This is a genomic window from Streptomyces sp. NPDC047515 (genome assembly GCF_040643055.1).
Classification (GTDB): domain Bacteria; phylum Actinomycetota; class Actinomycetes; order Streptomycetales; family Streptomycetaceae; genus Streptomyces.
In genome coordinates this window covers 1-56,829 of record NZ_JBEYTM010000001.1, presented here as the reverse complement: position 1 = coordinate 56,829, position 56,829 = coordinate 1, and the positions used below count along the sequence as shown (strand labels likewise).

Below are 56,829 nucleotides of genomic sequence, written 5' to 3'. Positions count from 1 at the left end.
TCCGATCGGCAGGGCCCGGGGCGCCTTCGCCACGATGTCGACCTCGATGGCGGGGTCGACGCTGTCGAGGTTGGCGGTGGGCGGCACGGTCCCCTGTTCCAGGGCGAGGACGGTGAGCGCCGCCTCGATGGCGCCCGCGGCGCCGAGCGAGTGCCCGGTCACGCCCTTGGACGAGGTCACCGCGGGACGCGTCCCGAGCACCCGCTTCAGCACCCGGGCCTCGGTGAGGTCGTTGAGCGGGGTCGAGGTGCCGTGCGCGTTCACGTGGTCGACCTCGTCCGGGGCCACCCCCGCGTCGCGCAGTGCCGTGCGGATCGCGCGTTCGGCGCCGCGCCCCTCGGGGTCGGGGGCGGTGGCGTGATGGGCGTCGGCCGACGCCCCGTACCCGCTCAGCCGGGCCCTCACCCGGGCGCCGCGGGCGCGGGCGTCGGCCTCCCGCTCCAGCACCAGCACCCCCGCGCCCTCCGCCGCCACGAATCCGTCCCGGTCGGTGTCGAACGGGCGGGAGGCCGCGGCCGGATCGTCGCTCCGCCTGGAGAGTGCTCCCATCCGGGCGAACCCGGTCAGCACCGTCGGGGTCAGGCTCGCCTCGGTGCCTCCCGTGATCACCACGTCGCAGGTGCCGGACCGCAGCAGGTCCCGCGCCGTGCCGATGGCGGTGGCGCCCGAGGCACAGGCCGTGGCGGTGACCAGGTTGGGACCGAGGGCGCCGAACTCCATGGCCGCGTAACCGGACACCATGTTGACCGCGGACATCGGCACCAGCATCGGCGAGACGGACGCCGCCCCCTGCCGGTCGAGGGTGCGGACCTGCTGCTCGAAGGTGGCGGTGCCGCCGAGCGCGTTGCCGAGGACCACGCCGACCCGGGCCCCGTCCCAGTCGGCGGGGTCGAGCCCGCTCTCGTGGACGGCCTCCGCCGCGGCGATCAGGGCCAGTTGTACGTAGCGGTCGAGCCGCCAGGCCCGCCGCCTGCCGAAGTGGGCCACCGGGTCGAAGTCGGCGGCGCGGCAGCTGAAGTCGACCGGCAGCCCGGACAGACCGGGGTCGCGGACCGCGGTCGGCTCGGCGTCCAGGACCCGCGTCCAGTTCTCCGCCACCCCGATGCCCGCGGGAGTCGCCAGTCCGAGGCCGGTGACCGCGATGTCACGGGCCCCGGCGCTGTCGCGGTCGGAGATCACAGCACGGCGCTCTTGTTGTCGATGAGGGCGATCAGGTCCTTGACCGACGATTCGGCGCCGACCTCCTCGTCGTCGATCTGTATGCCGAACTCACCGCCGGCGACCAGGGCGAATTCGACCAGGGCCAGCGAGTCCAGGTCGAGATCGCGCATCGTGGTGTCTTCGGTGACCTCCTCCGGCTCGACTCCGAACCGGCTGACGAGAACCTCGGTGATCCGGTCGAGAACGCTGGGCATCTCTGTCTCCTTAACGATGTACGCAGGGGGTGGGACGGGACGGGTGGTGGGACGGTGTGCTCGTGCCTGCCGTCAGACGGCGTCCAGCTGCGGCCAGCGCAGCGCGGTGGAGCCCCAGGCGAGGCCGCCACCGAAGGAGGTGAGCACCACGGAGTGGCCGGCGCGCAGGGTGCCGTCGGCCACCGAGTCGGCCAGCAGCAGCGGGACGGACGCCGCCGCGGTGTTGCCGACCCGGTCGATGTTGGACAGGGCGCGTTCGCCCGGCAGCCCGAGCTGTTCGGTGAGGGCGTCGAGAATGCGGGAGTTGGCCTGGTGGGCGGCGAGCCGGTCGAGGTCCCGCACGGTCCAGCCGGCCCGGTCGAGGACCTTGCGCACGGAGCCGGTCATGCGCAGCACCGCGTGCCGGAACACCTGCTTGCCCTGCATGGCGAAGTAGTGGTCACGGGGCCCGGCCGGTACGCCGCCGGCCCGCTGGCGCGAACCTCCGGCCGGTACCTCGATCAGATCGGAGAGGTGCCCGTCGGTGCCCAGGTCGAACCCGCCGAGCGCGCCCGGCTCGTCCGCCTCGCCGCGGCGCAGTACGACGGCTCCGGCACCGTCCCCGAAGATCGGACCGGTGCTGCGGTCCTCGGGATCGAGCAGTGTCGAGTAGGCGTCCGCGCCGATCACCAGGACGTCGTCCGCGGTGCCGGAGGCGATCAGGCCCGCCCCGGTCGCCAGTGCGTAGACGAATCCGGCGCAGACGGCCCCGATGTCGAAGGCCGGGACGCCGTCCAGACCGAGCCGCGCGGCCACCTCCGGGGCGGTCGCCGGGCACGGGCGGTCCGGGGTGGTGGTGGCGAGGACCACCGCGCCGACGGAATCCTGCTGCGCCGACTTCAGGGCCCTGGCCCCGGCCTCGACGGCGAGCGAACCGGTGGACATCCCGGGCTCGATCACATGGCGCTGCCGGATGCCGGTGCGGGTCCGGATCCACTCGTCCGAGGTGTCCAGCCGGGCGGCGAGCTCCTCGTTGGTCACCACCCGGGGCGGCAGCCAGGCGCCGAGCCCGCACAGCACCGCGGCCGGTGCGGTCGGCCGCCCGGCCGCGGCCGGGCCCGTCATGCGAGGGCCTCTTCCAGCCCCATGTACTTCAGGCGCTTGGCCTTCATGTCGTCGGACCACTGGTCGGCGGTGTCCTGCCGCTCCTGCGCGGTGGTGTCGATCAGCCGCCGGCCCGGCCAGATCTCGTAGTCGCCCACCACGTCACCGTGGCGGCGCAGCCCCTCCTGGAACCTCTCCTCGCGCCAGTGCACCATGTCGTGGGTGGGGAGCTCCGCCCACATGTCCATGCCGCGGCGGATGAGTTCGACGACCCGGTCCTTGTCCTGCGGGTGGTCGAGCAGATGACGGCGCGCGATGTCCGCCCCGACCGTCAGATGACGGATCTCGTCGATGCCGGCGCCCTTGTCGATCTCCGCTGCCGCCGGGTCGAGGGGACGCCACTTGCGCTCGCTCAGTTCGGCGGCGGGGGCGAGGGCGCCCTCCAGGATGATGGTCATCATCACCACGCCGCCGATGAAGTCGCGGTCGTCACGCATGATCTCCAGGCTGCGCTGCTCCAGCGGCTTCAGCACGCTGTCCTTGTACGGCGAGGCGAAGGCGTCGACGGCCTCGACCAGCCGCTCGGGGGCGATGCCCAGCGCCAGCAGGTGGTTGCGGAAGACCATGGCGTGCCGGCACTCGTCCAGCACCTGGGTGGCATAGAACTCCATCGTGTCGTTGTCCGGCGCGATCGGGACCAGGTACGACAGCACCCGGGTGGCCTTCTCCTCGGCCAGTGCCCGGAAGGCGTACTCCTGGGTGATGGCCTCGAAGAACGGCCCCTCCAGCATGTACGGGGCCACGGTGAGCGCGGGGTCGTGTCCGTCCGGCCGGCCGCGCAGGGTGCCCTGCGGTACGGCCTGCAGCCAGTAGCGGAGGTTGCAGTCCGCCGCGGTGAGCTCCAGGTCCATGGCCCCTTCGAGCAGTCCGGGGGCCTGGTCCCAGTCCGCCTCGGCGGGAATCTGCGTGGTCATGTGGTTTCCTCCTCGATCCGGATGTGACCGGGGTGAAGATGCCCGGCGAAGTACAGCAGTGGGGCCCCGTCGCCCTCGGTCGCGCAGGCCGTCACGGTGGCCAGTACGACCATGTGGTCCCCGGCCGGAACGCATTCGTGCACCCGGCAGTGCAGCCAGCTCAGGGCGGACCGCAGCCTCGGCACACCGCCCTCGCCCGGCGTCCACTGCACCCCTTGGAACTGGGCGCGTCCCACGCTCTTGGAGCGGCTGGCGAAGTGCCGGGCCAGCGCGGACTGGTGGGCGGCGAGCACATTGACGGTGAAGTCGCGGTGCTGCGCGATGCGCGGGAGCAGCGAACTGTCGTTCTGCAGACAGACGGAGATCAGCGGAGGTTCGTGGGAGACGAAGGAGAACGCGCTGACCGTGCTGCCGTGCACCGCTTCCCCGCTGCCCACGGTCACCACCGACACCCCGGTGGGGAACCTGCGGGCCGCGCTCCACACCGTGGTCTCGACGACCGGCCGGTGCGCCGTGCCGATCGGCGAGCTCATGAGGTGGCGGACTGACGGGCGGGAGCCGGGGCGGGGGCGGAGGCCCGGGGCCTTCCCGTTCCCTGCTCCACGGCCGCTTCCAGCGCGGCGAACTGCGGATGGACGACGGGCTCGAAGCTGACACCGAACGGCTTCAGGAAATTGCCGAACAGGGCCCGGTCGCCGCACAGATGGATGGGGAGGGCGAGCAGCGCCCACTCGTTGCCGATCAGCAGGATCCACAGCAGGGCGACGGCGCCCTGGGTCGCCATGCTGTGCATGGTGTTGTACAGCACGTAGTACGCCTTCGGTATCCGCTTGGTCCTGCTGCGGTGGTAGGCGATGGCGCCAGGGATGTAGCCGATCAGATCGATGTAGACGAAGAGCAGGGCGAAGGGCCACCAGCGGATGTCGCCCAGGTGCCGGAAGAAGAAGTAGAAGCTGACACCGAGGGCGAAGAGGTATTCGAGCCGGATCAGCCGGTAGGTGGTCCTGGTGTCGAAGCGGTTGAGCGCGTCCATCAGGCGCCTCCTCGGGCGGAGAGCGAGTGGGCCGGCTCCGGAGCGGGACCGGGCAGATCGGTGAGCGCCTCGCCGCCCTCCAGCACCGTGATGGAGCCGAAGAGCCCTTCGAGTACGGAGCAGATGGCCCGCTTGATCACGCGTTCGGCGATGGGGTCCATGATTCCCACGAGGCTCTCGATGCCGAAGTCGTAAGTGACCTCGAAGCGGACCTCGATGCCGGAGCCGGCCGGGGTGAGCTGCCAGCTGCCCCGGAATTCCTCGAAGTCGCCGTCGGTCTGGTCGAATTCGATCCTCAGCTTCTCCGGATCGACGATCTCCGCCTCGTTCCAACGCATGATGCCGCGCCGGAAGTTGACCTCCCAGTCGCTGTCACGGGGTGCGTTCGGGGCGGTGGGCTGGTGGGTCTCGACGACGTGGATGTCCTCCGCGATGTCCGCGAAGCGGGTGAAGTCCGCGATGGTCTCGAAGGCCGCCGAGGGATTCTCGGTGTCCAGGGCCACCAGGAGGTGAATGCTTCTCACGGTGATTCTGCTCCAGTTGTCGCAGGGGGAAGGGCGGCCGTACGGTCCGGTAGCTCAGAGCCCGACAGGCTCTCAGGCGATGACGGCGAGGGCGGCCTTCTCGAAGGCGTCGAGGAGGAACTGCACGTCGTCCTGGCTGAGCACCGCCGGTGGGGTCAGTCGCATGACGGTGGAGGAGTTGAGCGAGTGGTTGGCGAGGACGCCGGCGCCGATCAGCTCCAGGAGCAGGTCCCCGGCCAGTCCCGGCACGGTGAACTCCAGGCCGATGAGCAGACCCGCTCCGCGTACTTCGAGCAGCCGGTGGCCGAGCACCTCGCGCGCGATCCGCTCCAGCTCGGTCAGCAGCAGCCGCCCCAGCTCGTCGGACCGTTCGACCAGGGAGTCCTCCTTGATGGCGGCGAGCGCCCCGCGGGCGGCGGCCATCGCGAGCGGGTTGCCGGAGAAGGTCGAGGTGTGGATGAACGGGTCCTTGTCGAAGGGCCGGAACACCTGAGGGGTCGCGACCAGCGCCGAGACCGGCACCACACCGCCGGCCAGCCCCTTGCCCACCAGGAGGATGTCCGGCACGACGCCCTCCCGGTCGGCGCCCCACCAGGTGCCGAGGCGGCCGAGTCCGGTCTGGATCTCGTCGAGCACGAAGAGCGCGTCGTACTCGCGGCAGAGCCGGGCCACGTCCCGCAGATAGCCCTCGGGCGGCACGATCACCCCGGCCTCGCCCTGCACCGGCTCGACGATGACGCAGCCCTCTCCGGGGTAGCGCGCCAGCTCGGCCTCCAGAGCGGCCGCGTCGCCGTACGGCACGTGGGAGACCTGCGGCAGCAACGGCCGGAACGGTTCCTGGAAGACGTCCTTCGCGGTGAGACTGAGGGCGCCCATGGTCTTGCCGTGGTAGCCGAGGTCCATGGAGATCAGCCGGCCGCGGCCCTGGGCGCGCGCCAGCTTGATGGCGCCCTCCACCGCCTCCGCGCCCGAGCCCGCGAAGTGCACCTTCTGCAACCCGGCGGGAACGACGTCGATCAGTGCCTCGGCCGCGTCGACGACGGCGGGTTCGAGGAGCAGCCGGGTGGCGACCGGGTTGGTGTTGAGCTGCCGGGTCACCTCGGCGACGACCCGTGGGTGCCGGGCGCCCATCAGGAAGACGCCGTATCCGCCGCAGTTGAGGATGCGGCTCCCGGACGCGGTGTGGATCCAGGGGCCCTCGGCGGCGACCTCCACATCGCCGCCGAACATCTCGCCGAGCGAGGCGCGGCCCTTGCTCAGGAAGCGGCGGTAGCGGTTGACGAGATCGGCGTACGGGTCCTTGGCGGGCGCCGGCGCGGTGTCGGTGTACGTGGTGGTCATCGTGGACGCTCCCGGTGTCATGCCACGACCAGCGGCTGGCCGGCGTAGTAGTCGAGCAGGCCGTCGACGGTGCTGGTGCGCGACGGCGGGTGGAAGGCGATCGCGTGGGTCGCCGCGGCGAGGTACGCGATGTCGGAGGAGGAGACGAAGGCCATGCCGCCGAGCATCTCCACGGCCTGTGAGGTGATCTCGGCGATCAGCTTCTGCACACCGAACCGGGTGACCAGGGCGGCCGCGAGCCCGTCGTTGTCGGTGTCGCCGTCCATGACGCGCCGGGCCAGTCCCTCGGTGAGCGCGGCCGCGGTCTCGATGCCGACGGCGAGCGCCCCGCGGTCGGCGGCGGCGCCGCGCCCGCGCTTGAGCACCCGGTCGACCAGGGAGCTGGCCATGCCGGTGTAGGCGGCGCACACGATCATCTGGAACCAGATCAGTCCGACCTCCTGGAGCTCGCTGAGCTCCTCGGCCAGTTCGGCCGGCGGCTGGAGGATCTGCCGATCGGTCACGAACACATCGGTCAGACGCACCTCGTTGCTCTCGGTGCCCTGCAGCGCGCTGGTCTTCCAGAAGGGGTGCACGCTGATGCCGGGGGTGTCGGCGGGCAGGATCAGGAAGCCCATGTCGACCGAGCCGTCCGGCCGGCGCATCCCGACGCTCGCGGTGATCAGATCCATGGACTTCGACAGGCTGCACGGCTTCTTGGAGCCGGTCAGCAGATACCCGCCGTCCACCGGCCGGGCCTCCATGGTGGGGCTGAGGATCCCCTGCTCGGTGCGTCCCTCGGCGAAGGCCGAGGCCACCAGCAGGCGTTCCTGGGAGACCCGCTTCAGCAGCAGGTCGTCGAGGTCCGTGCCGTCCGCGAAGGTGTCGGCGACACCGAAGAGCGTGCCGATCGAGAAGTGGTGCATGGCCGTCGCCACGGAGAGGGAGGGGGCCGCGGCGCCCAGGGCGCGCACCACCCGGGCCGCCTGGAGCGCGGTGGCGTCCGCCCCGCCGAACGCGGCGGGCACCAGCAGATTGGATCCGCCGTGGTCACGGAAGATCCCGACGGCGGGGCTGTCACCGGACTCCAGCTCGGCGAAGGGGACTTCGGCCAGCCGGTCCAGCAGGCCGGGCAGCAGCGCGTCACAGGTATCTCGGTCGGCTTGCATGAACTGCATTACTGCTCCTCAGAGTTGTTTACCGGCGTGGTGGTCGGCAGCGGCCCCGGACGCATTCCGGCGAGCTCGGCGTACGCTCCGAACACCGCCTCGCGCGGCCGTACTCCGGTGGCGCGGGAGACACCCTGCAGATGAGTGGTGCGCAGCATCGGGTAGTTGGCCTCGCCGAAGGCGCCGCCAGTGCGACCGGTGCCGCCGTGCGTCGGCAGATAGGGCAGGAAACCGATGTGCGAGTCGTTGACCTTGAGCAGTCCGCCGTTGGACACCTCGTCCACGAAGCGGTCGGCGACGGACTCGTCCTTGGCCCACAGCGAGTTGCGGAGCCCGTACGGGTTGCTGTTGACATAGGCGAGCATCCGGTCGAGCAGTTCGCCGTCGGGGGCCTGCTCGGGCACGATGACCGGCAGCAGCGGGAAGAACGTCTCCTCGGCGACCGCCTCGATGTCCCGGCAGTGTTCGAGGCCGTCCACCCGCAGGACCGTCGGCTCCAGGAAGAGGCCCGTGTCGGAGGGTGTGCCGTCGGTCTCCATCCGGCGGGCGCCGTGGACCAGGGTGGCGCCCTTGTCCAGGGCGTCCTGGACGTAGGCGTAGAAGCGCTCGCTGCGCAGTACGGGGGAGAGCAGCGCGCCGGGGTCCTCGGGCAGTCCCGGGCGGATCAGTGACGCGGTCAGCCGCAGGCGTTCCAGCAACTGCTCGGCGACGGCGGGGTGCACGATCACCTGGTTGGGCACCATGCAGATCTGCCCCGAGCCGAAGAAGCACTCGACGAGTGCCTCGCAGGCGGCCTCCAGATCGGCGTCGTGCCAGATCAGCACGGCGTCGTTGCCCGCGAGTTCGAGGACGGGCTTCTTGCCGTGCGCGACGCAGTCCCGCTCCAGCTCCAGGCCGGTGGTCACGCCCCCGGTGTAGAAGATGTCGTTGATGTGCGGGCTCTCCAGCCAGCTCTTGATGGCAGGTCCGGGGCGGGAGCAGAAGACATTGAGCGTGCCCGGGGGAGCGCCGATGTCGTCGAGCGCCGGGGCGACCAGCTCACGCATCGCGTACATGACGCCGAGCGGTGCGCTGCGCGGGGCCCGTACGACCACGGCGTTGCCGGCGATCAGCGGGGTGATCCCGAACAGGGCACTGCTGGCGGGAGCGTTCTGCGGCGGGTTGACGGCGACCACGCCGTCCGCCACCCGCCGTACGGTCATCCGCCGGCCGGCGTGCTCGATGCTCTGCTCCATCTGCCGGGCGCACCAGCCGAGGGTCTCCTCGCTGAAGATCTCCAGCAGTCCGGCCACCTGCCATTCGGCGAGCGCCCTGGGGTTTCCTTCGGCGATGAGCAGGTCGACGAACTCCAGGTGGCGGCGGAGCAGCCGTTCGCGGATTCCCCGGCCCAGCGCGAGACGCTGTTCCAGCGGAAACCGGGCCCATACCGGAGCCGCCGCGGCCGCTTCGCGGGACGCCTCCTCGACCGTGCGGTCGTCGGCCAGCGCGCAGCGTCCCACGACAAAGTCCGCCGCGTCCGCGGGATCGGCTTTACCACGTTCCAGTTTCCGCTTGAGTGTCAGGCTCCTGAACACATCGTCAAGAATCGACGACGTCTTCACCGTGTAGACGTGTCTTTCTGCCGGCACCTCATGTCCGGCGATATACGAGTCGTAGCTGAGGAACACGGGTCGGGACGGCCGCGAACCACTCGTGGCGACTTGCCCGAAGGTCCCTGTGGGAGATTCCACGATTCGACGTCTTCCTTCCGAGGTGCTGGACGCTGGACGCTGCGGAGACAAAGGCTGCGGAAACACGGAAGTGGCCGAAAGCTGCGCGACTCGGCACGTCGGCGATTCTGGCAGGGCGCACTGATACGGCCCTGACGGTCGACTGACCCATCCGGATAGTGGACGGGCACGAGGCCACACGTCCGAGATCAGGACAGTCCGGATTCTTATCGTCGATTCGCTGTTTATTTACGAGGAGACCAACACCGGGGCAGGGGCTTAAAAGCCCTGCGGCCATGGGCGAATCATTCCGGCCAAAGTTTATTACAGCTCACGGCCGGGCCAGGAAGGGTGAAGTCCACCTGCCACCATGGACTAATGCGCGGACACACGATGCCCAGCGGACACACGAAGCCCAATCGAATCGGCCCCATGCTCCGGGAGTGGCGCCACCGACGCAATCTGAGCCAAATGGCACTCGCCTTGATGGCGGAGACATCCAGCCGTCATCTGAGCTTCATAGAGACCGGGCGCGCCAGGCCGAGTCGCGAACTGCTCCTGCGGCTCTGCGACCAGTTGGACGTGCCCGTGCGTCAGCGCAATCGTTTGATCATGGCCGCCGGATATGCGCCGGCCTATGAGGAGACTCCCATCGGCGAGTCCCACATGGATCGAGCCAATGAGGCCGTCGAGCGGCTCCTCACCGGCCACGAGCCGTACCCCGCCCTGGTCTTCGACACCTTCTCGGATCTGTGCCGCGCCAACAGATCGGCGATGGCGCTGCTGGACGGTGTGGCGGAGGAGTTGCTGCTGCCGCCCGTCAACGTCGTGCGGCTCGGGCTGCATCCGATGGGTATGGCACGGCGGATCACCAACTTCGCCGAGTGGCGCCGGCATCTGCTCTCCCGGCTGCGGCGCGATGCCGCGTTCACCAACGACGAGCGGCTCGACTCCCTGTACGAGGAGGTTCGCGCCTACCGTTACCCGTCGGGTCTGCTGGAGTCCGAGTCGAGCTCCCCCGACCCGGCGGACGCCCACCACATCGCGATTCCGCTGCACATCCGCGCGCTCGGGACCGAGTTGAGTTTCTTCAGTGCCGTGACCGCCTTCGTGGCGCCTGTCGACATCGTGCTGGCGGAGCTGACCATCGAGACTTTCTATCCCGCCGACACGCACACGGCCGCCACGCTCCACTCCCACCGCTGGAGCGAGCATCTGCGCGCCGCGGTTCCGGAGGGCTCCCCCCTGCTGCCGACCGGCCGCTGAGCGCACCGGCGACTGCGGGTGCGCTCAGCGGGTCCGGGTGCGGATGCGGGTGCGCATACACGAATCGGACGGCTTCGCCGGTACGGGCTTTCCCGGCAGCAGTTGGATGGCGACGACCAGGACGAGCGCGAGGGCGGCCAGGTAGACCAGCCCGGCGTCCAGCCCGTCCGCGGCGCTCGCCGGGGCGGCGTCGACGCTGCCGTAGTAGATGATGCCGATCAGCGCGACGCCCAGCGCGTTGCCCACCTGCATCATCGTGGTCAGGGCCCCCGAGGCCGCACCGGCCAGACGGGGCGGAATACCGGCCAGGACCGTCGAGTTGAGCGGCGCCATCACCATTCCCATCCCTGCTCCGTCGAGCAGCAGGGCCGGGGCGAGCAGCCAGATGTTCCCCTCGACGCCGATGCGGGAGACCGTGAGGAAGAGCAGCAGTTGGCCGACCGCGATGAACACTCCGCCGAGGGCCAGGGCCTGTCGCCCCAGCCACGCGCCGAGCCGCCGCCCGGAGACGGACGTGACGAAGAACCCGACGCCCATGACCGTGAAGGTGAGACCGGAGTCCAGTGCGCTCAGTCCGCGGCCCTGCTGCAGATACAGCGCGAGGACGAGGAAGAACGAGGCCATCCCCGAGTAGAAGACGATCACCGCGAACAGTCCGACGGTGAACGCACGCTGGCGGAAGAGCCCCGGATCGAGCAGCGGTGAGCCACCGCTCGCCGACAGCCGTCGCTGATGCAGCAGGAAGGCTCCGAGGAACGGCACGGCGAGGACCAGGCACACCCAGGTCCAGGCCGGCCAGCCCGCCTCCCGGCCTTCGACCAGCGGCAGCACCACGGCCACCAGCCCCAGGGTGACCAGCAGCATCCCGGGGATGTCGAGCCGGCCGGCCCCCTCGGCACGTGACTCCGGGATCAGCTTCGGGGTCAGCAGCAGAGCGGCGGCGCCGATCGGCACATTGATCAGGAAGCAGCTGCGCCAGCCCAGCCCGGCGACATCGGCCTGGATCAGCGCCCCGCCTATCAGCTGGCCGCCGACCGAGGCCGAGGCCAGGACCAGGCCGTACGCCGTGAACGCCCGAGCGCGGGAGGCACCGGTGTACGTGACCCCGAGAATGGTCAGCACCTGCGGCGAGAGCACCGCGGCCCCGATGCCCTGGGCGACCCTGGCGAGCACCAGCACCGAGGCGTCGGGCGCGATCCCGCACACCAGCGAGGCCGCCGTGAACAGCAGCAGCCCGATGACGTACAGCCGGCGTCGGCCGAAGATGTCGCCCAGCCGTCCCGCCGTGATCAGGCCACAGGCGTACGCCAGCCCGTATCCGGCCACGATCAGCTGGACCTGGGCCGTACTCGCACCGAGTTCGCTCTGCACCGCGGGGATCGCGACGTTCACGATGAAGAAGTCGAGTACGACCATGAAGGTGCCGGCCAGGATCACCGGCAAGGCCAGGGAGCCGGTTCCCTCCGCGGTGGCGCGGCCCGCTTTCGGTGGTGCGGTGTTGACGTCGTTCACAGCGCTCTTCCCCACGCTCGAACCAGTACGAGTTCCGCCACCTTCCGCGCGCGGTGGAGAGGGTGTCGATTACCTGGCAGGTAATTGTCCGGCCCCTGCCCGCTGCCTAGCGTCGAGTGGTACGGACACGAGGCGGCGGTGGCGGCAAGGTCCCCGTCCGTCGCGGCGCAAGCGCGGGAGGGGCAGATGGTCCAGGAGAACGCGGGGCTCGGCGCCGCTTGGTTCCACACCGGCCGGGCACGGCCCGACGCGGCGTGCCGGCTGTACGTGTTCCACCACGCGGGCGGGTCGGCCGCGACGTACGCCCGCTGGGCGCAGATGCTGCCCGACGACGTGGAGGTCGCGGCGGTCCAGCTGCCCGGCCGGCAGAACCGCCGCGCCACCCCCGCGTTCACCGATCTGGACGACCTCGTCGAGGCCGTGTACGAGGCCCTGGAGGACGACCTCGACGGACGTCGCTTCGCGTTCTTCGGGCACAGCATGGGCGCGCTGATCGCCTATCGGTTGACCCTCGCCCTGCAGAAGGACGGTGCCCCCGCTCCCGCTCTGCTCGCGGTCTCCGGATGGGAGGGGGGCGCGCACCGGCCGAGCCCGGTGCCCGTCGCCCAGCTCTCCGACGAGGAATTCCTGTCCCGTGTGGGGGAGTTCGGGGGCCTGCCGCCGGAGGTCACCGGCAACCGCGAGCTGCTCGACCTCGTACTCCCCACGCTGCGCGCCGATTTCACCGTGGTCAACGGATACACGGACGACCGTGCGCGGGTCGACTGCCCGGTGGTGGCCTACGGCGGGGCCTCGGACCCGCTTCTGGGCGGGGGCGCCATGGGCGCGTGGGCCGACCGGGCGGACGCGTTCCTGGGGCTCAACGAGCTGCCGGGCGGTCACTTCTACATCTACGAGCAGGCCATGGCGGTGGGCGCGGATCTGGCGCGCCGGCTGCGCCGCGGCGCGGCGGGCCCGCGCCGGGGCTGACACCGGCACTGGCTTCGGCTCTCGCACCGGCTTCGGTGCCGAGGCCGGTGCAGGAGCCGACGCCGGGGCCGAAGCTGGTTTCGGTTTCGGTTTCGGCACCGGTACCGGTACCACCGTCAGCCGTCAGTGGATCTTGCTGGCCCGCCCCGCCCAGAACCGGTCCCGCAGTTCGCGGCGGAGCACCTTGCCGGTCGAGTTGCGGGGCAGGCCGTCCAGGAAGTCGTACCGGACGGGGATCTTGAAGTCGGCGATCCGCCCCTTCAGGGACAGCATCAGTTCCCTCGGGGTCGCCCGCATACCCTCGTTCAGCACCACGCAGGCATGCACCGCCTCGCCCCAACGGGGGTGCGGGGCTCCGATGACCGCCACCTCGGCCACCGCGGGGTGCTTACCGAGTGCCTCCTCCACCTCGCCGGGGTAGACGTTCTCCCCGGCGACGATGATCGTGTCCTTGATCCGGTCGCAGAGATAGAGATAGCCGTCCTCGTCGAGGTAGCCGGCGTCCCCCATCCGCAGCCATCCGTCCGTCAGGGTCCGCGCGGTGGCCTCCGGCAGGTTCCAGTAGCCCAGCATGACCGCGGCCGACCGCACCCACACCTCACCGGTCTCCCCCGTCGCACAGGTCCTGCCGTCGGCGACGATCCGTATCTCCACCCCCGGGCACGCGCGCCCGGCGGCACGCAGCCGGGGGCTTCCCGGTATGTGGTCGGGCATCGGCAGCAGGGCCACCGCGTTGCCCGTCTCGGTGGCGGCGTAGGCCTGCACCAGATCGGCCTCCAGCACGTCGAGGGAGCGGACCAGCAACTCCTCCGCGATCGGCGAGCCGCCGTAGACCGCCTTGCGCAACGTCGCGAAGGTCTCCTTGGACGCGGCGGGCTCGGCCAGCATCATCTGGAGCATGGCCGGGGCGACGAACGTGGTGGTGACGCCCACGTCCCTGATCAGGGCGACCGCTTCCTGCGCGACGAACATCCGCATGACCACGTTCGTCACACCGGCGGTGAACCCCTGCATGGACCAGGAGAGCCCGGCGATGTGCAGTCCCGGCAGCCCGATCAGGCTCTTGTCGCCGGGTTTCCAGTCCACCCAGTCCAGGCCGTTGTCGTCCATGGCGCGGCCCAGCGCGAAGAAGCTCCGGTGGGGCAGGACCACGCCCTTGGGCAGTCCGGTGGTGCCGCTCGTGTACATCTGGGCGACGGGCTGGGCGGGGTCGGGGCGATATCCGGTGCCGGAGTCCGGGAAGCCGGACTTCCAGTCCGCGTAGCCCGCGCCGCGCCGTCCCAGGACGTCCATTCCGACGATCGTTTTCAGCTCCGGCAGTTCGGTCTCGATCTGCTCGGCGGTGGCGCGGTACTCCTCCTCCACGAAGAGCAGCCGGGCGCAGGAGTCGCGCAACTGGTGCTCGACCTCGCTCTCGATGAGCCGCCAGTTGACCGGTACCAGGACGGTGCCGCTCTTGGCACAGGCGAAGGCGATCTCGTAGTAGTACTGCGACTCCATGCCGAGGAACGCGACCCGGTCGCCGGGAGCGAGCCCCGCGGCGAGCAGGGCATGCGCGGCGCGGTTGCTCTCACGGTCGAGTTCGGCGTACGTCACCTCGGTGCCGAGGTGGATCACGGCGACGTGATCGGGCCGGACTGCGGCGTGGTGTCCGGGGATGGCGGCGAGTGTCTCTGGCGTGGCCTCGTCCATGGTCTCTCCATCAACAGGTCCGGCTGTTCGGAAGGTTGCTGCCCGGCCGGATGCGGCGCGGGGTTCAGTCCGAGGTCAGCCGTTGCTCGGCGAACTCGGCCAGGGAGCGTGCGCTGGGGTGGTCCAGAACCTCGGACACCGTGGTCCTGCGGCCCAGGGCCGTGCCCAACTGCCCGCTGAGCCGGGCGGCGGCCAGCGAGTCCAGGCCCAGGTCGAGGAAGTGCGCGCCGGGTTCGATCTCCGCGGGGTCGTCGAACTGGAGCTCGACGGCCATCAGCGCACGGATGTGTCCGGTGAGGGCGGCGAGCCGTTCGTCGTGGCCCATGGAGAGCAGTCGCCCGGTGTCCAGCTCCGCCGGGGCGGTGGCGACGGGCCCGGCCTCCGGGGCGTCCGGTGTGGTGTTCGGCCGGACACCCGCTCCGGTCCCGCGCGAGAAGCGGCGCGGGTTCGCCGACCGGAGCCAGTACTCCTGGCGGTCGAAGGCGTAGCCCGGCAGCACCACCCGCCGTATCCGCCGCTCCGCGTGGAAGCCGGTCCAGGACACCGGGTATCCGGCGGCGTACAGCTTGGCCGCCGACGACAGCAGCGCCAGGTCGTCCTGTTGCGACGCGCGCAGGCTGGGCAGCCAGATGTCGCCCGGGGCGTCGAGGTTCTCCCGGGCCAGCGAGGACAGCGTGGCGGACGGCCCGATCTCGATGTACGCGTGCCTGCCGCGCCGGGCCACGGTGCGCATCCCGGCCGCGAAGTCCACCGGTTCGGCGATGTGCCGGACCCAGTAGTCGGGCTTGGAGATGTCCCGCCAACGGGCCACCTGGCCCGTGAGGTTGGAGATCAGGGTGAACTCGGGCTCGTGGAAGACGATGTCGTCGAAGGCCGCCCGGAACTCCTCGGTGACCGCGCCCATCAGCGGTGAGTGGAAGGCGTGCGAGACGGGCAGCCGCTTGACCCGCACGCCCTCGGCGGCCAGCTCGGTGGTCGCCGCGTCCAGCGAGGCGGCGCCTCCCGAGATGACGCACTGCGTGGGTGCGTTGTACGCGGCGACGGCGAGGTCCTCGTACGACTCCACCAGGGCGTTCACCGTCTCGGCGGCGGCCCCGACGGCCGCCATGCCGCCGGGAGCGGTCACCGAGTCCATCAGCCGGGCCCGGACCGCCACCAGCCGGACCGCGTCGGCCACGGTGAAGAGTCCGGCGACGGTCGCGGCGACCACCTCGCCGATGCTGTGACCGATGACGGCGGAGGGCCGCACGCCCCAGGAGAGCCACAGCCGCGCCAACGCGTACTCCAGGACGAACAGGGCGGGCTGGGTGTACCGGGTGCGATGCAGCTCCTCGGCGTCCTCGGTACGGCCGAACATCAACTCGCGGATGGAGCGGCCCAGATGCGGGGCGAACAACTCGTCCAGCTCGTCGACGGTTCGGCGGAAGAGCGGGTGGCGCCCGTACAGGGCGAGGCCCATGCCCGGGTGCTGCGCGCCCTGTCCGGTGAACAGGAAGACCGCTTTGCGTACGGCCTCCGGCCTGTCGGCCACGGGCCTGGTGGCCCGGTCGGCCAGCAGGGCGGAGAGACCGGCGTGGTCGCGGACGACGCCGGCGATCCGGTGGTCGAAGTGGGCGCGACCGGCGTTGCCGGTGTAGCAGACGGCGTCGACGGGCAGGTCGGGCCGGTCGGCCAGCAGTCGCTGGTAGCGCTCGATCTGCAGGGCGAGGGAGCGGGCCGACTTCGCGGACAGCGTGAAGACATGACCGCGTTCCCGGCCGGCGCCGTCGGGCCGCCCGTCCGCCTCGCGGCTCGCGTCCCCGGACCGGCCGGCGCGGCTCGCGTCCCCGGACCCGCCATCGGCCTCGCGGCTCGCGTCCCCGGTCGGGTCCGCCTGTTCTCGGGCGGGGGCGTCCGCGTCGGCGGGTGCCTCTTCGAGGATTGCGGACGCCAGAGTTCCGGCGAAGCCGAAGGAGTTGACCATCGCGCGTCGGGTGCCGGACGTCCAGGGGCGGGTCTCCGTGGGGATCTCGACCGGAGAGACCTCCCAGGGAATGCGTGACGACGGCTTCTCGAAGTTGAGGTGGGGGAAGATCTCGCCGCTGCGCAGCTGGGCGACGGCCTTGATGACTCCGCCGATCCCCGCGGCCGGCTCCATGTGTCCGAGATTGGTCTTGGCCGAGCCGACGATCACCGGATCGTTCCTGCTGTGCGACTCCGCGAAGACCTCGCTGATCGCACCGATCTCGATCGGGTCCCCGAGAGGGGTTCCGGTGCCGTGTGCCTCCACGTACTGGATGTCGCCGGGCTCCAGCCGGGCGCTGCTGAGCGCCCGCCGCAACAGGGTCTCCTGCGCGGCGCCGTTGGGCACGGTGAGCCCGGCGCTCTCCCCGTCCTGCCCGACGGCGCTGCCACGGACGAGCGCCAGGACGGTGTCGCCGTCGCGCCTGGCGTCCGAGAGCCGCTTCAGCACGATCATGCCGCAGCCCTCGGCCCGGCCGTAGCCGTCGGCCGCGTCGTCGAAGGTCTTGCAGAGGCCGTCGGGCGAGAGCGCGGTGAGATCGGAGAAGAGCGCGGTGCTCCGGGGGTGGTGGATGGCGTTGACCCCACCGGCCAGGGCGATGTCGCACTCGCGGCGGCGCAGCCCCTGTACGGCGAGGTGGAGCGCGACGAGGGAGGCCGAGCAGGCGGTGTCCACGGTGATGGAGGGCCCGCGCCAGCCGAGGAAGTACGAGAGTCTGCCGCAGATGCCCGAGTGCGAGACCCCGGCCGCGATCCGGCCGTCCAGTTCGTCGTCGGGAAGCTCGTCCATCTCCATCACGTAGTCGAGGGAGCTGGCGCCCACGTAGATGCCGCCGTTGCCGTGCCGCAGTGCGGTCGGGTCGATTCCGGCGTGTTCGAGGGACTCCCACGCCGTCTCCAGCACCAGCCGCTGTTGCGGGTCCAGACAGTGCGCCTCGGCCGGGGCCGTCCTGAAGAACTTGGGGTCGAACCGTTCGAGGCCGTCGAGGAAGCCGCCGCCCGTGGTCCGGATGACGCCGCGGCCCTCACCGGACGCGTATGCCTCGACGTCCCAGCGGTCCTTCGGGAGCGGGCCGATGGCGCTGCGTCCCTCGCGCAGGAACTCGGTGAATTCCTCCAGGGAGTTGTTCCCGCCGGGAAAGCGCAGGCCGACGCCCACGATCGCGATCGGTTCGTACTTCTCCCGCAGCAGCTCCTTCAGGAGCTCACGCTGCCTGCGCAGATCCTCCCTGGCCTGCGCCAGGGCGTCGGCGGTGGTCGCGTCGTCCAGGTCTGCCATGTCTCCTACCCCTGTCCCTGGTAGAGGTTCTTGAGGGCTTCGTCGACCAGATCGTCCGCCGAAGGGCCGGCGGGGGCGGCGGCGCGGGGGCCGGGGGCGGCACCGGACGTGGCCCCGTCGCCGGGCGCGGACGCGCGCGCCGGACGGAACAGGCCGGGGAGCAGCTCGTCGCAGATGTGGTCCATCAGCTGACCCACGGTGGGGCTGTTGAACAGCAGGTTCGCGCTGAGTTCGTGCCCGATCATCGACTCCAGGCCCTGCTTCAGATCGGTGATCGTCAGTGAGGTGAGACCCAGGTCGAAGTAGCTCTCGTCCATGGGGAGTTCGTCATCGTCCTCCATGAGCAGCGCGATCTTGAACTCGGCGACGACGAGGTCCTCCAAGGCCTGCCGCCGCTCGGACCGGGCGAGATCGAGCAGGTCCTCCACGACCGTGGTGGCGCCCACCGTCTCGGGCCCCGAAGGGCGTTCGTCCACCGCACTCACTGCCATCGCCTCCACCACGTCGAGCCGCCGCAAGAGCCCCCGTACCGTGCTTCGTGGGTGCCGGATCCATTCCAGTCGACGAGCACGAGGGCAGTCCAGCGCCGTCGGACCGGCGGTACGGCCATGTGCCCGCGCCGTCAGCGACACGTCAGCACGGGGGTGCCGCGGACATGGCGACGGCCCGTACGGACAGAGCGTCCGTACGGGCCGTCGGGTGGGGCTACGGGTCAGTGGTTACGGGGGAAGCCCAGGTCCACGCCCGCCGGGGCGTCGGCCGGGTCCGGCCAGCGGGTGGTGACGACCTTGCCGCGGGTGTAGAAGTGCACGCCGTCGTTGCCGTAGATGTGGTGGTCGCCGAAGAGCGAGTCCTTCCAGCCACCGAAGGAGTGGTAGCCGACCGGCACCGGGATCGGCACGTTGACGCCCACCATGCCGGCCTCGACCTCCAGCTGGAAGCGGCGGGCGGCGCCGCCGTCGCGGGTGAAGATCGCGGTGCCGTTGCCGAACGGCGAGGCGTTCATGAGGGCGACGCCCTCCTCGTACGTCTCGGTGCGCAGGACGCACAGGACCGGGCCGAAGATCTCGTCCTTGTACGCGTCCGAGTCGGTGGAGACGTTGTCCAGGAGGGAGAGGCCGATCCAGTGGCCGTCCTCGAAGCCCTCGACCGTGAAGCCCGTGCCGTCGAGGACGACATCGGCGCCCTGGGCGGCCGCGCCCGTGACGTAGGAGGCGACCTTGTCGCGGTGGGCGGCGGTGATCAGCGGGCCCATCTCGGACGTCGGGTCGTTGCCGGGGCCGATCTTGATCTTCTCGGCGCGCTCCTTGATCTTGGCGACGAGCTCGTCGGCGATGGAGCCGACCGCGACGACCGCGGAGATCGCCATGCAGCGCTCACCGGCGGAGCCGTACGCGGCGGAGACGGCGGCGTCGGCCGCGGCGTCGAGGTCCGCGTCCGGCAGCACCAGCATGTGGTTCTTCGCACCGCCGAGCGCCTGGACGCGCTTGCCGTTGGCGGTGGCGGTCGTGTGGATGTAACGGGCGATCGGGGTGGAGCCCACGAAGGAGACCGCGGCCACGTCGGGGTGGGCGAGGAGCCCGTCGACGGCGACCTTGTCACCGTGCAGGACGTTCAGCACACCGTCCGGCAGACCGGCCTCGGAGGCCAGCTCGGCCAGCAGGTTGGCGGCCGACGGGTCCTTCTCGCTGGGCTTGAGCACAAAGGTGTTTCCGCAGGCGATGGCGAGCGGGAACATCCACATCGGCACCATGGCCGGGAAGTTGAACGGGGTGATGCCGGCGACGACACCGAGCGACTGGCGGATCGAGGAGACATCGACCCGGCTGGAGACCTGGGTGGACAGCTCGCCCTTGAGCTGGGTGGTGATGCCGCAGGCCAGCTCGACGATCTCCAGACCGCGGGCAACCTCGCCCAGCGCGTCCGAGTGCACCTTGCCGTGCTCGGCGGTGATCAGCGCGGCGATGTCGTCGCGGTGGGCGTCCAGCAGCGCGCGGTAGCGGAAGAGGACCGCAGTGCGGGCGGCCAGCGAGGACGTGCCCCAGGTGGCGTAGGCGTCCTTGGCGGCGGCGACCGCGGCGTCGACCTCTTCGAGGGAGGCGAGCGCGACCTGGGTGGTGACGGCGCCGGTCGCCGGGTCGGTGACCGGGCCGTAGTTGCCCGACGCGCCCTCGACGGTCTTGCCACCGATCCAGTGGTTGACGGTCTTCATGACAGAACTCCTTCAGTGGCGTCTTCAGAGGTGGCGGCGTCGGTCGGCGACGTGTCGGTCGTACTCTTGGCGGGCTTTCACGGCCGACGGCCGGGTGGCCGTTTCGACTACGGGAACATCCCACCACGCCTGCGCCGGAGGGGGGCCCGACACTGTGTCTGCCGTTTCGGTCTCGACGTAGACACAAGTGGGACGGTCCGCGACGCGCGCCTCGGCAAGGGCTTCGCGCAGGTCACGCACGGTCTTGGCACGGAGCACCCGCATCCCCAGCGAGCCCGCGTTGGCCGCGAGGTCGACGGGGAGCGGGGGGCCGGTGAAGGTGCCGTCCGCGGCGCAGTGGCGGTAGGCCGTGCCGAAGCGCTCGCCGCCGACCGCCTCGGAGAGACCGCCGATGGACGCGTAGCCGTGGTTCTGGAGGACGACCAGCTTCACCGGGAGCTCCTGCTGCACCGCGGTGACGATCTCGGTGGGATTCATCAGGTACGTGCCGTCGCCGACGAGGGCCCAGACGGGGCGGCCGGGGGCGGCCAGCTGGACCCCGATCGCGGCCGGGATCTCGTAGCCCATGCAGGAGTAGCCGTACTCGACGTGATACTGCTGCGGGGATCGGGCCCGCCAGAGCTTGTGCAGGTCACCGGGGAGCGAACCGGCCGCGTTGATCACGATGTCGTCCTCGGTGACCAGGGTGTCGAGGAGGCCCAGGACCTGGGTCTGGGTGGGGCGGGCGTGCGGGTCGTCGGCGGTGAACGCTGCGGTGACCCGCTGCTCCCATTCCTCCTTGGCCTCGGTGTACTCGGTCTCGTAGGACGGGTCGACGCGGTGGTTGCGTGCGGCGAGCGCGGCGGTGAGGGCTTCGAGGGCGGTACGGGCGTCGGCGACGAGCGGGAGCGCGCCGAGTTTGTGGGCGTCGAAGCCGGTGATGTTGAGATTGAGGAAGCGGACCGCCGGGTTCGAGAAGAGCGTGGCGGAGGCCGTGGTGAAGTCGGAGTAGCGGGTGCCGATACCGATGACCAGGTCGGCGGTGCGGGCCAGCTCGTCGGCGGTCGCGGTGCCGGTGTGGCCGATGCCTCCGACGTCGGCGGGGTGGTCGTGGCGCAGGGAACCCTTGCCGGCCTGGGTCGAGGCGACGGGGATACGGGTGGCGGCGGCGAACGCGGCCAGGGTCTCCTCCGCCGCGCTGTGATGGATGCCGCCGCCCGCCACGACCAGCGGCCGACGGGCGCCGCGCACGGCCCGTACCGCCCGGTCGAGCTCGTACGGATCGGGAGCGGGGCGGCGTACGTACCAGACGCGCTCGGCGAAGAACTCCTCCGGCCAGTCGTACGCCTGGGCCTGCACGTCCTGCGGCAGCGCGAGGGTGACGGCGCCGGTCTCCGCCGGGTCGCTCAGGGTTCGCATGGCCTGGAGGGCGGCCGGGATCAGGGCCTCGGGGCGGGTGATCCGGTCGAAGTAGCGGGAGACGGGGCGCAGGCAGTCGTTGACCGAGATGTCGCCGGCGGACGGGACTTCGAGCTGCTGGAGCACGGGGTCGGCGGGCCGGGTCGCGAAGGTGTCCCCGGGCAGGAGGAGGACGGGGAGGTGGTTGATGGTGGCGAGGGCGGCGCCGGTGACGAGATTGGTGGCGCCGGGGCCGATGGAGGTGGTGACGGCGTGCGCGGAGAGCCTGCCGGACTGACGGGCGTAGCCGACGGCGGCGTGCACCATGGCCTGCTCATTGCGGCCCTGGAGATAGGGCATCGCGCGGCCCGACTCGATGAGGGCCTGACCGATTCCGGCGACGTTGCCATGGCCGAAGATGCCCCAGGTGGCGCCGATCAGGCGCTGTCGTCGGCCGTCGCGCTCGGTGTACTGGCGGGAGAGGAAGGACACCAGGGCCTGGGCGGTGGTCAGCCTGCGGGTGCGTGGTGCGCTCATGAGGTCGCCTCCGAACCGTACGGCGGGACTTTCCCGTACAGCGGAAGTCTGGGGTCCACCGGCTGCGAGGGCCAGGTGTCGCGGATCCAGCCGTGGTCGGGGTGGTCGCTGATCAGCCACTCCCGCTGCTCGCCCGGACCCGCCATCACATTGAGGTAGTACAGCGTGCGGCCGGGGGACGCGATGGAGGGGCCGTGCCAGCCGTCGGGGATGAGCACCGCGTCACCGCTGCGGACCTCGGCGAGGACGTCCGTACCGCCGTCCTTCGACGGCGACACCCGGTGGTAGCCGAGCCCGTCGTGCTCCACCTCGAAGTAGTAGATCTCCTCCAGCACGGACTCGACTCCGGGGCGGGCCTCGTCGTGCTTGTGCGGCGGGTAGGACGACCAGTTGCCACCGGGAGTGAGGACCTCGACGGCGATCAGCCGGTCGCACTCGAAGGTGTCGGCCGCGGCGAAGTTGTTGACCTGACGGGAGCAGTTCCCGGTGCCGCGCAGCTCGACGGGTACCTCCGGCGCGGGGCCGTAGCGAGCGGGGAGTCGTCGCTCGCACTTCGCTCCTGCCAGGGCGAAGCGGCCTCCTGCGCCGGAGGCGATCTGTGCATGGGCGTCACGCGGTACATACGCGAAGTCGGATGCCCCGCCGAACACGCTTTCCCGGCCCAGCAGTTCAAAGATCTCATCTGAGGTGCGCACCGTACAGCCACCGGTCAACGGCAGAACGATCCACTCGCTCTCCCCGGTGACAAGCGTGTGAATTTCGCCCGGTCCCAGCTCCAGCACACGCAGGCTCGACCGGTCCCAGCCGGCCCGCTCCGGATCGATGTCGAGGGCATAGGGCCCGCTCGCCGTGCTCCCGGCGCGGAGGTGGTACCGCGGTTCGTTGTCCGTCGTCATACCCACTCCCTACCCGGTGCCGGGCTCTCTCCCGTTCCTCTCGGCTCCAGCAGCGACACGGCCGTGTCGACGGCTTCCGCCACCTTGCCGTCGGCCGGGTAGAGCAGCGAACGCCCCACCACCAGGCCCTGGACGGTCGGCAGTCGCAGTGCCGTGCGCCACTTCTCGAACGCGCCGTCCAGGTCGTCGCGTACCTCGCCGCCCAGCAGCACGGCGGGCAGCGTGGAGGCCTCCATCACCCGGGCCATGTCGTCGGGGTTCTCGGTGACGGGGACCTTGAGCCAGGTGTACGCGGACGTCCCGGCGAGCCCCGAGGCGATGGCGATCGAGGTGGTGACCGCCTCCGCACCGAGGTCGTTGCGGACCTGGCCGTCCGTGCGGCGGCAGAGGAACGGCTCGACGAAGACCGGCAGCCGGTGCGCGGCCATGGCGTCGATGGCACGCGCGGTGGCGTGCATGGTGTCGAGCGAGCCGGGGTCGTCGTAGTCGATACGGAGCAGCAGCTTGCCCGCGTCGAAGCGGAGACGGGCGAGGTCCTCGGGACGGTGGCCGGTGAAACGGTCGTCGAGCTCGAAGGCCGCGCCCGCGAGCCCGCCGCGGTTCATCGAACCGACGACGACCTTGTTCTCCAGCGCGCCGAGGAGCAGCAGGTCGTCGAGGATGTCGGCGGTGGCCAGGACTCCGTCGACGCCGGGGCGGGAGAGGGCGAGGCGGAGCCGTTCCAGGAGCTCGAAGCGGTTGGCCATGGCCAGTTCGCGGTCGCCGACGGCCAGGGAGCCACGGGCCGGGTGGTCCGCCGCGATGATCATCAGGCGTCCGCCGCTGCTGACGAGGGGGCGTCTGCGGCGTCGCGCCGCGGCCTCGGCGACGGCCTCGGGGTGGCGCACGCGCAGTTGGACGAGTTCGGAGACCGAGGCGGCCGCGGGCGTCATCGGGTGGCTCCGGTGGGGCGGGAGGTGACGGCGCCTTCGGTCAGGGCCGTTTCGACTTCGTGCGGGAACGGCATGGCGGAGGAGCAGGCGAGCCGGGAGGCGACGATCGCGCCGGCCGCGTTGGCGTACCGCATGACGCGCTCCGTCTCCCAGCCGGCGAGCAGTCCGTGGCAGAGCGCCCCGCCGAAGGCGTCACCGGCGCCCAGGCCGTTGACGACCTCGACGGGCAGCGGCGGCACATCGGCCACCGAGCCGTCGCGATGGACGGCGAGGACGCCCTTGGGGCCTCGCTTGACGACGGCCAGTTCGATGCCTGCGGCGATCAGGGCGCGGGCGGCCGCGTGGGGTTCGCGCTCCCCCGTCGCGATCTCGCACTCGTCGAGGTTGCCGACGGCGACGGTGGCATGGGCGAGGGCCTCTCGGTAGCGGACGGCCGGGGCGGGACGGGACGCGGAATCCTCCGTGGTGTCCCAGAACATCGGGCGCCAGTCGAGGTCGAAGACGGTGATGCCGGACCGGTCGCGGGCGCGGAGTGCGGCGAGGGTCGCGGTACGGCTCGGCTCGGCGCACAGTCCGGTGCCCGTCATCCAGAAGACCCGGGCGGACCGCACCGCGCCGAGGTCCAGCTCGGATGTGTGGATCTCCAGGTCGGGGGCCTTGGGCTGCCGGTAGAAGTAGAGCGGGAAGTCGTCGGGCGGGAAGAGCTCGCAGAAGGTGAGGGGCGTCGGCCAGGCGTCGACGGACGTCACCCACCGGTCGTCGACCCCGAACTCCCGCAACTGGTGGTGCAGATACTCCCCGAAGGCGTCCCGGCCGGTGCGCGTCACCACCGCCGTCCGTCGTCCGAGCCGGGCCGCCGCGACGGCGACATTGGTGGGTGAACCACCGAGGAACTTTCCGAAGGTGTCGACCCTGGCCAGCGGCAGACCGGTCTGCAGGGGGTAGAGGTCCACGCCGATCCGGCCCATGGTGATCACGTCGTACTGCTCAGGCATACGCATCCCTTCGACCGGCGACCGGGGCGGCTGCTCCCAGGTCTAGCCCTCCCCCGGAACCCTGTCAATCCTTTGTCCGGACATAAGGACGAATGATTGACACTCGCCCCCAGGGCCGGGAGGCTGGACGGCATGACCTCCTCCGCTTTGGCTCCGGCCCGTATCCGTATCGGTTCGGCACCCGACTCGTGGGGGGTGTGGTTCCCCGACGATCCCCGGCAAGTGCCCTGGCAGCGCTTCCTCGACGAAGTCTCCGCGGCGGGTTACGAGTGGATCGAACTCGGCCCGTATGGCTACCTCCCGACCGACCCGGCCCGCCTCGCCGACGAGACCGGCCGCCGCGGGCTCACGGTCTCGGCCGGGACCGTTTTCACCGGATTGCACCATGGGCCGGACGTCTGGGACCGGACCTGGGCGCATGTCGCCGGCATCGCGGCACTCACCCGGGCGATGGGGGCCGGGCATCTGGTGGTCATCCCGTCGTTCTGGCGCGACGACCGGACGGGCGAGGTCCTGGAGGACCGCAGCCTCACCGCGGAGCAGTGGCGCGACCTCACCACCCAGACGGAACGGCTGGCCCGCGAGGTGCGGGACCGCTTCGGGCTGCGCATCGTCGTCCATCCGCATGCCGACACACACATCGACAGCGAGGAGAACGTCAGCCGTTTCCTCGACGCCACCGATCCCGACTTGGTCTCGCTCTGCCTCGACACCGGCCACTACGCCTACTGCGGCGGTGACAGCGTCAAGCTGATCGAAACCTACGGCGAACGGATCGGCTATCTGCACCTCAAGCAGGTCGACCCCGAGATCCTGGCCGAAGTCGTGGCGCACGAGGTGCCGTTCGGGCCGGCCGTGGCGCGCGGCGTGATGTGCGAACCGCCGGACGGGGTACCCGCACTGGAACCCGTACTCGCCGCCGCCCGCAAACTGGACGTGGACCTCTTCGCCATCGTCGAGCAGGACATGTATCCGTGTCCGCCCGACAAGCCCCTCCCCATCGCCCGCCGCACCCGCGAGTTCCTCCGCTCCTGCGGTGGACCGCGCGGCGGCGGCCCCCGCCGAGTCCCGGACACGCCGAACGGTCCCGGGAAGTGACGTAGTGGCGGTGCGCGGTGTTGTGCTCGATGAGGCGCCGGTACGCGGTCCCGGTCGCGCCCGCCCCACCACCGCACGAGGAGCAACTCGCCATGATCCGAAAGACGCTGTCGTTCCGTAGGACGGCCGGGGCCTCGGCCCTGGCCGCGGTCGCCCTGGCAGCCGCCCTCGCCACGGCCCCGGGCGCCGCCTCCGCCGACGCGCACAACCCGCCGCCACCGCCCGGCTCCAGCCCCGTCTGCGCCTTCTACGACGGTGACGGGCCGACCTTCTTCGGGGAGCGGGGCGAGCGGGTCTCCCAGGTGCAGTGCGTGCTGGCCAACCGCCACTATCTGCCGTGGTCCGCGCTCGACGGAACGTTCGGACCGCAGACCCTCCTCGCCGTACAGCGCTTCCAGGCGGACCACCCGCCGCTCGCACCGAACGGCCTGGTCACCCCGGCCACCTGGTCGGCGCTCCAGCACGCGGGCCCGACTCGCACAACCCCTCTCCCCTATCCGCCGGCATAGCTCCGCACCCCCGAGCCCTCTCTCGCCATTCCCTCGAACACCAAGTACTCCTTCTGTCACAGAGATCCCAGCCTCGTCACATGTGTCTTCAATACGCGGGACTTCCGTCACAGGCGCTCGACAGCCCCTCCCCGGAACTCACCCCCTTTCGTTGCACCGGGCACTGACTGAGTGATCGTCAGCGTCCGCACCGCGGCTCCCCCTGTGGCCTCCCTCGGCTGCCGCCGCGGTGCAGAGAGGTGTCACTGATGACGGACACAAGACTCTGGTCCTACAAAGACATTGCCGCGCACATCCGGGTGCAGCCGGAAACCGTCCGCTCCTACCGCAAGCACGGTCTCCTCCCGTCGCCCGACCATGTGGAGGGCGGCAAGCCCTACTGGTACGCCGACACCATCCGCGCGTGGGTCGCCTCAAGACCCGGCAACCGAGGGCGCGGTCACTGACGTCTCCGGTCCCGTACGGCGAGCAGACCCCACCTGCCGCTGTATGGGGCTCCCGCTCCTTCGCCGGGGTGTGACGAGAGGCCGGCCGGGACGGGATGGGGCGGAAACCCGGGCAGCCGGGCAGCCGGGCAGCCGGGCAGCCGGGCAGCCGGGCAGCCGGGCAGCCGGGCAGCCGGGCAGCCGGGCAGCCGGGCAAACCTACGCTCCGCTGGTCACCCTGTCCCGCTCCGGGGCGTCCTTCGATATCTCCTCCGCCGGAACCGGCACGGACTCCCCTTCGCTCAGGCCGAACCTCCGGTGGAAGGTCCGCAGCGGGGCGGGTGCCCACCAGGTGACCCTGCCCATCAGCTTCATCACGGAAGGAACGAGCAGGCTGCGCACCACCATGGCGTCCATCAGCACGGCCAGGGCGATGCCGAGGCCCAGCATCTTGGTGTTGGTCACCCTTGATGTGCCGATGGCGACCATCACCACCGCCAGGATCACGGCCGCCGCGGTGATCAGCCCGCCGGTGTGCCGCAACCCGAAGGTCACCGACCGCTCGTGGTCCCCGGTGCGGTCGTACTCCTCCTTGATCCGGGAGAGCAGGAAGACCCCGTAGTCCATGGAGAGCCCGAAGGCGACGCAGAACATGAGCACCGGCAATGTCGTCTCCATGTCCCCCGTGCTGGTGAACGAGAGCAGCCCGGACAGATGCCCGTCCTGGAAGACCCAGACGACCGCTCCGAACATCGCCGTGAGACTCAGCGCGTTGAGCACGACCGCCTGAAGGGGGATCAGCACACTCCCGGTGAGCAGGAAGACCAGGAGCAGCGTCACCACGACGATGATGCCCACCGCCCAGGGCAGCCGGTCGGCGATGGCGTGCTTGGAATCGACCAGGACGGCCGCCGTGCCCGTCACCGAGGTGTCAAAGGGGGCGGGCTCGGCCCGGAGGTCCTGGACGAGCCGCTGGGTCTCCTCCCCCACGGCCTCGCCGTCGGGCAGCACGCTGAAGTAGGCGAACCGCCCCGCCGTGGCCGGTCCGTCGACCCGCAGCACACCGGGAAGCCCCGCGATCCTGTTGCGGTATTCGGCGTACTGGGCCGGCGTCGCCGCCCCCTCCGTGAGCACTTCGAGGCCGCCGCCCGGACTGCCTGGGAATCCGTCCCGAATGTGCTGCTGCACGACATGCGATTCGGCGGAAGCGGGCAGTTGGCGATCGTCCGCCGTACCGAACTTCACCCCGAGGAACGGCAGCCCGAGCAGGACGAGTCCCACAGCGGTGGCGGCGGCGAAGACCGGCGCCCGACGCATCACCAGGGCCGCGAACCGGCCCCACCCGCGGCCGGCCCCGGCCGGTCCGGCGGATTCGGACGGCTCGTCATGCCCGCCCGGACGCCCTCGCACGACTCCGCCGGTGCGCTCGACCGCGCGCCCGTCACCACGTCGCAGCAGCCGGCGCAGATCCAGGGAGTTCACCCGTGGCCCGAGCAGCACCAGGGCGGCCGGGAGCAGCACGAGCGCGGCGGCGGCCGCCAGCAGCACCACGGCGATCCCCGCGTAGGCGAACGAGCGCAGGAAGTACTGCGGGAAGACCAGCATCGCGGCGAGCGAGACCGCGACGGTCAGCGCGGAGAACAGCACCGTGCGGCCCGCGGTGCGCAGCGTCGCCCCGACGGCGTCCCGGGCACCCGCCCCGGCCGAGAGCTCCTCCCTGAACCGGCGCACGATGAACAGCGCGTAGTCGATGGCCAGGCCGAGACCGAGGGCGGTGGTGAGGTTCTGGGCGAAGACCGAGACATCGGTGAATTCGGTGATGCCGCGCAGCACGGCGTTGGTCCCCAGGATCGCGACGATGCCCACACCGAGCGGCAGCAGGGCGGCGATCGCGCTGCCGAAGACCATGACCAGCAGCACGAGTGTCACCGGCAGGGCGATCATCTCGGCCCGCAGCAGGTCTTCCTGGATGATCGTCTGCATCTCGTGCCGAACGGCGACCGGGCCGCCGACCGAGACGTCCACCGGCCCGTGTACACCCCGGTAGGCGGGAGCTATCCGGTCCAGCACCTCGCCCATCGCCTTGTCGTCACCCTCGATCCGGGCGGCGATCAACGCCTGTCGCCCGTCCTCGGCACGCAGTGCGGGTGACTTGCTCTGCCAGTACGAGCCGACACCGGTGATGCCCTTCTCGCCGGCCAGCCGCTCGGTCAGCCGGGCCGCCTCGGCGGCCACCGCGGGATCGTCGACCGATGCGCCGCCGCTGTCCACGAGCAACAGCAGATTCGGCTGGGACACGGGGAACTCGCGCTCCAGCGCCTTGGTCGTATAGGTCGATTCGGCGTCCGGCGCCTCCCAGCCCCCACTGCCCATCCGGTCGGCCACCCCGCTGCCGGCGAACACGGCGAGCATCGTGATCACCAGGGCCGCGAACAGCGCGAGCCGTGGTCGCGCGGTGACGAGTCGCGTCCAGCCCCCCAGACGCTGCGGACCATTCACTTCAGGCATGGCGCGGTGTCCCTTTCCCCCGGATCCGACGGCGTGCGGCGGCCACGCGGGGCGGCGGCGCAGGGCAGCATGGATCAGTCGTTGCCGATTAGACTGGCAAACACGAGTCATCGCTCGCGTTTCATCAAGAATGCGAGCGCCCACTCGCGTTTGTCAACCGCGTCATGAAAGCTGGGGATTGACCGTGTCGGAGGCCAGAGCAGGGCACACCGGAGGCACGAAGGGCACTGGAGGCGCCAAGGACGCGAGGGACGGCGAAGGCTCCAGGGCGACCGCCGACACCCCCCGCCCCCGCCGTCGCCAGGCCCGCGGCGAAGCCCGTATCGCCCAGCTGCTCAAAGCGGCGGCCAGCGTCTTCTGCACCACCGGCTACACCGCCGCGAGCACCAACGCCATCGCTCGCGAAGCCGGCGTCTCACCGGGCACGCTCTACCAGTTCTTCCCCAACAAGGAGGCCATCGCCATCGAGCTCGGCGACCAACTCCTCAACCGCTGGCGGGATACGTACGGCGCCGCGTTCCTCCCCGACCACCTGGCGCTCCCGCTGGACCGGATGCTGGACGCCATCCTCGACCCGCTGATCACCTTCAACTGCGAGAACCCGGCGTTCAACGTCCTGATGCACGGCTCGGAGATCCCCGGAATGATCACCCAGGGGCACGACGCACTGCACATGACCATGCTCAACCGCGTCGAAACGATCCTCGGCGGCTACCTGCCGGACACTCCGCCCGCCCAGATCACCCGCATCGCCAACATGATCTTCATCCTCTTCAAGGGCGGACTCGACCTGATCATGGCCCACGAGGGCGAGGAGCGGGAGGCGTACGCCAGGGAGTTGAAGACCGCGCTGCTCCGCTACCTGGAGCCGCTGCTCGGTGACGCACCGCTCACGGCTCCCCCGAATGCCCGATAGCTCCACGCCCCATAGGATTCGGACAAATTAGGAGATATGCATAGGGAGTACGCGTGAACTGGCACACCGACCCCGGCAACCCGTCACCTGCCACCCCTTCCGACCGGCAGCCAGGGCCCACTTCACCGCGCCCCCAGGCCCCACCGGAGCCACCGCGGCCGCGCCCCGGACTCTGGAAACGGTGCCTGTGGGGCGGCGCAGCCCTCTGGATCCTGACCGCGATCGTCACGTACGCCACCCAGAACACCACCCTGCTGCCGACCCTCATCCTGCTCGGCAGCTTCCTGATCCCGGCCACCTTCGTCCTGTGGGCGTACGAACGGCACGGTCGAGACCTCGGGGTGAACCTCATCCTCGGCTGCTTCCTGACGGGCGGAATCCTGGGTGTGCTCGGCGCCTCCGTCATGGAGTACTACCTGCTCAATCCGTCGCTCTGGATGTTCCTGGGCGTCGGGCTGATCGAGGAGGCCGTGAAGCTCGCGGCGCTGATGTTCGTACTCCGCCGCCACACCCACATCCATGGCATGCGAGCCGGACTGGTGCTCGGCGCGACGGTCGGATTCGGGTTCGCCGCCTTCGAGAGCGCGGGCTACGTCTTCAACGCCGCCGTCACCATGAAGGGCATCGATCTGCGCGCCCTGCTGGAGACCGAGGTACTGCGCGGGGTACTCGCACCGTTCGGGCACGGCCTCTGGACGGCGATCGCCGGTGGTGTCCTGCTCTCCTTCCGGAGGCCGAACGGGCGCTTCCACTTCGCCGCACCCGTGATCGCCACCTACCTCGGCGTCGCCGTGCTGCACGCGCTCTGGGACTCGATGCACGGCATCGCGATCTGGCTGGTCGCCCGGGTCACCGACACCGGCCTGAGCCGCGCGCTCTTCGCGCAGGGCTACATCCCTTCCCCCACCGGGGAGCAACAGCATCTGTTCACGCTGTTCTCGGTGGGCGGCCTCATCGTGATCACGCTCGTCGCACTGACCTGGCTGCGATCACTGGCGCGGAGCGCACGCAGCAGACAGGGGGGCGCTCACAACGGAGGGCGGGGCGCTCGCAATTATACCCCCTAGGGGTATAGTGTGATGAGCGTCGGGGCATACCGGGCCTCCCGGACCCCGACACCACGCCCTTTTGTGCTCGTCGAAGAGGAGAACAACCATGACCGCCGAGACCCAGCTCCCCCAGGCCACCGGCTCCTGCTGCTCGCCCAGCGGTTCCTGCCACGACAGCGCGGACACCGGCGACCGGGCGGCGGACGGCGTCACCACCGTCTACCAGGTGTCCGGCATGACGTGCGGGCACTGCGAAGGCGCCGTCTCCGAGGAGATCTCCGGCATCGAGGGGGTCACCTCGGTGAAGGCCGTCGCCTCCACCGGCCAGGTGACCGTGACCTCCCGGGCCCCGCTGACCGAGGACGCCGTGCGCGCCGCGGTCGACGAGGCGGGCTACGAACTCGTCGGCCAGGCCTGAACGCCATCGGGACACACCCGATACACCCGATACACCCCATACGCCAGATACACCAGATCAGCCGTATCACCCGCATCACCCGCATCACCCCCCTTTGCCGCCGGGCCGGACCGACCAGCAGATACTGGTGGGGTACGGCCCGGTCGGCGTTACAGGAGTTCGGACATGCACAGCGCTACAGAGGCCGAGACCCCGGCAGCGGGGAGCTCTCGGACCGAACTCGCGATCGGCGGGATGACCTGTGCCTCCTGCGCGGCCCGCGTCGAGAAGAAGCTCAATCGGATGGACGGCGTGACCGCCACCGTCAACTACGCGACCGAGAAGGCCCGCGTCTCCTTCGGTCCCGGGATCGCCCTCGCGAATCTGATCGCCACGGTCGAGAAGACCGGATACACGGCGCGGCCCGTACGTCGTCCCGAACCGGCACCGCCCGCCCTCCCGCAGGCCACGCCCACCTCAGCCGCCACGCCGATGCCACCCCCTTCGGGCGGCACGCCGGTCACGCGCGCGGACACCGTCGCGGACATTCCCGAGGACGGCGGCCCGCGCGGCGCCAACACCCGAACCGCCCGAACCGCCCCAGCAGCCGAGAAATCGACCGCCACCGGCAGCGACGTCCAGGCCGACGTCGAGGCAGACACCGGGGGCGCAGTCGGAGTCGAAGCCGCAGTCGCCGCCGGCCTCTCCGAGCCGGCCACCGACCCCGCCGAACGGAGCCCGGCCCTCGCCCTCGCCTCACTGCGGCAACGTCTGCTCGTGTCGGCCGTCCTCGCCGTCCCCGTCGTGGTGCTCGCGATGGTCCCGGCCCTCCAGTTCGACAACTGGCAGTGGCTCTCCCTCACCCTCGCCGCCCCCGTGGTCGTCTGGGGCGGGCTGCCCTTCCACCGCGCCACCTGGACCAATCTCCGGCACGGCGCGGCCACCATGGACACCCTGGTCTCGGTCGGTACCCTCGCCGCCTTCGGCTGGTCCCTGTGGGCGCTGTTCTTCGGTAACGCGGGCATGACCGGGATGCGGCACGGCTTCGACTTCACCGTCTCGCGCGCCGGAGCCTCCTCCACCATCTATCTGGAGGTCGCCGCCGGCGTCATCACCTTCATCCTGCTGGGCCGCTGTCTGGAGGCGAAGTCCAAGCGGAAGGCCGGTTCCGCACTGCGCGCGCTGATGCACCTCGGCGCGAAGGACGTCACCGTCCTGCGGGGCGGTACGGAGGTACGCATCCCCGTCGCCCGGCTCGCCGTGGGCGACCGCTTCGTCGTCCGTCCCGGCGAGAAGATCGCCACCGACGGGACCGTCGTCGGGGGCGTCTCCGCTGTGGACGCCTCCATGCTCACGGGCGAGTCCGTGCCGGTCGACGTGGGCGTGGGCGACCCCGTCACCGGGGCCACCGTGAACACCTCGGGCCGGCTCGTCGTGGCGGCGACCCGGGTCGGTGCCGACACCCAGCTGGCCCGGATGGCGAAGCTCGTCGAGGACGCCCAGAACGGCAAGGCCGAGGTGCAGCGCCTCGCCGACCGGATCTCCGCGGTCTTCGTCCCCGTGGTGCTGATGCTCGCCCTGGCCACCCTGATCGCATGGCTGCTCGTCACGGACGACGTGACCGCCGCGTTCACCGCCGCCGTCGCCGTACTGATCATCGCCTGCCCGTGCGCCCTCGGCCTCGCCACTCCCACCGCCCTCATGGTCGGTACGGGCCGCGGCGCCCAGCTCGGGATCCTGATCAAGGGACCGGAGGTCCTGGAGGCCACGCATCGCATCGACACGATCGTCCTCGACAAGACCGGCACCGTCACCACCGGCCGGATGACGCTCCAGGACGTCCACCCCGTGCCCGGCACCGACGAGAGCCGGCTGCTACGGCTGGCCGGGGCGCTGGAACACTCCTCCGAGCACCCCGTCGCCCAGGCTGTCGCCGTCGGCGCGGCCGAACGCACCGGCACCCCCCTGCCCACCGCCGAGAACTTCGCCAATGTCGCGGGGCTCGGCGTGCGCGGCACGGTCGACGGGCACCACGTGCTGGTCGGCCGTCCGCAGCTGCTCGCCGACGCGGGCATCGACGTCCCCGACAGCCTGTCCGGCGCCGTGGCCGACGCGGCGGCCCGTGGCCGTACCGCGATCGCGGTCGCCTGGGACGGGCAGGCACGCGGCGTCCTCGCCGTCGCCGACGCGGTCAAGGAGTCCAGTGCGGCGGCCGTCGCCGGACTGCGCGCGCTCGGGCTCCGTCCCGTGCTGCTGACCGGCGACAACCGGGCCGTGGCGGACGCCGTGGCCCACGCCGTCGGGATCGACGAGGTCCACGCCGAGGTCCTGCCCGAGGAGAAGGTCCACGTCATCGAGCAGCTCCGGGCCCGGGGGCACTCCGTCGCCATGGTCGGTGACGGGGTCAACGACGCGGCCGCCCTCGCCACCGCCGACCTCGGCCTGGCGATGGGGACCGGTACGGACGCCGCGATCGAGGCGAGCGATCTCACCCTCGTTCGTGGAGATCTCAAGGTGGCGGCAGACGCGATCCGGCTCTCCCGGCGCACTCTGGCCACCATCAGGGGCAACCTGTTCTGGGCATTCGGTTATAACGTTGCTGCCCTACCCCTTGCGGCATTTGGCCTGCTCAACCCTATGATTGCGGGAGCGGCGATGGCCTTCTCATCGGTCTTCGTCGTGACGAACAGCCTGCGGTTGCGCGCCTTCACGTAACTTCCACAAAGAGATTTAGATCACACCGGCTTCAGGGTAACCATCTGGTGGGTTCGCGAGTCTTAGAGTGCGATGCCAAGGATGTCTTGGGGGATGTCCGTCGAAGTGTCTTGGGGGATGCTTCGGGCAAGCGTTGGCCGGGGCACGTGCACCGGGGAGCTTTGAGCGGCCCTCCCGTGCGTACGTACCCCGGCAGACCGCACTGGAAGTACAAGTGAAGAGCGCAGTTCGCAGTGGGTGAGGAACGCCCAGGAGCTTCGGCTCCCACAGACGCCCGGCCGGATCCCGTGGGGGGAATCCGCTCCGGGATATGGGAAGCGCCTCGCTGTCGGCCCGTGGGGGGATCGATGGCGGGGCGCTTCTCGCTGTCGCCCCGGCGGCGGCCGCCCAGGGCCGGGCATGCAAATCGCCCCGGACACCGCGCTCTGTGCGAAAGCGCGGTACACGGGGCGAAGACAACCGGCCTCGGCGGCCGGGGCAGTGCGGGGTGGTACGAGGTCAGCGGCCCTCGACCGGGACGAAGTCGCGCAGGACCTCGCCGGTGTAGATCTGACGCGGGCGGCCGATGCGGGAACCCGGCTCCTTGATCATCTCGTGCCACTGGGCGATCCAGCCGGGAAGCCGGCCGAGCGCGAAGAGCACGGTGAACATCTCGGTCGGGAAGCCCATGGCCCGGTAGATCAGACCCGTGTAGAAGTCCACGTTGGGGTAGAGGTTGCGCGAGACGAAGTACTCGTCGGAGAGCGCGTGCTCCTCCAGCTTCAGCGCGATGTCGAGCAGCTCGTCGGACTTGCCGAGCGCGGACAGCACGTCGTGGGCCGCGGCCTTGATGATCTTGGCGCGCGGGTCGAAGGACTTGTAGACGCGGTGTCCGAAGCCCATCAGCCGGACGCCGTCCTCCTTGTTCTTCACCTTGCGGATGAAGGAGTCGACGTCGCCGCCGTTGGCCTGGATGCCTTCGAGCATCTCCAGCACCGACTGGTTGGCGCCGCCGTGCAGCGGACCCCACAGCGCCGAGATACCGGCGGAGATCGAGGCGAACATGTTCGCCTGCGAGGAGCCGACCAGACGCACGGTGGAGGTCGAACAGTTCTGCTCGTGGTCCGCGTGCAGGATGAGCAGCTTGTCGAGCGCGGAGACGACGACCGGGTCCAGGTCGTACTCCTGGGCGGGGACCGAGAAGGTCATGCGCAGGAAGTTCTCGACGTACCCGAGGTCGTTGCGCGGGTAGACGAAGGGGTGACCGATCGACTTCTTGTACGCGTACGCGGCGATCGTCGGCAGCTTGGCCAGCAGCCGGATCGTCGAGAGGTGGCGCTGCTCCTCGTCGAACGGGTTGTGGCTGTCCTGGTAGAACGTGGACAGCGCGCTGACGACCGAGGACAGCATGGCCATCGGGTGGGCGTCGCGCGGGAAGCCGTCGAAGAACCGCTTGACGTCCTCGTGCAGCAGCGTGTGCTGGGTGATCTCGTTCTTGAAGGCCGACAGTTCGTCGACCTTGGGAAGCTCGCCGTTGATGAGGGTGTAAGCGACCTCAAGGAACGTCGAGCGCTCGGCGAGCTGCTCGATGGGGTAACCGCGGTAGCGCAGGATGCCCTGCTCACCGTCGAGGTAGGTGATGGCGGATTTATAGGCTGCGGTGTTGCCATATCCGCTGTCCAGCGTCACGAGACCGGTATTGGACCGGAGCTTCCCGATGTCGAAGCCCTTGTCGCCGACGGTGCTGTCGATCACCGGGTAGGTGTACTCGCCGTCGCCGTACCGCAGTACTACAGCGTTGTTGGTGTGCTCGCTCACGTCATCCCTCACCGACGTAGTGCCTCTTCTTTGAGGTTCCCTGACTGTCTCCACCCTCCCCCATTTGGCTCAGGAGAGTGCACTCGGGGTCGTCCATTGGACCTACTCGCGGCACTGAGTGCCGCGAGCCTACTCATCCTGCCCCCTCGCATCCGGTTCCGGAAGGCCTCCGTGATGTTTCCCACCGATTTGATCGATCATTTTTTCCGGGGATCCTCCGCCCTGTCCCCCTGACAGCCGGTAATCCAGCGCCGTACAGCGTCTTCCTGCGGAAACCGTGCGGACCGCCTGGCCGATCGCCTGCCGCGAGCCGACCAGCACGACGAGCTTCTTGGCCCTGGTCACGGCGGTGTACAGCAGGTTCCGCTGGAGCATCATCCAGGCGCTCTTCGTGACCGGGATGACGACGGCCGGGTACTCGCTGCCCTGGGAGCGGTGGATCGTCATGGCGTACGCGTGGGCCAGCTCGTCCAGCTCGTCGAAGTCGTAGGAGATCTCCTCGTCCTCGTCCGTGCGGACCGTCAGCTTCTGTTCGTCCAGGTCAAGGGTGGTGACGACGCCGACCGTGCCGTTGAAGACGCCGTTCTCCCCCTTGTCGTAGTTGTTGCGGATCTGGGTGACCTTGTCGCCGACCCGGAAGACCCGGCCGCCGAACCGCTTCTCGGGCAGGTTCGGGCGGCCCGGAGTGATGGCCTGCTGGAGGAGTCCGTTGAGCGTGCCCGCGCCGGCGGGGCCGCGGTGCATGGGAGCGAGGACCTGTACGTCTCGCCGCGCGTCCAGCCCGAACTTGGCCGGAATGCGGCGGGCGGCGACATCCACCGCGAGCACGCCCGCGTCCTCCGTCTCATCCTCCACGAAGAGGAAGAAGTCCTTGAGGCCCTGAGTGAGCGGCGGTACGCCGGAGTTGATCCGGTGCGCGTTGGTGACGACCCCGGACTGCTGGGCCTGGCGGAAGATCGTGGTCAGCCGGACCGCCGGAACGGGGCCGCCCTCGGCCAGCAGATCGCGCAGCACCTCCCCCGCGCCGACCGACGGCAGCTGGTCGACGTCCCCGACGAGCAGGAGATGGGCACCGGGTGCCACCGCCTTCAGCAGTTTGTTGGCGAGCAGCAGATCCAGCATCGACGCCTCGTCGACGACGACCAGATCGGCGTCCAGCGGGCGGTCCCGGTCGTACGCCGCGTCGCCCCCTGGCTTGAGCTCCAGCAGCCGGTGCACGGTGGAGGCCTCGGCGCCGGTCAGCTCGGAGAGCCGCTTGGCCGCCCGCCCGGTGGGCGCGGCCAGCACCACCTTGGCCTTCTTGGCGCGGGCCAGCTCCACGATGGACCGGACGGTGAACGACTTCCCGCAGCCGGGCCCCCCGGTCAGGACGGCGACCTTGCGGCTGAGCGCGAGCCGTACCGCGGCCTCCTGCTCGGGGGCCAGATTCGCCCCCGTACGCGTGGCGAGCCAGGCCAGCGCCTTGTCCCAGTCCACGTCCGCGAAGGCCGGCATCCGCTCCTCGGGCGTCCGCAGCAGCCGCTGCACCTGAGCAGCGAGGGCGACTTCGGCACGGTGGAACGGCACGAGGTAGATCGCCGTGACCAGTGCGCCACCCTCGGGCGACGGCACCTTCTCCCGTACGACGCCCTCCGGGTCCTCGGCCAGTTCGGCGAGACACTCGATGACCAGCCCTGTATCGACCTGGAGCAGCTTCACACCGTCGGCGATCAGCCGCTCCTCGGGGAGGAAGCAGTGCCCCTGGTCGGTGGATTGCGACAGCGCGTACTGCAGACCGGCCTTGACCCGCTCCGGGCTGTCGTGCGGGATGCCGACGGCCTGGGCGATCCTGTCGGCGGTGAGGAAACCGATGCCCCAGACGTCGGCGGCCAGCCGGTAGGGCTGGTTCTTCACCACGGAGATCGAGGCGTCCTCGTACTTCTTGTAGATACGGACGGCGATGGAGGTGGAGACACCGACACCCTGGAGGAAGACCATCACCTCCTTGATCGCCTTCTGCTCCTCCCAGGCGGCGGCGATCATCTTCGTCCGCTTCGGCCCGAGCCCGGGGACCTCGACCAGCCGCTTCGGCTCCTGCTCGATGATGTCGAGGGTGTCGACGCCGAAGTGCGTGGTGATCCGGTCCGCCATGACCGGACCGATGCCCTTGATCAGGCCGGAGCCGAGATAGCGGCGGATGCCCTGGATGGTGGCGGGCAGCACGGTCGTGTAGTTCTCCACCGTGAACTGCTTGCCGTACTGGGAGTGCGAACTCCAGCGGCCCTCCATCCGCAGGGACTCGCCGACCTGTGCGCCGAGCAGCGAGCCGACGACGGTCAGCAGATCACCCGCACCCCGGCCCGTGTCGACGCGGGCGACGGTGTACCCGTTCTCCTCGTTGGCGTAGGTGATCCGCTCCAGGACCCCTTCGAGGACGGCCATGTTGGACATGTTCCGACGGTATCGGTTCCCACCGACAACGCATTCCCGGCCTCGGAGGCCGAGCGTTTCCTGTGGTGACGGCGCCTGAGGCAGCACTGTCCGGACCGCCGGGAACACAGCCGGGCCAGGGCCTGTTGCGCCCATGGTCCAGGATCGGAACGATCAGCAACTCCGGCGCGAGGAGGACGCCTTGGAATACGCCGATGGTCCGAGCGTGCACAGTGTTGTCCATATCGAGGCAGCCGTGCCACGGGTCTGGGAGCTGGTGACGGACATCCGCCTGCCGGCCTCATCTGTCGGTGATCCCGGAGAGCCATGCCGTGTCCTCCGGGCCCGGCGCTCCGAGGCCGGGCGCGGGCAGCCGGCGGACCTCGCCCGTTCGCAGGGCGACCGTGGCCCGAGGCCGCATCGGCCCGTCGCCCCTGCGTGAGAGCAGGACGAGTTCCCAGACTGTCGCCTCCATGGTGTCGAGCCGGGTGACACAGTCGGCGGTGACTCGCCGCGGATCCCGGGTCCGGCCCAGGGACAGATGTGGGGTGAAGTTCTCGGCGGGCCCACTGCAGCGCGGGAACCGCTGCCGCAGCAGGCGGTGCAGATGGGCCCACGGCTCCTGGCCGACTGCCGTCGGGTCGAGCCACACGGTGAAGTACGCCCTGTGCCGGAAGGTGCGGACCCCGTCCAGCCGGGCGGTGAAGACCGGCGTCTCGGCCGTCGCCGCGGCGAGCAGCGGGGCGGCCCGCTCGAAGTCGGACTCCGGCACGAAGCCGAAGAGCACATTGACGTGCGGCGGCCACCGGTGGATCTGCGGATCGTAATCCCGGCGGATGTCCTGGATCGGCGGCCACAGCTCCGCAGGCGGGATCCAGGCCACCGCTGTGCGGGCCGTCGGGGGCACGTCGAGGACGCCGACAAGATCGCCCCTGCCGGAGCTCGTATCGAAGCTCAGGTCCGCTTGCCGGTCCCGCACCCGGCCGGCGCCCGACGCATCGATGCGGTCCACGCCCGTGGCCCGGTCCCAGACCACCTCGCCGTCCGCCTCGATGAACACCACCCGGTGCCACGGGATGTCGCCCCCGGGCACGAACGAAGGCAGCGGGACGCGTTTGCAGGCATCCCCGCGCCGGCTGATCCCCAGCACGAACCGGGCCGGGTCGAACCGCGGATCCCAGCGGACCCGGTGATAGATCTCGTCGCTGGTTCGCATCACGCCTCCTCGCCCACTCACGCCACGACCGGCCGGACCGCCGCTTCAGTGCGGCTTCACATACTCCACCTTCACCACGTCCGGCACATCGGGCAGCTTCTCCCGGCCGGTCAGGCCGGCTCTCAGACCCCCGTCCGGCCGTCGATGCGCTCGCGGATGAGGTCGGCGTGCCCGCAGTGGCGGGCGTACTCGCCGATCATGTGGGTGTAGATCCAGCGCAGCGTGACCTGCCCGCCCATGAACGGGCTGGTGTCGTCGAGGGACCGAGCGGCGCAGTTCGCCCTGGCCCGCTCCACCTCGGCCTGCCAAATCGACAGCGCCTGTTCGTAGCCGACCCCCTCGGTGAGGTCGAACCCGCCGTCGCGGGCCGACGGGTCGGCGTCTGGGGTGAAGATCGGCGGCGCGTCTTCCTGGGCCAGGACCCGGCGGAACCAGTTCCGCTCGACCTCCGCCATGTGCTGGACAAGGCCGAGCAGGCTGATCGGCGAGGGCTCCACGGATGCCTCACGCAACCGCTCGTCGTCGAGGCCCTCGCACTTTTGGGCAAGGGTGGCGCGGTAGAAGTCCAGCCAGCTCGCCAGGGAGGTCCGCTCATCGGCGTCCAGGGGAGGCATGGTGCGGTCGGGGGTGCTCATGGATCAAAAGCCTGCCATGAGGGTCTGACAGCGGCGGTGATCACCGGGGCTGCCGCGTCGAGGGCACTCCCGACCAGGAACAGACGCTGCAACCGGCCGGTCTCCGGGGCACCTTGAAATAATTCACTTACACACATCCGCAGGCACGCCTGATGATGTGCGCATGGCACTGAAGGAGACGCTGGAGCGCGTGGACGCGGACCTCGCCGCGGGACGTGTGCCCATGGCCCGCCAACGACTGCGCGGACTGGTCTCGTCCTACCCGCACCACCCGGCTCTGCGCCGACGCCTGGCCGACATCTACCGGATGTACGGCGACCCTGCCGAGGCCGGCCGTTGGTCGTACCTCGAAGAGGACAGGCTCCCGGACGAGGTCGCCGCGTTCGACAAGAGGTACAGCGACCCGGTGCGCCGGATGCGCGCCCTGGCCTGGCAAGGCCCGGAATCGGCGGCCGCATCCCCCTTCACCGGAGAGCAGTTGGCAACCGTGCGGACCGCCGCCTCCAAGGCCCTCGGCCACCCGGTCACCTGGGACACGCTCACTGAGGTGCGGGGTGACGCGCCGGAGGCGGGTTCGTTCCGCCAGTCCTTGGCTGCCGTGGGCTGCGCGCTCCTGGCGATCGCGTTCGTCGGGATCTGGGTGAACGGGTTCCTCGACCTCTTCCGCTGACCGCGAGTGCCTCGACCTCGCCAGTGGCTACGCCACCGTCCCTGTCCGCAACAGCAAGGCGCCCCGCGGCCCGGCGCTCGTCTTCTCGCCGACGGCTGGTCGTCGTCCGTCGCTACGGTCGAGGGCAACCGCATCACTGGCCGGCCCACACGGCAGCCCGTTGCTCACCAGCCGCGGCGCACCGGGAACAGCGTCGCGTTCGACTTTGCAAACGAGACGAGAATCGGCCAAAAATGAGCGGCAGCCGGGCCACTCAAAAGCGATCCGCCCGCCAGCGAAGGGAAAAATAGTTCAAGTATGTGCCGAATTAGACACCCTGGCTCTGGCTCCGACTCCGCCGCACACCACTCACAGCGCAGTGCCCCTTGATTGCATCGGCAACGCAGAGTTGATAAAGGTGATGGCACATACGTTCGCAAGACATGGCGGGGGACTGCATGAAGTTCGACATGGGGGCGCAGGTTCTTTCGACTCTGTCGTCGAAGTCGCGTGGGTCGAGTACTGATCTGGGGACGTTGATTCGTCAGTTGGTGCAGGCGGCGGCGCCGTTGGAGGGGAAGTTCAACGGTGCGGGGCGTGTGGCGTTCGATTCGTTCAAGGGGCGGTCGGACGAGATCACGGCTGCGTTGAACGGTTCGCTGTCGGCTCTCCTCGGTGGTCAGTCGGGGATGGAGCAGGCGTTCGGTTCGGGTGATCAGGAGCAGGGTGACAACGCGCGGCAGCAGATGTCGGCGGCGAATTTCGATGCGGCGCGCTTCGGCGGCCGTTGATCACAGGGGGTTGGGTTTCTGATGGCTGGTGACGGTGACCGTCGTTCGTACGACACGGGTGCGTCGGCTGATGCGCAGGGCAACATCCAGGTGGTGATCGCGCGTCTGGAGGAAGTGATCGCGGCGCGGGACGCGCAGGTGAAGGCGGCGATGGCGGACTTCGCGGCGGATGGTGTGGCGGATGAGTACCACGGCAAGGAACTGCGGTGGAACCGTTCCTCGCAGGAGGTCAAGAACATCATCCAGCTGCTGAAGACGACGCTGGAGAAGAACGACGGAACGGCGCAGCACACGATCACGCGCGCGAAGGCCGCGGTCGACAACATCGGCTGAGGCGCGCCTCCCCGCATCAGGAGGAACGATTCCGCGGGGCACGGGTTGTGGATACGTGGTGTGCCAGGACAGTTCGGCAGAGGGGGCTTTCACATGGTGGCGTGGGACATCAAACCGCAGGGGGTGCAGGGCCAGTTGAAGGTCACCGGTACGCATGCCGGGGACTTGGAGAAAGCCCTGACCGCGCTGATGGCGACCATGTCGGAGGCTGCGCAGGCGGCGGGCACGGCCGTGCCCGGCCCGCAGGCCGCAACGCCTCTGCAGGGCCCGGTGGCACCGGGGAGGGCGCCGTTGTCGCAAAAGGCGATGGGGCCGGTGGCCGCGGCGCTGGGCGAGTACCTGGAAGGGCGTCAGAAGGACTTCAAGGCGATGGCCGAGCGCATCGAGGCGGCCGTCCTGGGCGCGGTCGAAGCCACGAACGCGTACTGCGAGGGCGACCTGGAAGCCGCCGAGCACGCGCAGAACGCGGCGAAGGCCGTACGCCTGGACCTCCTCAAGGACACCGGGGGACACAGATGAGCGGCAACGACCCCGTCGACCCGGTCGGGATACCGGTCTTCACCGGTGACCTGGCCCTGCTCGACACAAAGGTGACAGCACTGTCCACCGACGGCGCGAAGATCGCGACGGCCGCCGGTGACGTCCACACCAGCTTCGGCGGACTGCACGCCTTCTACAAAGCACCCGAAGCGGAGCAACTGTTCGCCACGACCAAGCCGGTCGCGGACACCGGACTCACTCTGAGCTCGGACCTGAGCGTCATCGCCGGTGCGCTGGGCACCTACTCGGACGACGCCTACCCGCTGGTGGAGAAGCTCAAGGAGCTGAAGCGGGAGGCCGTCGCCTTCCGGGTCAAGGTCGACGGCGACGACAAGTGGCGCGAGGACGGCGACCTGGTCGAGGAGAACAACCACCGCCGCAACGAGATAGCCGAGGTCTGGGCCGCCTTCCAGGAGGTGGAACGAACCTGCCACGCCACCATCGTCGCCCTGGTCGGAGGCAAGGCACTCAAGACAAACGACGGCTCCACCAAGAAGGGCATGTACGGCTATGACGCCGAAGCCCTCAAGCAGGCAAAAAGCCTGCCCTGGGGAGACGCGGTCAAGGAATCGACCCCCTGGTGGCAGGTGTGGGAGCACGCCTACGACTTCGGCAAGGGCTTCGTCGTCGACGGCGTCTGGGGCACCATCAAAGGTCTGGGCACCCTGTTCGGCGTCGACGGCTGGGACGCCGCCAAACAGGCATGGACCGGCCTGGCCAAACTCGCCACCGGACTGGCGATCGCCATCACCCCCGGCGCGAACGCCGCCTTCTGGGCACTCCCCGACGACAAACTCCCTTCCTGGATAAGGGACTCACGCACCGCGATGAAGGAAACCGGCAAAGCGCTGGTGGCCTGGGACCAATGGGGCAACAACCCCTCCAGAGCCGCAGGCGCGGTCACCTTCAACGTCCTGACCACCGTCTTCACCGGCGGCACCGGCGGTGCGGTAGCGGGCGCGGGCAAGGCCGGCATGGCGGCCAAGGCCCTGTCCTTCGCAGGCAAGGCCGGCCGGATCGTCGACCCCATGACCTACGTCTTCAAGGGCGCGGGCGCGGGACTGTCGAAGATCAGCGACGTGATGGCCGGACTGAAGGGCCTGGGCAGGTTCGAGGCCCCGAGCATCAACATGGACGGTGCGATCGCTCTCCCCGAGGGTGCCGTCCACCTCCCCGACGGGGCGATCCACCTCCCGTCGGGCTCGGCGGTCCCGGACGGGGCGATCAAGCTCCCCGACGGCAACATCAAGCTGCCCGAGGGCACCACCGCCCTTCCGCCGGGCACGGTGAAGCTGCCGGTGGACGGGCCGTCGCAGTTCATGGACCCCAAGGGCAACATCTACGACGCCGCGGGCGACATCACCCAGCACGCGAAGGACGCCCCGACGGGCAAGCCGGACGCGGGCGCGGACAGCCCGCGCGTCGATGCCCCGAAGGTGGACTCCCCGGCCACGGTCGGGGTCCCGGAGCGCGAGCTGGTAGGCGTCGGCGGCCGCGGCGGCGACGCGATCCGCCTGGGCAGCGACATCTCCGACCCGGTCCACGTGGGTGACCACGCACCGGGCGCCCGCCCGGACACCACCTATGGCGGCCACGCGGGGCACGGGCCCTCCAACGACCTCAACGCTCCCCGGGGCGGCCACGGCGACACCCCCTCCACGGGCAGCCACACGGACACCCCATCGACCGTCGGCCACACGGATGGCCCGGGCGGCACCGGCCACACGGACGGCCCGTCCACCGACGGCGGCCGCCACGAGCCCCCGCCCGCGGGCGGCCACCACCCGGACGGACCGGGCGGCACGGGCGTCGGCCGCCACGAGCCTCCGGCCTCGGCGGCCCCCGACGAAGCGACCCGCGCGGCCCACCGCGCGGAGTACGAGGCTGCCCGTGAGGTTCCGCCCAAGCAGCGGACGCCCGAGGAAAGCATGGCCATCACCCGCGAGCACGTCCGGCTGGCCAACGAGGACCCGGTCTGGCGCGCGGAGCACTACGACAAGTGGGGGCCCGGCTATCGCAACGATGCCGACGGGCTGGTCGACGGCCAGCTCCTGCCGAAGCTCATCGAGAAGGCTCCCGGCACGTGGATCGCCGTATCCGACATCCCGCACGCACACCCGGGCGGGTTCCACCTCACCCCCTTGGAGAGGGGCAGGGCCACTGTCGCCCCCGACGACCTCACGCACCTTGACAAGGTCGCGGCCAAGCGCATGGCAGGCATGGACCTGACCGCGGCCGAGAAGGTCTTTGAGAAGAATCCGAGCTTTGAGAACGCGCACGACCTAGCTCACGCGCAGGAGCACTACAACCAGACGGTCGGCGAGGGCGTCGCCAACAACTCCAAGCTCGGCGAGGACCTCGGAGAAGAGGCCGCGAGGCGCCACATGCTCCTGCAGAAGGAGTTCGAAGGTGCCCATGAGATCACCGACCTCCCTGAGACGGCCAACGGTTCGAAGAGGTTCGACCAGCTCTGGCGTGACAAGAACGGCAACCTCGTCATCGTTGAGGCGAAGAGCCCCAACGGGACGCTGGAGTGGCGCCGTGGCAACGGTCGGCTCGACCGCGACTTCATGGTGAAGCAGGGATCCCTCGAGTACGTCCGCACGATCATTGCCGATATGAAGGATCGCGTCATGACTTCACCGGGGGAGGCCAAGTACATCACCGAACTCGAGAACGCCATCAAGTACAAGACCTTGCGCTACGTCCTCGTCCAGGCCTCTGAGAACACCGGTCAGTATGCTGGGGCCGTGCTCAAGTACTTCGAACTCTTTTAAGGAGAAACGCGTTGGTCTCGATCATTCCCCGCCACCCCTTTCCCACGGGGAACGCGGAAGCGGGCCTCGCCGTTCTCCAGGAGAGCGCCGACGGGTGGATCGACGGTCTGGAGGCGGACTCCACCGGTCTGGGCGAGGCCTTCGACACCTCGCTCATGCTGGCTGAAGGGCACTGCCTGCTGGACCCGCGAGGATCGATCTTCCCCACCTGGGACGCCTGGGTGAACGCGATGCAGATCGGCTCCGCCGTGTTCGCCGCCGCGACCACGACCGGGGGCCAGGTCCAGTGCCGCATCGCGCACAAGGACCGCACCCTCCAAGCCACTGGTCCGCAGCGGTACGTGACCCCGGGCACCTGGCTCACCGCCTTCTACCTCGCCGTGGTGTGCCGGGAACGGGACAGGATCACGGCCCTGTGCCGAGTGCCCTTGTCTCTGCTGCGGGAGAACGGTGCGCACTACGACGAGTTCGAGTACGCCTGGATCGATGCCCTCCAGACCTACTGGCTCGGCGGCGACGGCTTCGGCTCGAAGCTGGTGGCCGCGGTCGACGGCGCGGACGCGGACGCGGACACCATCGCCGACCAGGAGACGGTGGGCAAGCTCCTCTACCCGCCGATGGAGATGTTCCACCGGGTCATCCGCAACGACCACGCCGGCTTCAACCGCGCTCTCGCCGCCGCCCTCCAGTGGCACAAGGAGTACTGGACCGATGAGACACGGGCCGGCCTGATCTCGGGCCTCGTCGCGCTCGCACCACTTGCCATGGCCTGCTTCGCCCACGACGCGGGCATCCCCATCGAAGTCGAGTCCGAGTACCTGCCCGCCACCCTCCTGGGACGCAACTGGTGCGGCGAATTCCCCACGTAAGCCACACATGACCACCGTCGTCCCCCGCCACGCGTTCCGTACGGACAACGCGGCCGAGGTCATGGCGCCGATCGTCGCGTCAGCGCAGGACGCAGTCGAGGGCAAGGGTACGTACGCTGGAGCGGTCCTCGAATACTTCAAGGTCTGAATCTGACAGGGGAGATCAGTGGTCATGAGCGTGTCCCGCCAGAGCTAACCGACGGCTGCGATGGAGACAGTCGTCCCCGTCATGGAGAAGTCCCTGGCCGATTCGCTGCAGACCATCGAGACCTCGCACGGCGCCAGGAGTGCGTCGCCGACAACGTCCTTGAACGTGGCGCGCATCCGCTGTGTCGGGGACCCGGATGCGGAGATGCTGGAGACCTGGGAGTCCTGGCTGCTGGCCATGCAGGTGCACTCGGCTGCTATCTGCCGGACGCCCTGCTGGACTTCGCCTGGCGCGGCGAGTTCGACGTGTAGCGATCGAGGTCGAGTCCGAGTACCTGCCCATGGCTCTTCTGAAGCGCAACCGAGTGGGCGAGTTCGATACCTGAGCCTCGCCCTCGGCCGGCGCGGAACGTCGCCGTCGACTGCGGCTCGACGCGGAGACCCCAGCGGAGAACATGACCGACGCATCTGCGCCCAGGATGCGAAACGGGGCCCGGTCAGATGACCGGACCCCCCTCGCGTTCCCCCTCCGTCAGGGCTTCCCGATCCCCCCGGATCCCTCCCCGGAAGCGCCCGACGACAGATATGACTCGACGGGGTGCCGAACGGTTGCACGCCTTGACGATCTCTTTACCTTGGTGGCAAAAAGGCCCATTCAGCAGGCGTGTTCGGCGTAGCGGGACGCGACCTCCGCGAGGACTTCGGCGCCGTCGCGGGCCCAGAGGCCCTCGTTGAAGATCTCCACCTCGATCGGGCCGTCGAAGCCGGCGGCCTCGACCAGGGAGCGGAACGCGCGGAAGTCCACGGCCCCGTCGCCCAGTTGCCCCCGGCCGAGCAGGACGCCCGCCGGGAGCGGGGTGATCCAGTCGGCCAGCTGGAAGGAGTGGATGCGGCCGGCCACGCCCGCGCGGGCGATCTGGGCGGGTGCCTGGTCGTCCCACCAGACGTGGTACGTGTCGACGACCACCCCCACCTGGTCGGCGGGGAAGCGTTCCGCGAGGTCCAGGGCCTGGGAGAGCGTGGAGACGACGCAGCGGTCCGCGGCGAACATCGGGTGCAGCGGTTCGATCGCGAGACGTACGCCGCGCTCGGCCGCGTACGGCGCGAGCTGCCCCAGGGCGTCCGCGATGCGTTCGCGGGCGCCGTGCAGGTCCTTGCTGCCCGCCGGGAGGCCGCCGGAGACGAGGACCAGGGTGTCGGTGGAGAGAGCCGCCGCCTCGTCGATCGCGGCACGGTTGTCGTCCAGCGCACGGGCCCGTTCCGCCGGGTCGAGGGCGGTGAAGAAGCCGCCCCGGCAGAGGCTGGTGACGGTCAGTCCGTTGTCGGCGAGCAGGGCGGCCGTGCGCTCCACGCCGTACTCCTGGACGGGGGCCCGCCACAGACCGACCTTGTCGATGCCCGCCTTGGCGCAGCCCTCGGCCAGTTCGGGCAGCGACCACTGCTTGATGGTCTCCTGATTGATGGAGAGACGGCCGTCGTTCATCGGGTGCCTCCGTTGACCGTGAGCAGGGCGCGCATCCGGGATTCGGCCAGTTCCGGATCGGGCAACAGGCCCAGCCGGTCGGCGAGTTCGTACGCCTTCGCCAGATGCGGCAGCGAGCGGGCGGACTGCAGGCCGCCGACCATGGTGAAGTGGTCCTGGTGCCCGGCGAGCCAGGCGAGGAACACCACACCCGTCTTGTAGAAGCGGGTGGGCGCCTGGAAGAGGTGGCGGGACAGTTCGACCGTCGGGTCGAGGAGGTCGCGGAAGCCCTGGGTGTCGCCGGTGTCCAGGACGCGTACCGCGTGGGCGGCCAGCGGACCCAGCGGGTCGAAGATGCCGAGCAGGGCGTGGCTGAAGCCCCGGTCGTCGCCCGCGATCAGCTCGGGGTAGTTGAAGTCGTCGCCGGTGTAGCAGCGGACCCCGCCGGGCAGGCGGCGGCGTACGTCGATCTCGCGCTCGGCGTCCAGGAGCGAGATCTTGATCCCGTCGACCTTGTCCGGGTGCTCGGCGATGACCTTCAGGAACGTGTCGGTGGCGGCGTCCAGGTCCGAGGAGCCCCAGTAGCCCTCCAGCGCCGGGTCGAACATCGGGCCGAGCCAGTGCAGGACGACCGGTTCGGAGGCCTGGCGCAGCAGGTGCGCGTACGTCTCCAGGTAGTCCTCGGGCCCCTTCGCGGCGGCGGCGAGCGCGCGGGAGGCCATCAGGATCGCCTGGGCGCCGCTCTCCTCGACGAGGGTGAGCTGCTCCTCGTACGCGGACCGCACCTCGGCGAGCGAGGCGGGTCCGGCGGGGAGCTGGTCGGTGCCGACGCCGCAGGCGATCCGGCCGCCGACCGCCCTGGCCTCGGCGGCGGAACGACGGATCAGTTCGGCCGCACCCGCCCAGTCCAGGCCCATGCCGCGCTGGGCGGTGTCCATGGCCTCGGCGACGCCGAGGCCGTGCGACCAGAGATGGCGGCGGAAGGCGAGGGTGGCGTCCCAGTCGACGGCGGCCGGTGAGTCGGGGCTGATGTCCGCGAACGGGTCGGCGACGACATGGGCGGCGGAGAAGACCGTACGGGAGGCGAGCGGTGCGCCGCCGGGGGCGAGGTCGAGCGGGGTGGTGCGGGGCTCGTACGGGCCCTGCGGGAGGTGGATGGTCACGGGGTCGGCTCCGATGCTCCGTACGCGGGGTGGATGGTCACGGGATCGCCTCCGACGTCCCGTACGCGAGGTGGCCGGTCAAGGGGTCGACTCCGTTGCCCCGTCGGCCGGGTGGCTCGTCACAGCGTCAGCTCCGGCACGTCGAGGCGGCGGCCCTCGGCGGAGGACTTCAGGCCCAGTTCGGCGAGCTGCACTCCACGGGCGCCGGCCATCAGGTCCCAGGTGTACGGCTCGTCGAGGGCGATGTGGCGCAGGAAGAGCTCCCACTGGGCCTTGAAGCCGTTGTCGAAGACGGCGTTGTCGGGGATCTCCTGCCACTGGTCGCGGAACGGTTCGGTGACCGGGAGGTCCGGGTTCCAGACCGGCTTGGGGGTGGCCGAGCGGTGCTGGACGCGGCAGTTGCGGAGTCCGGCGACGGCGGAGCCGTGCGTCCCGTCGACCTGGAACTCGACGAGTTCGTCGCGGTTGACCCGGACCGTCCAGGAGGAGTTGATCTGGGCGACGGCGCCGCTCTCCAGCTGGAAGATGCCGTACGCGGCGTCGTCGGCGGTGGCGGCGTACGGCTTCCCTCGCTCGTCCCAGCGCTGCGGGATGTGCGTCTGGACGTGCGCCTGGACGGTGGAGACCCGGCCGAACAGCTCGTGGAGCACATACTCCCAGTGCGGGAACATGTCGACGACGATGCCGCCGCCGTCCTCGGCGCGGTAGTTCCACGACGGGCGCTGGGCGTCCTGCCAGTCGCCCTCGAAGACCCAGTAGCCGAACTCCCCGCGCACGGAGAGGATCTCGCCGAAGAAGCCGCCGTCGATGAGGCGCTTCAGCTTCAGCAGGCCCGGCAGGAAGATCTTGTCCTGGACGACGCCGTGCTTGATCCCGGCGTCACGCGCCAGCCGGGCCAGCTCCAGGGCGCCCTCGACGTCCGTGGCGGTGGGCTTCTCGGTGTAGATGTGCTTGCCCGCGGCGATCGCCTTCTTGATCGCCTCGACGCGGGCCGAGGTGACCTGGGCGTCGAAGTAGATGTCGATGGTCTCGTCGGCGAGGACCGCGTCGAGGTCGGTCGACCACTCGGTCAGACCGTGCTGCGCGGCGAGCTCCTCCAGCGCGTGCGCGCGGCGGCCGACCAGGACGGGCTCGGGCCACAGCACGTCGCCGCCGCCGAGGTCGAGGCCGCCCTGCTCGCGGATGGCGAGGATCGAGCGCACCAGGTGCTGCCGGTATCCCATGCGACCCGTGACGCCGTTCATGGCGATGCGCACTGTCCTGCGTGTCACGAAAGTTCCTCCATACCCTCATAGCAAGCGCTTTCTATCGGAGATGACGCTAGCCTGCCGACAGCGGCCCGGACAAGAGGGGGCGCGCCGGCAACTCCTCTCATTCCTCTCACCCCCGGCACTCCTCGGAGGACAGCGATGACAGTCACCCTGGCTGATGTAGCGGCCCGCGCCCGGGTGTCCCCGGCCACCGTCTCCCGCGTGCTGAACGGCAACTACCCGGTGGCCGCGTCCACCCGGGAGCGGGTGCTGCGTGCGGTGGACGACCTGGACTACGTGCTCAACGGGCCCGCGAGCTCACTGGCCGCGGCCACGTCCGACCTGGTCGGCATCCTGGTCAACGACATCGCCGACCCGTTCTTCGGGATCATGGCGGGGGCGGCGCAGACGGAGATCGGCGGGCCGGGGGACGGTTCGGGCCGGGCGGGCGGCGAGAAGCTCGCCGTCGTCTGCAACACCGGCGGCTCCCCCGAGCGCGAGCTGACCTATCTCACCCTCCTCCAGCGCCAGCGCGCCGCCGCCGTCGTCCTGACCGGCGGCGCCGTGGAGGATCCGGTGCACCAGGCGGCGGTCTCCGCCAAGCTGGCGAAACTCGCGGACGCGGGAACCCGGGTGGTGCTGTGCGGGCGGCCCCCGCTGCCGGACAGCGAGGCCGTCGTGGCCGCGCTCGCCTTCGACAACCGTGGCGGCGGGCGGCGCCTCACCGAACATCTGCTCTCGCTCGGCCACCGCCGGATCGGCTACGTCGCGGGCCCGCTGGAGCGTACGACGACCCGTCACCGGCTCGAAGGCCACCGCGACGCGATGCGGGCGGCGGGGCTCGTCGGCGACGGACGGAGCACGGAGGGGAGCCCGGCGCACGCGTACGACGAGGAGCGGCTCACCGTCCACGGCCCCTACGACCGCCGCTCCGGCTACGACGCCACCCTCGAACTGCTGCGCCGCGAACCCGGGGTGACGGCCGTCGTCGCCGCCAACGACACGGTGGCGCTGGGCGCCGGTGCGGCGGTCCGGGACCAGGGCCTGCGCATCCCCGAGGACGTCTCGGTGGCGGGGTTCGACGATCTGCCGTTCTCGGTGGACGCGGTCCCGGCGCTGACGACCGTACGGCTGCCGCTCTTCGAGGCGGGCGCGCGGGCCGGGCGGCTGGCGATGGGCAAGGAGGCGCCGCCGCCGGGAGGCATCGCGACGATCGCCGCCGAGCTGATGGTGCGGGGGTCGACGGCGCCGCCGCGGGCGGTGTGAGGCCGCACCCCGGGGCCGGGGGTACCGGCAGGGCCGGACCCGGGGTCATGATGTGCCGGCCATCGTCCGGTCCGCGCGGGACGGTGGCACGTACCGACGGAAGGAACACGCACATGAAGCTCGCCTTCTCGACCCTCGGAGTGCCGGGGATGCCGATGGCCGATGTCGTCCGGCTCGCCGCCGAGCACGGCTACCAGGGGGTGGAACTGCGCGCCCACCCCGAGGAACCGGTGCATCCGGGTCTTTCGGCACCCGAACGGACCCACGTCGTCGAGGAGTTCAAGAAGGGCGGCGTCGAGATCCTGACCGTCGCCGGGTATGTCCGGGCCGCGGCCGAGGGGGACGACCGGCCCGTGCTGGACGAACTCGCCGGGCTGGTGGAGCTGGCCCACGACCTGGGTGCTCAGCATGTCCGGGTCTTCCCGGGCGGCGGCGACCAGGACCCCGCCGCGGCCGACGCGACCGCCGCCCGACGGCTGGGCGCCGTCGCTGCGCACGCCGCCGACCGGGGCGTACGCATCCTGCTGGAAACCCATGACTCGCACCGGGCGGGCGCCGACGTGGCCCGGATCGTCGGAACGGTCGGGCACCGGCAGGTCGGCGCGCTGTGGGACATCATGCACACCTGGCTGGCGGGCGAGGAACCGGCCACCAGCCACGCCGCGCTGGCCCCGCACCTGGCCTACGTACAGGTGAAGGACATCGCGTCGGCCCAGGACACCGAACCGTTGGCGCTGGGCGCCGGGGTGCTGCCCCTGCGGGACTGCCTGGACACGCTTGACCCGGGCAGCTGGGTCTGCTGGGAGTACGAGAAGCGGTGGCACCCGGGGGCGGCGGAGCTGCCGGGGCTGCTCAGCGCGGGACGCGAACACCTGCTGCGGCTGGGGGCGCCCAAGTCGTAGGCGGACGCGGGCACAGGCACCGCGCGACCGCAGCCGCAGCCGCGGCCGCGGTCGTGTTCAGGCCCGCGCCTTCGGCCGCGGCTCCGGCCCCTGTGCCTGCTCCGATTCCGGTTCCGGTACCTCTGCCGGTGCCTCCGGTACCCCGGCACGGGTCCGGCGCGTCCCCGCCAGCGACGTCAGGGCCACCCCGCCCACCAGCAGCGCCGCCGCGCACCACCGCAGTGGGCTCACCGACTCGCCCAGCAGCAGTGCCGCCGCCGACATCCCGAAGACCGGGACGAGCAGGGTGAACGGGGCCACCGACGACGCCGGGTGGTGGCGCAGCAGGAAGCCCCAGGCCCCGAAGCCGAAGACGGTGGTGATCCAGGCGACGTAGACGATGATTCCGACGCCGCTCCAGTCGAGCGCGGCCAGCGCGTCGGCGTCGCGGTCCCAGCCCTCGAAGAGGAGGGAGAGGCCGAGCAGCGGGAGCACAGGGACGGTCGAGACCCAGACCATGAAGTTGAGGGAGTCGGGCGGCGCGGCCTTGCGGGTCAGCACATTGGACACCCCCCAGCAGGCCGCCGCCGCGATCACCAGGACGAAGGCGAGCACGGGCCCGCTCGCGCCCTCGTCGACCGCCGCCACGCCGATGCCCGCCAGCGCCACCGCCATCCCCGACATCCGTATTCTTCCCGGACGTTCGCCCAGAACCAGCGCCGCGAAGAGGGCCGTGAAGACCGCCTGGACCTGGAGCACCAGGGAGGAGAGGCCGGCGGGCATGCCCCGGTCCATGCCGATGAAGAGCAGACCGAACTTCGCCACTCCGAGAACGAGCCCGACACCCACGATCCACTTCCAGGCGACCTTGGGCCGACCGACGAAGAAGACGGCGGGCAGCGCGGCGACCAGAAAGCGCAGGGCGGAGAAGAGCAGCGGCGGGAAGTGCCCGAGGCCGATCTCGATGACGACGAAATTGACACCCCAGACGGCGGCCACCAGGGCGGCCAGGGCGATGTGGAGGGGACGCATGCACCGAGGATCGTCCGCGCGGACCATGTAGCACCAGCACGGATTCCTTCATGGTGGAATTGAGCGTTGCTGATGAATCGCGAGATCCCACGACCGGGAGGTTCCGGTGCTCGATCTGTCCCGGCTGCGCGCACTGCACGCCATCTCCGTGCACGGCTCCGTCGCGGGCGCGGCCGCCGCGCTCGGCTACACCCCGTCGGCGGTTTCGCAACAGATCACCAAGCTGGAACGGGAGACCCGTACGACGCTCCTCGAACGCCGCGGACGCGGTGTCGCGCTGACCGAGGAGGCGCTCCATCTCGCCGAGACGGCCCAGCAGTTGCTGGCGATCATGGAGTGCGCGGAGACCACACTGGAGGAGCGCAGGGGGCTGCCGACCGGGCGGCTGTCGATCGGCGCGTTCGCGTCCGCGGCGCGCGGACTGCTGCCCGAGGTGCTGGCCGGGCTGGAACGGGACCATCCCGCCCTGGATGTCCGGATGACCGAGGTCGATCCGCACCTCTCGGTCGATCTGGTGGCCAAGGGCGTGATCGATCTGGCGGTCGCGCACGACTGGGACATCGCCCCGCTGCCCGCTCCCGAGGGTGTGGCACAGGCGGTGATCGGTGACGACCAGTGCGATCTGCTGGTGCCCGAGGGCCATCGGCTCGCCGGGCGGGACGCGGTGCGGCGCGAGGAGCTCGCGAAGGAGCGGTGGGTCTGCCAGCCGCCGGGGACGGTCTGCCACGACTGGCTCGTACGGACGCTGCGTGCGGCGGGTTACGAACCCGACATCCGGCACCAGGCGGAGGAGAACCACACCCAACTGGCCCTGATCGCCACCGGTCTGGGGGTCGCGATGATCCCCCGGCTGGGCCGGGGGCCGCTGCCGACGGGGGTGGTGGCGGTGCCGCTCGCGCCCGTACCGGTGCGTCGGTTGTACGCGTTGTGGCGTACGGAGGCGGCCCGGCGGCCCGCGATCACGGCGGCCGTGTCGGCACTCCAGGCGCACGGGGCAGCGGTGGGACTTCGACAGGGCTGAGATACCGGGCAGGCTCAAAACGGTCCAGACCCTTGACCGGAAGTTATTTTCTGTATATCCGTGCTCCTTGGAAGTTTCTTTCACCTTCTCTCTCGTCCCCCGAGTACGGCCGAAGGAGCTCACGTGCACCACCGCACCTCCAGACGCACCCTTCTCACCGCCACCGCCGCGACCGCCGCGGTCGCCGTCACCGGCGGCGTCATCGCCCCCGGCGCCGTCGCCGCCCAGAGGTCCGCGAGCAGCGGGCCAGGCGGCGGGCAGCAGAACTCAGCCGCCACCACCAAGCGCCTCAAGCGGCTCATCTCCCGGATGACCCTGGAGGAGAAGGTCGGACAGCTCTTCGTGATGCGGGTGTACGGGCACTCCGCCACCGAGCCCGACCAGGCCGACATCGACGCCAACCTGGCCGAGATCGGCGTCCGCACCGCCGCCGAGATGATCGCCAAGTACCACGTCGGCGGAATCATCTACTTCGCGTGGGCGCACAACACCCGCGACCCGCACCAGATCGCCGACCTCTCCAACGGCATCCAGCGCGCCGGCCTCACCGGCCCGACTCCCCTGCCGCTCCTCGTCTCCACCGACCAAGAGCACGGCATCGTCTGCCGCGTCGGCGAGCCCGCCACCTTGATGCCCGGCGCGATGGCGCTGGGCGCGGGCGGCTCGCGCTCCGACGCCCGCCGCGCCGGGCAGATCGCGGGCGCCGAACTGGCGGCGATCGGCATCAACCAGAACTACGCCCCGGACGCCGACGTCAACGTCAACCCGGCCAACCCGGTCATCGGCGTACGGTCCTTCGGCTCCGACCCGCAGTCCGTCGCGGCGATGGTCGCCGCGCAGGTGAAGGGGTATCAGAGCAGCGGGATCGCCTCGACCGCCAAACACTTCCCGGGCCACGGCGACACCAGCACCGACAGCCACACCGGTCTGCCCGTCATCCGCCACACCCGGGAGCAGTGGGCGCAGCTGGACGAGCCGCCGTTCCGGGCCGCGATCGCCGCGGGCATCGACTCGATCATGACCGCGCACATCGTGGTCCCGGCGCTGGATCCGGCCGAGGACCCGGCGACGCTCTCCCGTCCGATCCTCACCGGCATCCTGCGCGAGGAGCTCGGCTACGACGGGGTCGTGGTGACCGACTCGCTCGGCATGGAGGGCGTGCGGACGAAGTACGGCGACGAGCGCGTGCCGGTCCTCGCCCTTCTTGCGGGCGTCGATCAGCTGCTCAACCCGCCGAACCTGGACGTCTCCTGGAACGCCGTCCTGGAGGCCGTGAAGAGCGGTGAGATCAGCGAGGTCAGGATCGAGGAATCGATCCTGCGCATCCTGCGGCTGAAGACGAAGCTCGGGCTGTTCGAGGACCCGTTCGTCAGCCACAAGGGTGTGGACCACACCGTGGGGACGCGGGCCCATCTCGCCGCCGCCGACCGGATCGCCGAGCGCACCACCACGCTGCTCGCCAACGACGGCGCGGTGCTGCCGCTCTCGCGCCGCTCCCACAAGAACCTCCTCGTGGTCGGCGCCGACCCGGCCTCCCCGTCCGGTACCACCGGACCGCCGACCACCACCCTGGCCACCGCCTTCGGTGAACTGGGGTACGCGGCAACGGCGCTGTCCACCGGTACCGCCCCCACCAAGGCGAAGATCGACGAGGCGGTGGCGGCCGCACAAGGCAAGGACGCGGTGATCGTGGGGACGTACAACGTCACGGCGGGCAGTTCGCAGCGCGCCCTGGTGAGCGCCCTCGCGGCCACCGGCATCCCGGTGATCACGGTCGCGATCCGCAATGCGTACGACATCGCCCAGCTGGCCGGGACCGGGTTCGCGGCGAACCTGGCCACGTACTCCTGGACCGATGTCGAACTGCGGGCCGCAGCCCGCGTGATCGCGGGCGGCGCGGAGCCGAAGGGCACCCTGCCGGTGCCCGTGCAGCGCGCCGACGACCCGGCACGGGTGCTGTACCCGGTCGGTTACGGGCTGACGTACTAGTGTCCTGCGCCAGGAATTCGATCAAGATATGCGGCGAGGCGTTCGAGGATCTCGTCGGCGCTCTTCGTCCAGGCGAAGGGGCGGGGGTTC

Annotated in this window: 48 protein-coding genes and 2 pseudogenes (1 of these 50 only partly in view); 21 read left to right on the top strand and 29 right to left on the bottom strand. The window is 70.3% G+C overall.

What is annotated here, in order from left to right; genetic code table 11:
• The 10 genes from ABZ826_RS00250 to ABZ826_RS00205 form a co-directional block, all read right to left on the bottom strand.
• On the bottom strand, nucleotides 1-1,179 hold the 5' portion of the coding sequence (locus ABZ826_RS00250; protein WP_361439789.1) for a beta-ketoacyl-[acyl-carrier-protein] synthase family protein. It extends 66 nt beyond the left edge of the window; the window shows 1,179 of its 1,245 coding nt (coding positions 1-1,179); the start codon lies at nucleotides 1,177-1,179; its stop codon lies off the left edge, out of view.
• Nucleotides 1,176-1,415, bottom strand: coding sequence for an acyl carrier protein (locus tag ABZ826_RS00245; RefSeq protein WP_361439786.1), 240 nt, complete (start codon nucleotides 1,413-1,415; stop codon nucleotides 1,176-1,178). The genes ABZ826_RS00250 and ABZ826_RS00245 overlap by 4 nt, the downstream gene beginning before the upstream one ends.
• 72 nt (nucleotides 1,416-1,487) lie before the next feature.
• Nucleotides 1,488-2,519: a beta-ketoacyl-ACP synthase III gene (locus ABZ826_RS00240; RefSeq protein ID WP_361439783.1), complete on the bottom strand. Its 1,032-nt coding sequence runs from the start codon at nucleotides 2,517-2,519 to the stop codon at nucleotides 1,488-1,490.
• Entirely contained in the window at nucleotides 2,516-3,472 is a 957-nt protein-coding gene (locus tag ABZ826_RS00235; protein WP_361439780.1) for a VlmB-like protein, read from the bottom strand. The genes ABZ826_RS00240 and ABZ826_RS00235 overlap by 4 nt, the downstream gene beginning before the upstream one ends.
• Nucleotides 3,469-4,005, bottom strand: coding sequence for a flavin reductase family protein (locus tag ABZ826_RS00230; protein WP_361439777.1), 537 nt, complete (start codon nucleotides 4,003-4,005; stop codon nucleotides 3,469-3,471). Before ABZ826_RS00230 ends, ABZ826_RS00235 begins: the two co-directional genes overlap by 4 nt.
• On the bottom strand, nucleotides 4,002-4,505 hold the full coding sequence (locus ABZ826_RS00225) for a hypothetical protein (protein WP_361439774.1): 504 nt from the start codon (nucleotides 4,503-4,505) through the stop codon (nucleotides 4,002-4,004). Before ABZ826_RS00225 ends, ABZ826_RS00230 begins: the two co-directional genes overlap by 4 nt.
• Complete coding sequence (locus ABZ826_RS00220; protein ID WP_361439771.1) at nucleotides 4,505-5,029, bottom strand: SRPBCC family protein; 525 nt, start codon at nucleotides 5,027-5,029, stop codon at nucleotides 4,505-4,507. The genes ABZ826_RS00225 and ABZ826_RS00220 overlap by 1 nt, the downstream gene beginning before the upstream one ends.
• A 72-nt stretch (nucleotides 5,030-5,101) precedes the next feature.
• A complete protein-coding gene (locus ABZ826_RS00215; protein ID WP_361439768.1) occupies nucleotides 5,102-6,370 on the bottom strand; it encodes an aminotransferase class III-fold pyridoxal phosphate-dependent enzyme in 1,269 nt (422 codons plus the stop codon).
• A 17-nt stretch (nucleotides 6,371-6,387) separates the two neighbouring features.
• Nucleotides 6,388-7,527, bottom strand: a complete 1,140-nt coding sequence (locus ABZ826_RS00210) for an acyl-CoA dehydrogenase family protein (RefSeq protein WP_361439765.1) — start codon at nucleotides 7,525-7,527, stop codon at nucleotides 6,388-6,390.
• Complete coding sequence (locus ABZ826_RS00205) at nucleotides 7,527-9,146, bottom strand: aldehyde dehydrogenase family protein (protein ID WP_361439762.1); 1,620 nt, start codon at nucleotides 9,144-9,146, stop codon at nucleotides 7,527-7,529. Before ABZ826_RS00205 ends, ABZ826_RS00210 begins: the two co-directional genes overlap by 1 nt.
• Before the next feature lie 459 nt (nucleotides 9,147-9,605).
• Between ABZ826_RS00205 and ABZ826_RS00200 the strand changes: the two genes are divergently transcribed.
• Nucleotides 9,606-10,493, top strand: coding sequence for a helix-turn-helix transcriptional regulator (locus ABZ826_RS00200; protein ID WP_361439759.1), 888 nt, complete (start codon nucleotides 9,606-9,608; stop codon nucleotides 10,491-10,493).
• A 24-nt stretch (nucleotides 10,494-10,517) separates the two neighbouring features.
• Here ABZ826_RS00200 and ABZ826_RS00195 read toward each other — a convergent pair whose 3' ends face one another.
• Complete coding sequence (locus ABZ826_RS00195; RefSeq protein WP_361439756.1) at nucleotides 10,518-12,020, bottom strand: MFS transporter; 1,503 nt, start codon at nucleotides 12,018-12,020, stop codon at nucleotides 10,518-10,520.
• A gap of 171 nt (nucleotides 12,021-12,191) precedes the next feature.
• Here ABZ826_RS00195 and ABZ826_RS00190 point away from each other — a divergent pair, with 171 nt between their 5' ends.
• Entirely contained in the window at nucleotides 12,192-12,974 is a 783-nt protein-coding gene (locus tag ABZ826_RS00190; protein ID WP_361439753.1) for an alpha/beta fold hydrolase, read from the top strand.
• A 123-nt stretch (nucleotides 12,975-13,097) separates the two neighbouring features.
• Here the strand turns inward: ABZ826_RS00190 and ABZ826_RS00185 are convergent, their stop codons facing one another.
• The 8 genes from ABZ826_RS00185 to iolC all read right to left on the bottom strand — a co-directional run bounded on the left by ABZ826_RS00185 (nucleotide 13,098) and on the right by iolC (nucleotide 24,895).
• Entirely contained in the window at nucleotides 13,098-14,666 is a 1,569-nt protein-coding gene (locus ABZ826_RS00185) for a long-chain-fatty-acid--CoA ligase (protein WP_361439750.1), read from the bottom strand.
• A 64-nt stretch (nucleotides 14,667-14,730) separates the two neighbouring features.
• Nucleotides 14,731-17,946 carry a type I polyketide synthase gene (locus ABZ826_RS00180; protein ID WP_361439747.1) on the bottom strand — a complete coding sequence of 1,072 codons (3,216 nt, stop codon included), beginning with the start codon at nucleotides 17,944-17,946 and terminating at the stop codon, nucleotides 14,731-14,733.
• Between the two features lie 5 nt (nucleotides 17,947-17,951).
• Nucleotides 17,952-18,437, bottom strand: coding sequence for an acyl carrier protein (locus ABZ826_RS00175; RefSeq protein ID WP_361439744.1), 486 nt, complete (start codon nucleotides 18,435-18,437; stop codon nucleotides 17,952-17,954).
• Nucleotides 18,438-18,658: 221 nt separating this feature from the next.
• Entirely contained in the window at nucleotides 18,659-20,158 is a 1,500-nt protein-coding gene (locus ABZ826_RS00170; protein WP_361439741.1) for a CoA-acylating methylmalonate-semialdehyde dehydrogenase, read from the bottom strand.
• Between the two features lie 24 nt (nucleotides 20,159-20,182).
• On the bottom strand, nucleotides 20,183-22,072 hold the full coding sequence (gene iolD / locus ABZ826_RS00165; protein ID WP_361439738.1) for a 3D-(3,5/4)-trihydroxycyclohexane-1,2-dione acylhydrolase (decyclizing): 1,890 nt from the start codon (nucleotides 22,070-22,072) through the stop codon (nucleotides 20,183-20,185).
• Nucleotides 22,069-22,968: a 5-deoxy-glucuronate isomerase gene (gene iolB / locus ABZ826_RS00160; protein ID WP_361439735.1), complete on the bottom strand. Its 900-nt coding sequence runs from the start codon at nucleotides 22,966-22,968 to the stop codon at nucleotides 22,069-22,071. Before iolB ends, iolD begins: the two co-directional genes overlap by 4 nt.
• Nucleotides 22,965-23,900 (bottom strand): deoxyribose-phosphate aldolase, encoded by a 936-nt coding sequence (locus ABZ826_RS00155; protein ID WP_361439732.1) that lies wholly within the window; start codon nucleotides 23,898-23,900, stop codon nucleotides 22,965-22,967. The genes iolB and ABZ826_RS00155 overlap by 4 nt, the downstream gene beginning before the upstream one ends.
• Nucleotides 23,897-24,895, bottom strand: coding sequence for a 5-dehydro-2-deoxygluconokinase (gene iolC, locus ABZ826_RS00150; protein WP_361439729.1), 999 nt, complete (start codon nucleotides 24,893-24,895; stop codon nucleotides 23,897-23,899). Before iolC ends, ABZ826_RS00155 begins: the two co-directional genes overlap by 4 nt.
• 132 nt (nucleotides 24,896-25,027) lie before the next feature.
• On the opposite strand from iolC, the gene ABZ826_RS00145 reads away from it, so the two are divergent.
• The 3 genes from ABZ826_RS00145 to ABZ826_RS00135 all read left to right on the top strand — a co-directional run bounded on the left by ABZ826_RS00145 (nucleotide 25,028) and on the right by ABZ826_RS00135 (nucleotide 26,948).
• Nucleotides 25,028-25,993: a sugar phosphate isomerase/epimerase gene (locus tag ABZ826_RS00145; protein WP_361439726.1), complete on the top strand. Its 966-nt coding sequence runs from the start codon at nucleotides 25,028-25,030 to the stop codon at nucleotides 25,991-25,993.
• 92 nt (nucleotides 25,994-26,085) lie between these two features.
• Complete coding sequence (locus ABZ826_RS00140) at nucleotides 26,086-26,502, top strand: peptidoglycan-binding protein (protein ID WP_361439723.1); 417 nt, start codon at nucleotides 26,086-26,088, stop codon at nucleotides 26,500-26,502.
• A gap of 248 nt (nucleotides 26,503-26,750) precedes the next feature.
• Nucleotides 26,751-26,948 (top strand): MarR family transcriptional regulator, encoded by a 198-nt coding sequence (locus tag ABZ826_RS00135; RefSeq protein WP_361439720.1) that lies wholly within the window; start codon nucleotides 26,751-26,753, stop codon nucleotides 26,946-26,948.
• A 198-nt stretch (nucleotides 26,949-27,146) separates the two neighbouring features.
• Here the strand turns inward: ABZ826_RS00135 and ABZ826_RS00130 are convergent, their stop codons facing one another.
• The gene (locus tag ABZ826_RS00130) at nucleotides 27,147-29,435 is read right to left on the bottom strand and encodes an MMPL family transporter (protein WP_361439717.1); all 2,289 of its coding nucleotides are present in this window, start codon (nucleotides 29,433-29,435) and stop codon (nucleotides 27,147-27,149) included.
• 184 nt (nucleotides 29,436-29,619) lie between these two features.
• Between ABZ826_RS00130 and ABZ826_RS00125 the strand changes: the two genes are divergently transcribed.
• From ABZ826_RS00125 to ABZ826_RS00110, 4 genes are all read left to right on the top strand, one after another.
• A complete protein-coding gene (locus tag ABZ826_RS00125; protein WP_361439714.1) occupies nucleotides 29,620-30,351 on the top strand; it encodes a TetR/AcrR family transcriptional regulator in 732 nt (243 codons plus the stop codon).
• 185 nt (nucleotides 30,352-30,536) lie between these two features.
• Nucleotides 30,537-31,418: a PrsW family intramembrane metalloprotease gene (locus tag ABZ826_RS00120; RefSeq protein WP_361440413.1), complete on the top strand. Its 882-nt coding sequence runs from the start codon at nucleotides 30,537-30,539 to the stop codon at nucleotides 31,416-31,418.
• An 88-nt stretch (nucleotides 31,419-31,506) separates the two neighbouring features.
• Nucleotides 31,507-31,818 carry a heavy-metal-associated domain-containing protein gene (locus tag ABZ826_RS00115; RefSeq protein WP_361439711.1) on the top strand — a complete coding sequence of 104 codons (312 nt, stop codon included), beginning with the start codon at nucleotides 31,507-31,509 and terminating at the stop codon, nucleotides 31,816-31,818.
• Nucleotides 31,819-31,983: 165 nt separating this feature from the next.
• Nucleotides 31,984-34,512 (top strand): heavy metal translocating P-type ATPase, encoded by a 2,529-nt coding sequence (locus tag ABZ826_RS00110; RefSeq protein WP_361439708.1) that lies wholly within the window; start codon nucleotides 31,984-31,986, stop codon nucleotides 34,510-34,512.
• 498 nt (nucleotides 34,513-35,010) lie between these two features.
• Here ABZ826_RS00110 and ABZ826_RS00105 read toward each other — a convergent pair whose 3' ends face one another.
• From ABZ826_RS00105 to ABZ826_RS00090, 4 genes and pseudogenes are all read right to left on the bottom strand, one after another.
• The gene (locus ABZ826_RS00105; RefSeq protein WP_361439705.1) at nucleotides 35,011-36,309 is read right to left on the bottom strand and encodes a citrate synthase; all 1,299 of its coding nucleotides are present in this window, start codon (nucleotides 36,307-36,309) and stop codon (nucleotides 35,011-35,013) included.
• A gap of 129 nt (nucleotides 36,310-36,438) precedes the next feature.
• On the bottom strand, nucleotides 36,439-38,739 hold the full coding sequence (locus tag ABZ826_RS00100; protein WP_361439702.1) for an ATP-dependent RecD-like DNA helicase: 2,301 nt from the start codon (nucleotides 38,737-38,739) through the stop codon (nucleotides 36,439-36,441).
• 358 nt (nucleotides 38,740-39,097) lie between these two features.
• Nucleotides 39,098-39,934 (bottom strand): annotated as a pseudogene (locus ABZ826_RS00095) (RNA repair domain-containing protein); the annotation flags it as partial.
• Between the two features lie 122 nt (nucleotides 39,935-40,056).
• Complete coding sequence (locus ABZ826_RS00090; RefSeq protein ID WP_361439699.1) at nucleotides 40,057-40,569, bottom strand: DinB family protein; 513 nt, start codon at nucleotides 40,567-40,569, stop codon at nucleotides 40,057-40,059.
• A gap of 163 nt (nucleotides 40,570-40,732) precedes the next feature.
• On the opposite strand from ABZ826_RS00090, the gene ABZ826_RS00085 reads away from it, so the two are divergent.
• The 8 genes and pseudogenes from ABZ826_RS00085 to ABZ826_RS00050 all read left to right on the top strand — a co-directional run bounded on the left by ABZ826_RS00085 (nucleotide 40,733) and on the right by ABZ826_RS00050 (nucleotide 46,676).
• Complete coding sequence (locus tag ABZ826_RS00085; RefSeq protein WP_361439696.1) at nucleotides 40,733-41,239, top strand: DUF6584 family protein; 507 nt, start codon at nucleotides 40,733-40,735, stop codon at nucleotides 41,237-41,239.
• Between the two features lie 34 nt (nucleotides 41,240-41,273).
• A pseudogene (locus ABZ826_RS00080) lies at nucleotides 41,274-41,744 on the top strand (DUF397 domain-containing protein); the annotation flags it as partial.
• Nucleotides 41,677-42,009, top strand: a complete 333-nt coding sequence (locus ABZ826_RS00075; protein ID WP_361439693.1) for a hypothetical protein — start codon at nucleotides 41,677-41,679, stop codon at nucleotides 42,007-42,009. The pseudogene ABZ826_RS00080 and the gene ABZ826_RS00075, both read left to right, overlap by 68 nt.
• A 21-nt stretch (nucleotides 42,010-42,030) precedes the next feature.
• Nucleotides 42,031-42,342, top strand: a complete 312-nt coding sequence (locus ABZ826_RS00070) for a pore-forming ESAT-6 family protein (RefSeq protein WP_351074632.1) — start codon at nucleotides 42,031-42,033, stop codon at nucleotides 42,340-42,342.
• A 93-nt stretch (nucleotides 42,343-42,435) separates the two neighbouring features.
• Entirely contained in the window at nucleotides 42,436-42,861 is a 426-nt protein-coding gene (locus ABZ826_RS00065; RefSeq protein ID WP_361439689.1) for a DUF6507 family protein, read from the top strand.
• Nucleotides 42,858-45,659: a hypothetical protein gene (locus ABZ826_RS00060; RefSeq protein WP_361439686.1), complete on the top strand. Its 2,802-nt coding sequence runs from the start codon at nucleotides 42,858-42,860 to the stop codon at nucleotides 45,657-45,659. The genes ABZ826_RS00065 and ABZ826_RS00060 overlap by 4 nt, the downstream gene beginning before the upstream one ends.
• An 11-nt stretch (nucleotides 45,660-45,670) precedes the next feature.
• Entirely contained in the window at nucleotides 45,671-46,528 is an 858-nt protein-coding gene (locus ABZ826_RS00055) for an immunity 49 family protein (protein ID WP_361439683.1), read from the top strand.
• Nucleotides 46,529-46,535: 7 nt separating this feature from the next.
• Complete coding sequence (locus ABZ826_RS00050) at nucleotides 46,536-46,676, top strand: hypothetical protein (protein ID WP_361439680.1); 141 nt, start codon at nucleotides 46,536-46,538, stop codon at nucleotides 46,674-46,676.
• Nucleotides 46,677-46,720: 44 nt separating this feature from the next.
• Here ABZ826_RS00050 and ABZ826_RS00045 read toward each other — a convergent pair whose 3' ends face one another.
• The 4 genes from ABZ826_RS00045 to ABZ826_RS00030 form a co-directional block, all read right to left on the bottom strand.
• Nucleotides 46,721-46,915 carry a hypothetical protein gene (locus ABZ826_RS00045; RefSeq protein WP_361439677.1) on the bottom strand — a complete coding sequence of 65 codons (195 nt, stop codon included), beginning with the start codon at nucleotides 46,913-46,915 and terminating at the stop codon, nucleotides 46,721-46,723.
• A gap of 415 nt (nucleotides 46,916-47,330) precedes the next feature.
• Entirely contained in the window at nucleotides 47,331-48,158 is an 828-nt protein-coding gene (locus ABZ826_RS00040; RefSeq protein ID WP_361439674.1) for a sugar phosphate isomerase/epimerase family protein, read from the bottom strand.
• Nucleotides 48,155-49,300, bottom strand: coding sequence for a dihydrodipicolinate synthase family protein (locus ABZ826_RS00035; protein ID WP_361439671.1), 1,146 nt, complete (start codon nucleotides 49,298-49,300; stop codon nucleotides 48,155-48,157). Before ABZ826_RS00035 ends, ABZ826_RS00040 begins: the two co-directional genes overlap by 4 nt.
• A gap of 119 nt (nucleotides 49,301-49,419) precedes the next feature.
• Nucleotides 49,420-50,571, bottom strand: coding sequence for a Gfo/Idh/MocA family oxidoreductase (locus tag ABZ826_RS00030; RefSeq protein WP_361439668.1), 1,152 nt, complete (start codon nucleotides 50,569-50,571; stop codon nucleotides 49,420-49,422).
• A 138-nt stretch (nucleotides 50,572-50,709) separates the two neighbouring features.
• Between ABZ826_RS00030 and ABZ826_RS00025 the strand changes: the two genes are divergently transcribed.
• Together ABZ826_RS00025 and ABZ826_RS00020 are read left to right on the top strand one after the other, a co-directional pair.
• Nucleotides 50,710-51,816: a LacI family DNA-binding transcriptional regulator gene (locus ABZ826_RS00025; RefSeq protein ID WP_361439665.1), complete on the top strand. Its 1,107-nt coding sequence runs from the start codon at nucleotides 50,710-50,712 to the stop codon at nucleotides 51,814-51,816.
• Between the two features lie 113 nt (nucleotides 51,817-51,929).
• Nucleotides 51,930-52,718, top strand: a complete 789-nt coding sequence (locus ABZ826_RS00020; protein ID WP_361439662.1) for a sugar phosphate isomerase/epimerase family protein — start codon at nucleotides 51,930-51,932, stop codon at nucleotides 52,716-52,718.
• A 57-nt stretch (nucleotides 52,719-52,775) separates the two neighbouring features.
• On the opposite strand, the gene ABZ826_RS00015 is transcribed toward ABZ826_RS00020, so the two are convergent.
• Nucleotides 52,776-53,729 carry an EamA family transporter gene (locus tag ABZ826_RS00015; protein WP_361439659.1) on the bottom strand — a complete coding sequence of 318 codons (954 nt, stop codon included), beginning with the start codon at nucleotides 53,727-53,729 and terminating at the stop codon, nucleotides 52,776-52,778.
• 106 nt (nucleotides 53,730-53,835) lie between these two features.
• Here ABZ826_RS00015 and ABZ826_RS00010 point away from each other — a divergent pair, with 106 nt between their 5' ends.
• Complete coding sequence (locus ABZ826_RS00010; RefSeq protein ID WP_361439656.1) at nucleotides 53,836-54,750, top strand: LysR substrate-binding domain-containing protein; 915 nt, start codon at nucleotides 53,836-53,838, stop codon at nucleotides 54,748-54,750.
• 123 nt (nucleotides 54,751-54,873) lie between these two features.
• A complete protein-coding gene (locus tag ABZ826_RS00005; RefSeq protein ID WP_361439653.1) occupies nucleotides 54,874-56,739 on the top strand; it encodes a glycoside hydrolase family 3 protein in 1,866 nt (621 codons plus the stop codon).
• The last annotated feature ends 90 nt before the right edge of the window (nucleotides 56,740-56,829 follow it).

Excerpts from the sequence above, each read along its gene's own strand:
- ABZ826_RS00245 (WP_361439786.1), bottom strand. The coding sequence starts at position 1,415 with ATGCCCAGCGTTCTCGACCGGATCACCGAGGTTCTCGTCAGCCGGTTC.
- ABZ826_RS00240 (WP_361439783.1), bottom strand. The coding sequence starts at position 2,519 with ATGACGGGCCCGGCCGCGGCCGGGCGGCCGACCGCACCGGCCGCGGTG.
- ABZ826_RS00235 (WP_361439780.1), bottom strand. The coding sequence starts at position 3,472 with ATGACCACGCAGATTCCCGCCGAGGCGGACTGGGACCAGGCCCCCGGA.
- ABZ826_RS00230 (WP_361439777.1), bottom strand. The coding sequence starts at position 4,005 with ATGAGCTCGCCGATCGGCACGGCGCACCGGCCGGTCGTCGAGACCACG.
- ABZ826_RS00225 (WP_361439774.1), bottom strand. The coding sequence starts at position 4,505 with ATGGACGCGCTCAACCGCTTCGACACCAGGACCACCTACCGGCTGATC.
- ABZ826_RS00215 (WP_361439768.1), bottom strand. The coding sequence starts at position 6,370 with ATGACCACCACGTACACCGACACCGCGCCGGCGCCCGCCAAGGACCCG.
- ABZ826_RS00210 (WP_361439765.1), bottom strand. The coding sequence starts at position 7,527 with ATGCAGTTCATGCAAGCCGACCGAGATACCTGTGACGCGCTGCTGCCC.
- ABZ826_RS00200 (WP_361439759.1), top strand. The coding sequence starts at position 9,606 with ATGCGCGGACACACGATGCCCAGCGGACACACGAAGCCCAATCGAATC.
- ABZ826_RS00190 (WP_361439753.1), top strand. The coding sequence starts at position 12,192 with ATGGTCCAGGAGAACGCGGGGCTCGGCGCCGCTTGGTTCCACACCGGC.
- ABZ826_RS00185 (WP_361439750.1), bottom strand. The coding sequence starts at position 14,666 with ATGGACGAGGCCACGCCAGAGACACTCGCCGCCATCCCCGGACACCAC.
- ABZ826_RS00180 (WP_361439747.1), bottom strand. The coding sequence starts at position 17,946 with ATGGCAGACCTGGACGACGCGACCACCGCCGACGCCCTGGCGCAGGCC.
- ABZ826_RS00175 (WP_361439744.1), bottom strand. The coding sequence starts at position 18,437 with ATGGCAGTGAGTGCGGTGGACGAACGCCCTTCGGGGCCCGAGACGGTG.
- ABZ826_RS00170 (WP_361439741.1), bottom strand. The coding sequence starts at position 20,158 with ATGAAGACCGTCAACCACTGGATCGGTGGCAAGACCGTCGAGGGCGCG.
- iolD (WP_361439738.1), bottom strand. The coding sequence starts at position 22,072 with ATGAGCGCACCACGCACCCGCAGGCTGACCACCGCCCAGGCCCTGGTG.
- iolB (WP_361439735.1), bottom strand. The coding sequence starts at position 22,968 with ATGACGACGGACAACGAACCGCGGTACCACCTCCGCGCCGGGAGCACG.
- ABZ826_RS00155 (WP_361439732.1), bottom strand. The coding sequence starts at position 23,900 with ATGACGCCCGCGGCCGCCTCGGTCTCCGAACTCGTCCAACTGCGCGTG.
- iolC (WP_361439729.1), bottom strand. The coding sequence starts at position 24,895 with ATGCCTGAGCAGTACGACGTGATCACCATGGGCCGGATCGGCGTGGAC.
- ABZ826_RS00145 (WP_361439726.1), top strand. The coding sequence starts at position 25,028 with ATGACCTCCTCCGCTTTGGCTCCGGCCCGTATCCGTATCGGTTCGGCA.
- ABZ826_RS00140 (WP_361439723.1), top strand. The coding sequence starts at position 26,086 with ATGATCCGAAAGACGCTGTCGTTCCGTAGGACGGCCGGGGCCTCGGCC.
- ABZ826_RS00135 (WP_361439720.1), top strand. The coding sequence starts at position 26,751 with ATGACGGACACAAGACTCTGGTCCTACAAAGACATTGCCGCGCACATC.
- ABZ826_RS00130 (WP_361439717.1), bottom strand. The coding sequence starts at position 29,435 with ATGCCTGAAGTGAATGGTCCGCAGCGTCTGGGGGGCTGGACGCGACTC.
- ABZ826_RS00115 (WP_361439711.1), top strand. The coding sequence starts at position 31,507 with ATGACCGCCGAGACCCAGCTCCCCCAGGCCACCGGCTCCTGCTGCTCG.
- ABZ826_RS00110 (WP_361439708.1), top strand. The coding sequence starts at position 31,984 with ATGCACAGCGCTACAGAGGCCGAGACCCCGGCAGCGGGGAGCTCTCGG.
- ABZ826_RS00100 (WP_361439702.1), bottom strand. The coding sequence starts at position 38,739 with ATGTCCAACATGGCCGTCCTCGAAGGGGTCCTGGAGCGGATCACCTAC.
- ABZ826_RS00090 (WP_361439699.1), bottom strand. The coding sequence starts at position 40,569 with ATGAGCACCCCCGACCGCACCATGCCTCCCCTGGACGCCGATGAGCGG.
- ABZ826_RS00085 (WP_361439696.1), top strand. The coding sequence starts at position 40,733 with ATGGCACTGAAGGAGACGCTGGAGCGCGTGGACGCGGACCTCGCCGCG.
- ABZ826_RS00075 (WP_361439693.1), top strand. The coding sequence starts at position 41,677 with ATGAAGTTCGACATGGGGGCGCAGGTTCTTTCGACTCTGTCGTCGAAG.
- ABZ826_RS00070 (WP_351074632.1), top strand. The coding sequence starts at position 42,031 with ATGGCTGGTGACGGTGACCGTCGTTCGTACGACACGGGTGCGTCGGCT.
- ABZ826_RS00065 (WP_361439689.1), top strand. The coding sequence starts at position 42,436 with ATGGTGGCGTGGGACATCAAACCGCAGGGGGTGCAGGGCCAGTTGAAG.
- ABZ826_RS00060 (WP_361439686.1), top strand. The coding sequence starts at position 42,858 with ATGAGCGGCAACGACCCCGTCGACCCGGTCGGGATACCGGTCTTCACC.
- ABZ826_RS00050 (WP_361439680.1), top strand. The coding sequence starts at position 46,536 with ATGACCACCGTCGTCCCCCGCCACGCGTTCCGTACGGACAACGCGGCC.
- ABZ826_RS00045 (WP_361439677.1), bottom strand. The coding sequence starts at position 46,915 with ATGGCCAGCAGCCAGGACTCCCAGGTCTCCAGCATCTCCGCATCCGGG.
- ABZ826_RS00040 (WP_361439674.1), bottom strand. The coding sequence starts at position 48,158 with ATGAACGACGGCCGTCTCTCCATCAATCAGGAGACCATCAAGCAGTGG.
- ABZ826_RS00025 (WP_361439665.1), top strand. The coding sequence starts at position 50,710 with ATGACAGTCACCCTGGCTGATGTAGCGGCCCGCGCCCGGGTGTCCCCG.
- ABZ826_RS00020 (WP_361439662.1), top strand. The coding sequence starts at position 51,930 with ATGAAGCTCGCCTTCTCGACCCTCGGAGTGCCGGGGATGCCGATGGCC.
- ABZ826_RS00015 (WP_361439659.1), bottom strand. The coding sequence starts at position 53,729 with ATGCGTCCCCTCCACATCGCCCTGGCCGCCCTGGTGGCCGCCGTCTGG.